Below are 55,914 nucleotides of genomic sequence, written 5' to 3' on the forward strand. Positions count from 1 at the left end.
GGGCCGGGGGGGGGGCCGCCCGGGGCCGGGTCTCTTTCCCCCGGGGCCCCCGGCGCCCCCCCCCCCCCCCCCGCGCGCCCCCCCCGCCGGCCCCCGGGGGGGGGGGGGGCCCCCCGCCGCGATGGCCGCGAACGCGGGCGTCAGCGCCTTGGCCGACCAGCGCAGCGTCAGCAGATCCGCGCCGGTCGTCCGGGCCCGCAGATCGCGGGCGTCGGCGAGGCCGGGCTTGGGGGTGAGCTCCGCCTGCGCGATCAGGGCGCGCACCGCCGCCTGCGCCAGGGCGTCGTCCATGGCATCCACGGACCGGGACGCTAGCCGGTGAACCTGTCGGGAAGGTGAGTCCTACCTGTGTGCGGGCTGTGCCGGGGCGGCCCCGGCCGGATGGGTGCTGTCGGTGGGAGCGTTGAGATCGCGGTCGACCGTCTCCGGCGCCATCCGGGTGGCGATCAGGCTGACCGCGGCGACCAGCGACATATAGGCGGCCACCGGTATCCAGGACCCCGAGAAGGCGCTGACCAGCGCGGTGCAGATCAGGGGCGCGACCCCGCCGCCGATCACGGAGGAGAACTCCCGGCCGAGGGTGACCCCGGCGTAGCGGTAGCGGTTTCCGAACAGTTCGGGGAAGTAGCTCATCTGCACCCCGACGGCCCCCTGACAGGCCAGGATGAAGCCGATGACGACGGCCACGGTGATCGCGACCTTGGAGCCGGAGTTCAGCGCGACGAAGGTGGGGGTCGGCAGCAGCACCAGGGCGCCGACGATCAGGGAGTACACCGGGCGCCGCCCGAAGCGGTCCGAGAGCGTGCCGAAGCACACCGCCGCGACGCCGCCGCACAGGGCGCCCAGCAGCAGCACCTCAGGGACGAAGTCCTTGTCGACGCCCACCGAGGACACCAGGTACGAGGCCATGAACACCTGGTAGGTGTACGACTGGGTGCTGATGCCGAAGTTCATGAAGAGCACCAGGAGCGTCGGCTTCCTGCCGTGCTTGAAGACCTCCTTCACCGGGGACGCGGGGCGCTCATGCTGCTGCTTCAGCTCCGTGAAGACGGGGCTCTCGGTGAGCTTGCGCCGGAAGACCATGGCGACCACGGTGACCACGAGGCTGCTGCCGAAGACGAGCCGCCAGCCCCAGCTCATCAGGGCGTCGTCGGACAGCCGCTGGGCGAGGATCCAGGCCACGGCCCCGAGGGCGGTGCCCAGCGCGGCGCCGGTCATCACGAGGGAGGCCAGTCTTCCGCGTCGCCCGGTGGCCGCCGTCTCGGTGAGCAGGGTGGCGCCTCCGGACTGTTCGGCGCCCGCGCCGAAGCCCTGGGCCATCCGGCAGAGCAGCAGCAGGATCGGGGCGAGCAGGCCCACTTGGCCGTACGTCGGCAGCAGACCGATGGCCAGCGTGGATCCGCCCATCAGCAGCAGCGTCGCGACCAGCACCCACTTGCGGCCGAGCCGGTCCCCGTAGCGGGAGAAGAAGAGCCCGCCCAGCGGCCGGGCGGCGAAGCCGACGGCGTAGGTGCTGAAGCTGGCGAGGATGCCGACGGAGGCCGAGACATTGGGGAAGAAGAGATCGCTGAAGATCAGGGCCGAGGCCGTGCCGTAGATGACGAAGTCGTACTGTTCCAGCGCGGTGCCGATCAGACCGGCCCACGCGGCACGCCGGACCGCGCCCGGGTCGGCGGGCGGCTCCCCGGGCGGGGCGGTTGTGGCTGGGGTGGGCGGGGGCGCGGTGGTGCGCGCGGTGTTGTCCATGATCCATGCCTCCTTGAACGGATCGATTTCCGGAGCGGTTTCAGGGCAGGGCAAGGCAAGGTGAGGGGGGTGGGGACAGGGCGGGGCCGGGCGGGGACCCGGCTACCCGAGAAGGTGAGAGAGGACGGCCCTAGGCGCCGGGGCGGGCGGCCGTTTCGACAGGGGAGGTGGCCCTCAGGGCGTCTGCTGCCGCGGCGGCCGGACCGAATCGCACGATGACGTCGATGAGTTCGGCGACCCGGGCCGCGAACGCGGGGTACTCGGGCAGGCCGTCGCCGAGCAGCCCGCTGTCCAGAACGGCCTCGACGAAGGGCGCCCCGGATGAGGTACGGGGTCGGCCGGCGATCGCGGCGAGCGTGTCCCGGGCCGGATCCACCATGGCGGTGGCGTGCGGGCCCGGCGAGAAACCGTGCCGGGGCGCCACACAGCACAGATACGCGGCCACGGTCAGCGCCAGATGGTGTGGCATCCGCCCGCCGTGCAACTGGAGCAGGGCGGGTTCTGGCACCCGCTGCCGCAGCTTGACCGAACCGTCCGAGCCGACCTGCCGGGTGCGGTGGCCCAGCGCCGAGTTGGCCCAGCGGTCGAACAGCCGGCGGACGTAGTCGTCGAGATCGATATCGGCGGGCACGGTGAGGCTCGGCAGATACTCGTTGTGCAGCACGCTCCGTGCCGCCTCGGCGATGAACGGCCGGGCGATCGCGTCCGGAATGGTGTCCCGCCCGTCCAGAGCGCCCAGATAGGCGATGAGCGAGTGGGTGCCGTTGAGCAGCCGGAGCTTGAGCAGTTCGTACGGCTCGACGTCGTCCGTGAACAGCGCCCCCGCCAGCTCCCAACTCGGGCGTCCGGCGGCGAAGCGGTCCTCCATCACCCACATGGAGAACGGTTCGGCCGGCACCGGTACGGCATCCCGCACCCCGAGGTGGGCCGCCACCGCCTCGCGGTAGGCGTCCGTGGTGGCGGGGACGATCCGGTCCACCATGGAGCCCGGAAACGCCACCGAGCTCTCCAACCACGGCACCATGCCGTCGCGTTCGGCCGCCGGAAGCGCCTCAATGAACTCGCGCACCAGCCGCCTCGTCAGCTCACCGTTTCCGACCAGGTTGTCGCAGCTCAGGACGGTCACCGGCCGGGCGTGGGCCCGGCTGCGACGCTGCAGCCCGCGCACGATCCGCCCGATGGTGGTGCGCGGCGGCGCGTCGCCGCGCAGATCGGCCCGTACCGCGGGTGCGTCCAGGTCCAGGCCGTGGGTGCGCGGGGAGAAGGTGTACCCGTGCTCGGTGACCGTCAGGGTGATGACGGCCGTACCGGGCGCGGCCAGCGCGTCGAGCACGGCGTCCGGCTGCTCCGCGGCCACCAGCGCCCCGGTGTGCACGGCGGGGACGGTGACCCGGGTGCGGCCTGGGGAGATCTCCACGACCGCGTAGCGCAGATCCTGTTCGCGCATCGCCCGGACCACGCCGGTGGAGCGGCCGGCGACCCCGAGGATGCCCCAGGGGCCGTCGGCGCGGGCCAGCGCCGCCGCGGTGTGCACGGCCTGGTGGGCGCGGTGGAAGTTACCGAGGCCGAGGTGCACGATGCCGGTCTCGGCGGGTGGCCGCGCGAGGGTCAGTGCGGCCGGGGGAACGGTCGCGCGGCCGAGGCGGGGCACGGTGGTCGTCGGCATCGTCACCAGTCCGTCATCGAGCCGTCGCGGCGCCGCGCGATAGGCAGATAGGCAGGCTCGTACGGGAACCGGGCGGCCAGCGCCTCGTCGACCTCGACCCCGAGCCCGGGCTGGTCGCCGGGGTACAGATGTCCGTCGGCGTAGCTCCACGCATGCCGGAACACCTCGTGCACGAGCGGCTCATAGCCCATGTACTCCTGGATGGCGAAGTTCGGCGTCGCCAGGCCCATATGCAGCGATGCCGCGAGGGCCACCGGCGAGACATCCGAGGGACCGTGCGGGCCGAGCCGCACCTGCCAGATCTCGGCGAGCGCCGCGATCCGCCGCAGATGGCTGATCCCGCCCGCGTGGGTCACACAGGTCCGTACGAAGTCGATCAGCTGCTCGGTGATCAGCGTCTGGCACTCCCAGACGGTGTTGAACACCTCGCCGATCGCCAGCGGAACGGTGGTGTGGTGCCGGACGTGCCGCAGCACCTCCTGGTTCTCCGCGGGGGTGACATCCTCCAGCCAGTAGAGGTCCACCTCCTCCAGCGCGCGGCCGAGCCGGGCCGCTTGGCCTGGAGTGAGCCGGTGGTGGGCGTCGTGCAGCAACTTCAGCTCGGGGCCCACGTGTTCGCGTACCGTCGTGAGAACACGCGGGGCATGCCGCAGATAGGAGTCGGTGTCCCAGACCTCCACCGCAGGGGCCGCGCCACGGTCGGCCGGCTCGTACCCCGCTTCGCCGCTGCTCACCCCGTACACCGTGGCAAGACCGGGGATGCCGCTCTGCGCGCGCACCGCGAGAAAGCCCTGTTCGCGCCGCTCGTCGACCGCGTCGAGCAGCTGGGGGATCTCCCAGCCGGAGGCATGGGTATACGTCAGGATCCCGTCGCGCACCGCGCCGCCCAGCAGCTGGTACACCGGCTGGCCGGTGGCCTTCCCCTTGATGTCCCACAGCGCGAGGTCCACCGCGCCGATGGACGTCATGGTCACCGGACCGCGCCGCCAGTACGCCCCGCGGTAGAGGAACTGCCAGGTGTCCTCGATCCGCGCCGGGTCCCGGCCGATCAGCAGCGGCGCCACATGGTCGCGCAGATACGACGCGACGGCGAGCTCGCGGCCGTTGAGCGTGGCGTCGCCCCAGCCGACCAGGCCCTGTGCGGTGGTGACCTTGAGCGCGACGAAGTTGCGGCCCGGGCTGGTCACGAGCACATCGACCGCGACGATGGTGTCGGTCGTGGGTGCCGGCCGGCTCATGGGGCCACCGCCACGACGTTGTGCAGCGGCTCGCCCGCGGCCAGCCGGCCGATGTTGGCGGCGATGTCATCGGCCCGGCGCGCGAAGGTCTCGCGGGTCAGGCCGGAGGAGTGGGGTGTCATCAGTACGTTGTCCAGCGTCTCGAAGGGATGGTTGCCGGGGGCCGCGGAGTGTCCGCCGGCCGGGTAGCGGTACCAGACGTCGAGCGCGGCCCCGCCGATCGCGCGCTCGCTCAAGGTCCGGTAGAGCGCGTCCTCGTCCACGACCGGGCCACGGCCGACGTTGACCAGCACCGCCGATGGGCGCATCCGGGACAGCTCGGCCGCGCCGATCAGCCCCGTGGTCTCGGGGGCCAGCGGGGCCGACACCACCACCACATCGGAGCTCTCCAGCAGCGAGCCGAGGTCGGCGATGGTCCCGGACCAGGCCAGCCCCTCGGCCGCCGCGTCCACCTCACCGCGCCTGGTGACCGCCACGCCCCGCGCGCCGAACGCCCGGAACCGCTGCCAGCAGCGGGCGCCGATATGCCCGAAGCCGACGAACCCGACCGTCGCCGCGCCCAGTGTGTCCACCCACGGGGAGCCCGGGTCGTACGCGGGGGAGTGCCACTGCCCACGGCGCAGCGCGTCGTGCTGCCGCAGAAAGCCGCGCCGCAGCAAAATGGCCGCTGACACGGCGTACTCGGCGATCGAGTCCTCGTGGTGGAAGGTGTTGGCCACCTGGGTTCCGGGGGCCAGCGAGGCGATGTCGATCCCGTCCGTGCCGGCGCCGGCCGCGTGGACCAGCCGGAGCCGGGTGGCGATCGCGGCCATCCGGCCATCGCACTTCCCCGACACCAGCACATCCGCCCCCTTCACGGCGGCCTCGACGGCCGCGGTGTCCCGGGCGTCCGGCCAGCTGACGGACACCCCGTCCGGCAGCGCGGCCTCGAACTCGGCACGCAGCGGGTCGAGATTGGCGTCGATCACCACCACGGTCAATGTGTCGGCCCTCATGTCCCGCCCTTTCCGGCCATGGGGCCGTCAGTCGTGGCGCCGTGCTCGGCGGGGCGGGTACGGGCCGCGCCGGTCGAGCCGCGCACGATGAGCTGGGTCGGCAGGCGGAGCGTCCGCGGGGTCTGCCGCTCACCCCCGATGGCCTTCCCCAGCAGCTCCAGGCTGAGCGCACCGGCCCGCACCATCGGCACCGAGATGCTCGTCAAGGACGGCTGTGAGACCTCCGCGAACGGGATGTCGTCGACCCCCACCACGCTCAGATCCTCGGGGACACTCACCCCCAGCGCCCGCGCGCCGGAAATCACCCCGAGCGCCACCAGGTCGTTGTGCGCGATGACGGCGGATGCGCCCGAGGCCAGCACACCGGCCGCCGCCGCGGTCCCGCCCGCCACCGTCTCGGACTGCCAGCCCAGCAGCGTCAGCTCGAGACCGGCCCGCCCGGCCTCGGCGCGGATCAACTCCACGCGTTGGGCGTTGGACCAGGAGCGCTGCATGCCCTGGACATAGGCGATCCGCCGATGGCCGAGCGCGGCCAGATACTCGACGGCCTGGCGCATGCCCTCGGCGGTGTCGGCGAGCACACAGTCGGCGCCGGTCGTCTCGCGGTTGACCAGCACGGCGGGCGTACGGCCGCAGATGTCCAGGACCTCGTCCGCGTCGAGCCGGGGCGAGCACACGATCAACCCGTCGGCCTGCTCGCGCAGATGGGCGAGGACTTCGCGCTCGTGGTCGGGGTCGAAGTCGGTGTCGGCGAGCACGACGGTCTGCCCGCGGCGCCAGCCCTCGCCCTGCGCGGCCTTGACGAAGGCGCCGAATACGGGGTTGGCGATATCGGGCACGACGACGGCGACCGTGGCGGTCCCCGCGCCGTCGGCCGGCTCGGCGGTGCGGACAACGGACGATTCGTAGCCGAGCTCTTGCGCAACGGTCAGTACCTTGCGCAAGGTCTGCGGTCCGAGCCGGTTGGGGTCGCTGAATGCGCGAGAGGCGGTGGACAGCGCGACATTGGCGCGCTTGGCCACATCAGTGAGGGTGGGGGCCATGGGGGCTCCGCTCCTGGTGCGACGGAGTGGTGCAGATGAACGACATGTTTCATGGTCGTCACCATTGCGCAACCTTGTCAACGCTTGCCGAAGCATTGGCAAGACCTTGGCCGGACGTTGTCCTCGACCTCTTTGTCGGCGGTCTGTGCACACGACCGGCCGGGAGCCGATCTTGGGACTGACATGATGGCGCGCATGACCACGCCACCCCTTACCGGCCCGCCGTCCGTCCCTCCGGGTGGGGGTGTGCCGCCCGCGCCCCAGGCCGTCGCCCGACCCAGAAACCGCCGGACCATGGTGGCCGTTGTGGTGTCGGTCCTGGTGCTCGTCGGCGGGGCCGTCACCGCCTGGTGGCTGACGCGGGACGAGGACGGCTCCTCGCTGGCCGACCGGCCGCGGGTGACGGACGACGCGGCAGGAATCTCGTACGCGATACCCGAGGGCTGGCAGCGCAACAAGAAGGGCGACCTGGTGGACGCCTTCACCTCGTCGATCACCATGAAGTCCACCGGCGGCGAAGAGGGCGGCAGTGTCGTGCTGGCCGGGCGGGCTGGGAGCGTGCCCAAGTCCCAGCTGAAGGAGCAGACGGAGGACGCGGCCCGGTCGAACGCCGAGTACTTCTACCCGGACGGGCGATCGAGCATCGAGGAGTCGCGGGCCACCACGGTGAGCGACCGCCCCGCGTACACGGTGGCGTTGAAGGTGAGCGACGGCGAAGGCGGCACGGGCCATCTGCGCCTGACCCTCATGACCGCGCGGGACGGCGGCTCGTCCTACCTCCTCGGGATCGCCCAGCCCACCGGGCCACAGGAGCAGCAGGAGGTCGACGCGGTGCTGGAGAGCGCGTCGCTCAGCTGACCCCGGTATCGAGGCGGGGCCGGTTTCACATCCGGCACTCGACGGTGCAGCCGCGGAGCTCGTAGCCGCCGATCTCGTCCTTGAAACCGACCCCGGGCGGGGCCGCCATCCGGATGCCGGGCAGCGCGAACAGCCTGCTGAGGAAGATATCGGTCTCCAGGATCGCGATATGGGCACCGGGGCACTTGTGCGGGCCGTCGCCGAAGGCCAGACCGGCCGCCCCGGCGCCCTCGGCCAGGGGGCGGCCGGGGCGGATCAGCTCCGGCCGCTCGCCCACCGTACGGGCGTCGACATTGGCGCTCTCCAGGTCCACATCGACCAGCGCCCCGGACGGCACCGTCACCACACCGTCGTCGCCGGGCAGTTCCAGCGCGGCGGTGGTACGGCGGCGCAGCCGGCCGATGACCGGCTCCAGCCGCAGGATCTCGTGCAGGATCGCGATCCGGCCGGGCTCGTCCGCGGCCCGGTACCGCCCGAGCAGCGCGTCGTCGGTGAACAGATGCCAGGCCGCGACATTGACGAACTCCCGGGTGGTGACCATGCCCGCCGCGGCGAAGGTCAGACACTCGCCCAGGATCTCCCCGGCCGAACACCCTTCGTCGAGCAGATGGGAGATCAGATCGTCCCGGCGCTGTCTGCGGCGAGCCCGCACGGCCGGGCGTACGTCGGCCAGATAGACCCGCAACCAGTTCACGTTCTGCCGCAGCAGCCAGTGGATACCGTGCAGGCTGGTCAGCCCCGGCGTCCCGAACTTCTCGGGGAAGAAGCGCTCCAGCCGGCGCCGGATGCCGGGCCGGCTCTCCGTCAGACCGATGACGGACGCGGCCACCTCGATCGCCAGATGGAAACTCAGATCGGCCAGATGTGCCCGCCCCGCGGCGCGGACCTTGTCGAGCTGCGCCTCCGCGACCCGGACCATGACCTCGCGGTACCGCTCGTCGACGCGGCGAGGCGTGAAGAACCGAGCAGTCTGCCGCCGGTGTTCCCGGTGTTCGGGGCCGTCCCGGTACAGCACCGGCCGCCGGAGCCCCGACGGCAGCTTCTCCACGGTCTCGATGCCCAGACCGGCCTGTACGGTGCCGGTGCTGCGCAACACGGCGCGGGCCTCCGCGTATCCGCGCACCTGCCAGACCCCGTCGGGCCCCCGCCGTACCGGGCAGCCGTCCGGGGCCGCCGCTCGCTCGATCTTGCGTGCCCCGTATCCCATGCGTATCCCGTCCTGGCGCCGCATCGCGCGGTCTGGGCCCGTCCGTCAAGGACACACGTCCCCCGCTCCGAACCGGACTAACCGGCCCTGTCTCCCGGCTCGCTGAGACGGGGGCACACGGGGCCTGCCCCGTGTGGCGTCAGAAGCGGGCGCCGAGGGCCGAGCCGTCGCGGGGGACGAGGAAGGTCGAGGACGGGATCGAGCCGTCCGCCGCGCGGGAACCGGTGATCTTCGCCTGGTCGGTGCTCAGCACCGAGCCCTCGTTCCACACCCCGCCCAGGTCCCAGGAGTTGCCCTTCGAGGTGGAGCTGCCGAGCTGGACCGGATCGGTGTCCAGCAGCGAGAGGTTCGCGGTGAGCGTGGCGCGCGACCGGTCCGTCCGGAAGCCGCTGCCGCCGTTGCGGTAGGTGGTGGTGCGGGAGATGGCGAGGGCGCCCGGGTTGCCGTTGTCCGTGACGCCGTGCGCCGCGTTGCCGAAGGCGATGGCGTTGCGCAGCGAATGGTCGGCGGGCGGGTCCACATCGCCACCGCCGCCCATCTTGAAGCCGTTGCCGTCACCGGTGAAGTCGGGGAAGTTCCACCGGTTGAACCCGTTGCCGTACGCGATCGTGTTCTCGATGGCGATGGGGGAGGTGAACTCCCAGGCGTCGAAGCCGTCGTCCGCGTTGTTCCACAGCCTGGCCCCGCGGACCCGATTGCCCTCGCCCTGACCCTCCTTGACGGCCAGGCCGTCGGCGCTCTCGCCGTTCTTGCGCGGGTCGCGGTTGCCGTACGAGTCGAGGTTCGCGATCAGGTTGCGGCTGGAGGCGCCCTGGAGCTGGAAACCGGACTCGTAGTTGTCGCGCGTGGTCAGCCCGGTGAACTCGTTGTCGTTGCAGCCGGCGCAGTAGATCCCGTACGGCCCGTGGACGATCTCCAGACCCCGGATCCGCCAGTACGAGGCCTCCTGGTGGATGGCCCCGCGCTCGGCCCGGGGGATGGAGCCGCCGACCGGGGTGTGGCTGGCGGGCAGCCGCTCGCCGTCGATGACGACGTGCTCACCGGAGTAGTTGGTCAGCGTGATGGGGCTGCCCGCCGTACCGGAGGTGGCGATCGTGATGTTGTCGGTCAGCTCGTAGACGCCGCCGCGGACCGCGATGGTATCTCCGGGCCCGCTTCGGTCCACCGCCGCCTGGATGGTGGCCAGCGGGTCCTCCAGGCTGCCCGCGCCGGTGTCGTGCCCGCCCGGGGCCACGACGATCTGCCGTGCCGCGGCGGCGGCGGGCGCCGCGGGTAATGCCCGCGGCGCGCCCACCGCCGCCAGGGACACCGCGCCGAGCAGCACCGTCACGGCTTTGTTGACCTTCACTGGGCCCATCCCTTCACCGGTCCGTCCTGGCCTCCGGCTCTACGTCGCCGCCCCGGCCCGATAGGTTGCCGCCTTCCGGAACGACGGGCGCGCCGGCGCCGCCCGGTGCTTACAGGCCCTGCGAGAGCAGCAGCTCATGGGCCAGCCGGGCGCCGCGCGCCGCCGCCTCCGCCGCCAGGGCGTCGTCCTGCGTCGGAATGTTCTCCAGGCCCTGCGCGAGCGCCCGGACCGCGTCCGCCAGGGTCTGCACATGCGTCTCCAGCAGCCGCAGCCGCTCCTCCTCGCTCTGCGTGTCCAGGGTGCTCGGGCGGGTTCCGGCGCCCTGCTCGGGGGTGTGGTTCGTCATCTCGGGGCCCTCCTCCCGGGTGCGTGGTCGCCAAGGAGTGGCGTCTCCTCTCAGCGTCGCACCTGGGGCGGCGCCGCGGTATGCCGGGCCGGACCCGCTCCGCCGTCTCACGATCGCGAAGCGATCGGACCCCACTCCGTGGCGTAGTCGAACCACGCCGAGATCACCCGCCGGCCGCCTCCATGTCCCGCAGGGCCGCCAGGAGATGCGGTGTCACACGCTGCTGGGTACGGGCCGACTCCTCGGGTGAATAGCCGCGGGGCACCGCCTCGACCAGCATGATCAGATAGAGATAGGCGCGGTAGAGCGCCAGGCGCAGCCGTACGGAGTCGTCGAAGCGCGGCGGACCGGCGACCGCGGCGTACCCGGACAGGAAGTCCGCGTCGTCCTCCACGTTTCCCAGCAGCGCCAGCGAGACGAAATCGGCCACCGGATCGCCCCAGAACATCCGCTCGCCGTCGATGACGCCGCTGAGCGTTCGGGCCCCCGCCTCGCCGTCGAGCAGCAGGTTTCCCTCCCATAGGTCGAAATGCACCAGGGCGGGCGTGACCACGTCGTCGAGTACGCCCGCCACCGCGGCGAACAGCCTCCTGACGCGGGCCACTGGCACGGGCAGCGCGGCACGGTAGCGCTCGGCGTCGTCGAGTATCGCGTCCGTCATCCCCGTGAAGGCCTGCCGCCAGCTCGCCGCCGGCGGGCCGAAGGGCTCGGCGGGGTAGCCGAAGCCGGTTCCGGCCACGGTGTGGAGGCGGGCCACCAGCCGCCCGAGCTCTTCCCTGAGCCGACGGCGCTCGCCGTCCGGGATCGTCCCGGAGATCTCATGCCATGGTGTGCCGGGGCGCAGGGTGCTGATCAGATAGGGCCCGCCGGCCGCGTGCGGATCGAGTTCGCTGTGTACGACCTCGGGGACCGGGATGTCCACCGCCGTGGCCGCCGAAGTGTAGAAGAGCACTTCGCCCCGCAGGAGTTCGTGCTCGTAGCCGAGTCGGGGGGTCTCCGGGGGCGGAGGGACCTTCACCACCCACTGCCGGTGGTTGTCGAGGTCGACGCGTACCACGGTGTTGTAGGTGCCGCCGGACAGGGGCGTGTGGCGCGCGGCGTCGGTGTCGGCGATGCCCGCGGCCTTGAGCGCCGCGGCGGCCGCCGCGACCTGGTCGTCCTGCGGCTGTCGGCTCACGCGCGTTCCTCCTCGTCTCGGCCACGGGCCGCTCGCCCGGCGTGTGTGCTGCCCGGTGCGGGCCCACCGGGCGAGCGGGCGGCGCGTCGGGTGCGGGACGCCGTGGGACGGCTTCCCGCGCCCGACGCCGGGCCGGACGGGTCAGACCGCCAAATTCGTTGACGATCTTACGCAGTTGATGCCGGGCCATCGCCCCCGGTTCGCGGCAACCGTCAGACAGAGGAAGCGCCCAGGGTTCGCGGCCCGGCCGGGTCAGTGTGCGGCGGACCGCTCGGCGAGCCGGGCCATCTGGTGGCGCGCCAGTTCGGTGGTTCTGCGCATATGGCGCAGCAGCACGGCGAGATCGGCCTCGCTGTCCTCGTGGAACAGTTCCTCCCAGCCCGCGCCCAGCTCCCGCCACACGGCGCCGAACCGTTCCATCGCTCCGGGCACCACCTCCACCAGGACCCGCCGCCGGTCCTGCTCGTCCCGGCGGCGGGTGACCTGGCCCGCCTTCTCCAGCCGGTCGACCAGCCGGGTGGCCGAACCGCTGGTCAGCCCGGTCAGTTCGGCGATCCGCCCGGTGGTGACGGGACGGTCCTCGAGCGTGAGGAGGTTGAGACACTGCAGATCGGTGGGGTGCATCCCCAGGTGGTCCGCCACCGCCTGGTTGAACAGGATGTACGAGGCCATATAGCGCCGGGACGCCGACCCCAGCTCTGTCATCAGGTCTTCGCGTGCCATCGGCAGGGCCTCCCGCGCCTCTGTGTCGTTGTGCCGCGTCTCCGTGCGGCGCGTCTCCGTGCGGGGCGCGGCCGAAGTGCCCCGTGTCCGCTGCGTCACGCAGACATCCTAGTCGCCGCCCCTCACTCGACGGTTCGCCGGGTAAATATTTGCGTCACGCAGTCATTGTGTCGTACGTTCTCTGCATGACGCAGATGAATACCTCTCTCCCGGTGGCCGTGTCCGGCGCCACCGGTGCCCAAGGCGGCGCCGCGGCCCGCGCACTGCTCCAGCTCGGCCGTCCGGTCCGCGCGCTCACCCGCGACCCCGCCACACCCGCCGCCGCCGAACTGCGCGCTCTCGGTGCGGAGGTGGTCCGGGCCGACTTCGACGACGAGGCATCCCTGGCCACCGCGCTCGCCGACACCGGAGCGCTCTTCGCGATGTCCACACCGTTCGGCAGCGACCTCTCCGCCGAGGTTCGCCAGGGGACCGCCCTGCTGGACGCGGCGGTCGCCGTCGGGGTGCGGCACATCGTGTTCACCTCCGCCGCCAACGCCGACCGTTCCACGGGCATCCCGCACTTCGAGAGCAAGTGGCGGATCGAGCGACACCTGGCCACCCTCGATGTGACATGGACCGTGATCGGCCCCGGTGTCTTCATGGAGAACTATGCGAACGGCTGGACCATGGAATCGCTCCGCGAGGGTGTCTTCGCGCTGCCCATGCCACCCGGGCGCCCGCTGCCGCTGATCGCCGCGAGGGACATCGGCGCCTTCGCGGCCCTGGCGCTGAACCGCCCCGCGGAGTTCGGCGGGCGCCGGATCGACATCGCCGCGCAGTGGCGGACACCCGAGCAGATCGCCGCCGCGATCGGCGCCGCGAGCGGTCGCGAGATCCGCCACCGAGAGGTGCCGCTGACGGTCGCCGAGAGCTACTCCGGCGACCTGGCCGCCATGTTCCGCTACTTCCAGGAGACCGGGCTGGACGTGGACATCGACGGACTGCGCCGGGACTACCCCGAGGTCGGCTGGCGCACCCTCGAGAAATGGGCCACCGACCGCGAGTGGAACCTCTGACACCTGCTCAGCCGCCCCGCGGCGGCGAAAAGGGCGAGCCTCGACCACGGCCCCGCGTGGCATGATTCGCGAGCATGGACACGACGAGCCAGGCCGAGGTCGTCGAGCGCCGCCGCTTCGGGGTGCTCAGGCAACGGGACTTCCGGCTGCTGTGGACGGGCGAGACCGCCAGTGGCCTCGGCAACAGCATCACCATGGTGGCACTGCCCCTGATAGCGGTGGTGGTGCTACGGGCCGACACCTTCGCCATCGGCCTGCTCACCGCGGCCGTCTGGCTGCCGTGGCTGGTGATCGGGCTACCGGCCGGCGCGTGGGTGGACCGGCTCCGCAAGCGGCCCGTCATGATCGCCTGCAATCTCGTCTCGGCCGTCATGTACGCGAGCGTCCCCCTCGCCGCCTGGCTGGACGCGCTCACCTATCCCCATCTGCTGGTGGTGGCCTTGATGTGCGGAGTGGCTTCGGTGTTCTTCAGCACCGCGTACCACGCGTACATACCCGTCGTGCTCCACGGCCGCGACCTGCTCGAGGGAAACGCGAAACTCCAGGGCAGCGAGTCCGGCACCCAGGTGGTCGGCCGCGGAGCCGCCGGCCTGGTCGCGCAGGCATTCGGTGCCGTCCTCGGGCTGCTGATCGACGCGATGACCTTCGTCGTCTCCAGCGTGTGCCTGGCCCTGCTGCGGGTCCGTGAACCGGACCCGGAGGCCCCCGCCCCCGAAGTCACGCTGCGTCGGCAGATACGCGAGGGTTTCGGCTTCGTCGCCCGCGACCGCTATCTGCGGCCGATGGTGACGTTCGGGGCCGTGGCCAACCTGGCGCTGATGGGATATCAGGCGGTCCAGGTCGCGTTCCTGGTGCGCACGGTCCACGCGACCCCCGCCACCGTCGGTGTCCTGATCATGGTCGGCAGCCTCGGCGGGATCCTGGGCGCCGCGCTGGCCGGCCCCATCGGCCGACGCTTCGGGACGGCCCGAGGGACGCTGCTCCTGCTGGCGCTCACCAGCCCTTTCGTACTGCTCCTGCCACTGACCGCACCGGGGGCCGGTCTGCCGTTCTTCGCGATCGGTGCGTTCATGGTGGGGCTGGGAATCGTCGCGTGCAACGTGGTGGTGGGCAGCTTCCGGCAGAGCTACTGCCCGCCCCATCTGCTGGGGCGGGTCGTCGCGACGGCCATGGTCCTCAACCACTGCACCATTCCGCTCGGCTCCCTGCTCGGCGGACTCCTCGGCGATGTCGTCGGGCTCCGCCCCGCCATGTGGATCATGACGGCCCTGTTCGCGCCCAGCTGGCTGCTCCTCATGCTGGGCCCCATGCGCACCGACCGCGACCTGCCCCGGACGGTGGCGGTCAGCTGATGGGCCGCTGCGCCGCCCAGGAGTCGAGCACCGTCAACACGTCCTTGAGGGTGTGCGCGGTGGCATCCGGCTCCGCCGAGTCCGATCCGCGCTCTTCCTCGGGGATTGTGCTGTGGGGCACCCAGATGGTGCGCATACGGGCCTGCCGCGCACCGTAGATGTCCTCGAAGAGCCGGTCGCCGACGAACGCGCACGCGCCGGGGTCCTCGGCGCCCAGCCGCTCGGCGATCAGCTCGAAGATGAGTGGATTGGGCTTCGTCCAGGGCACTTCGCTGGAGTAGACCGCGGCGTCGATCAGGTCGTGGACGCCGTCCCGCTCGAAGATCTCATGGTGCCAGTCGGCCGACCACAGCGTGTTGGAGAGCACCCCGACCCCCAGATCCCGCTCGCGCAGGGTGCGCAGCAGCTCCGCGCCCTCCGAGTCGAGGTAGGTGTGCTCCTCCCAGGCCCGTCGGTAGGTCGCGATCGCCTTGCCGTCCGGGACTACGTCCACCGCGCGGAACACCTCGTCGAGGGTGGCCGAGCCCTGCGTGTCCCGGCAGCGGGCCATCAGCTCCCGCTCGGCCTGGAACAGCCGCTCGGCGAGGTCCGGCGCGCCGTCCGGGTCGATCTCGCGCGCGGTCTCCAGCCAGATGCCCGCCACGTCCACCGTATGCCAGGGAGTGAGTGTCCCCGCCCAGTCGAAGACGACGTACTTGATGGTCATGCTGCTCCTCGCCCTTCCCGCCCGAACCGGTCACGCCTGCTGTCCCCTGCCCACTGCGGCGCGCAGCAGCACGACGCCGACCGCGCACCCCACCAGCAGCGTCGGGCCCACCGCCCACCATCCGTCCGCCGCCGTGACGACCAGACCCACCAGTGGTGGTCCCGCGAGCGATCCGACGCTGCCGAGCTGGGCCACCAGGCCGTTGGCCATGCCGACGTCGGCGCTGGTCCTCACCACGAGGGGGAGGGCCGCGAAGACGGTGGCGACGACCAACTCGTTGGTGACCGCGATCAGCACCGCGCTGGTCATCGAGATGCCCAGCCCGCCCGTCGAACCGAACGCCGCGAAGGCGCCGACCGGCATCAACAGGGCAGCCGTGAAAAGGTACTTCATGCGCGCCCCGCGGCGCAGCAGCACACTCGCCGCGAAGCCCCCCGCCACCCCGGCGAAGGACACGCTTCCGGTGAGCGTTCCGGCCGCCGCGGTGGGCACGTCGAACTCGTCGTGCAGATACGTGGGGTACAGCGCGACGAAGGTGACGATCGTGGCGCTGATGGTGGCGAAGCCGGCGCCGAGCGCGACCGGGCGGGCCAGCCTGCGGGCGCGCGCCCAGCGATCACCGGAGCCGTCCCCATCCCCAACACGGGATTCCGTTGCCACCGCCCCGTCGGCCGGCCCTTCCGGCTCCGGTCCTGCCTGCCCGGCGCCGGTCCCGGGGAGGTACAGCGCCGCACCGGCCACCGCGAGGGTGGCCGCCGCGGCGACCACCAGCGAGGTCCGCCAGCCGAACCCCGCGGACAGCAGCCCGCCGCCGAACGCGCCCAGCGCGAGCCCCACCGGCATGAAGGTGCCCCAGACCGCCAGCGCCACCGTGCGGCGCTCGTCGTCGCCGAGCCCCAGGATCAGCACCGGGGCCGCGATCACGACGACCACATAGCCCATGCTCTCCACCAGCCGTCCGCCGAGCAGCAGCGGAAACCCATCGGCCCGGGAGACCAGCAGCCCCGCGAGTCCCATCACCACCAGGCCGCCGATCAGCGTCCGTCTCGGGTCCAGGGGGCGCAGCGCGACACTCACCGCCAGCCCCAGCACGGCGGCCACCGCGGTGACCGAGGAGGCGACCAGGCCGACTTGTCCCAGAGAGAGCCCCAAGTCGTTCTCGAGGTCAATGGATACGGGCGTGATTCTGCCGATGCTGGTGGCAGCCATGACGCCCGACAGGTAAATTAAAGCGAAATGCCACCAATATGCGTGGCTCATTTGCTCATCGGATTCCGGAATCCCTGCTTCTGCGGTATCAGTGGTGTCGCTCTTCCTGCCCATGGGTCAAAAACCTTTCCTTACGGGTCAACCGGTCAACGGGTGACCAACGACGTACATCGTGCGGAAACTCAGGGGGGTATCGCTCGACATGGTGGCAGCAGAAGACGGGTCCGTGCCGTGCTCCGGCATTCTTGTGCTCGGTTCCCTGGTGATGGACCGTAAGTTTTTCGCCGCGGGGCTGCTCGAACGCGGAGCGGGCCGCGGCGAAACGGTGTGGTCCATGGAGCGGCACCACGGCGGCGTCGGCCGCAATGTCGCCACGAACGCGGCCCGGCTCGGCCACCCGGTCACCTTCACCGGCCTGTCCGGTTTCGGCGCGGACGCGGCCGAGCTGGAGGGCGCCCTGACCCGGCTGGGCGTCGCCCTCCACGTACGGCGCGTCGCCGACGGCGTCGGACGGTTCGACGTCACGCTGGACGCCCACGGATCGCAGATCTCCTCGCGTATCGCCCTCCCCGACCCGGCCCTGGGAAAGGCGCTGTGCGGTCCGGAGCTGGCCGCGCGCATCGCCACGGCGGGGGCGGTGGTGATGGAGGGCGGGCTCGACGAGGAGCTGCTGGTGTGGGTGTCGCAGCAGGCCAGGCGGCACGCGGTCCCAGTGTGCTGCCTGCCCACCCGGCAGGCCGACTTCGGGCCGCGCGCCCATCTGCTGCCCCGTTACGACGTACTGGTCCTCAACACCGGGGAGGCGGGCGCGCTGCTGGGACAGGACCCCGGCGCGCCGACCGGGCCCGCCGGGCAGGCCGAGCTGCTGATGCGCCGGGGCCCCGGGGCGGTCGTGGTCACCGACGCCGCCCGCGGGGCGGCCCTGGCGGCCGCGACCGCCCCCGGGCCGGTACACCTCCCGGCCGAGCCGGGCGTATGCACCGATGACACGGGCGCAGGCGACGCGCTGGCCTCGGCCTTCGTCGCCGCCCTGGTGGCCGGCCGGACGCCGCGGGATGCCCTGGCCCATGGGCTGCGCGCGGCCCGGGTGACCATCGCATGCCCGCAGAGCACCTGTCACGCCCTGTCGTCGGCTCTCGTCCGCGCGGCGCCAAAGGGGCGCGACCCTGTCGAAAGGGAGAGCGCGCGGAGGCCCCGAGGTACGAGGGGCTGAGGCTGCGATCGATATGCGGCTACCGCCGCGTGGTCGACCGTCGACAGGGGCTGAGGCGCCCCGGAGGCGAACCGGTGTCGCAGCGTCACCCGCACCTGACGGTGGAATCCACCCGGTGCGCACGCATGGTGATGCCGTCCTCGGCGAGGGCGCGCGCGATGACCTCGTGGTCGTACGACGCGAGCCCGGCGTCGGTGAGGATCTTCAGATCCGTGGAGTGCATCGGGAAGTCGTCGACGCTGCCCTGCCGGACCTCGCCCACGTTGTGCCCAGAGAAGCCCTCGGGCAGCTCGTACGCGCGGTCGGCGAGGCAGGCGAACATCAGCAAGTGGTAGTTGCCCTGATCCCACTTGCCGGTGAACTCATAGACGGCGAAGAGCGAGCAGGAGTCCACGAGGATGCCGGTCTCCTCGTGGGCCTCCCGCCGCGCCGCTTCCTCCGCCGCCTCACCCGGCTCGATGCCCCCGCCCGGCAGCAGCCAGCTCCCGGCGTACGGCCCCTTGAGCTGGTGGACGAAGGTCACGGTACGGCCGGGCCCCGGCACCACCAACAGGGCGGCGGGCAGCACACGGTCGAAACGGCTCATGCTCATGTCCTCATTCAGTACTCGGTGGGCCGCCCTTCGGGCGGAATGACCAAGGCCAGGCCCACCCGCTCCCCCTCCACCTTCCCCTTGCGGCGGTACGGCTCCGTCCGCGTGGTGAATCCGTAGGTGGCCAGCGCCTGCCCGGGGTTCGACAGGTCCGGGCCACAGATGATCACCTTTGAGCGCACATCGAACGCCATCGCCTCCGTGACGAGCTCCTGGCTGGGCTCGTCGGACTCGATGTACGCCACGAACTCCCCCCTGGCCTTGAGCGAGTAGCGTACCGACCGCACATGGTGACCTTGACCACGCAGGTGCGCGTACATCAGATACTCGTTCTGGAAGCTCATCAGGGTCAGACCCGAGGTGGCCCCCGCCACGATGGTGGGAAACGGCGCCCCGGGCATGGCGGTGACCTTGCTGACGGTCATCACATTGCTGCGCCGGGCCTCCGCGTAATAGCCCTTGAACTCGCCGAACGGCCCCTCGACTTCGTCCCTGGCCAGGACGTGTCCCTCGATGACGTGGGTGGCGTCGTCCGGCACCGGAGGGCTGCCGCCGAGCCCGAGCGGGCGCCCCAGCAGACGGGAGGCGATCTCGTAGTCGTCGCCCTCGGCGGGCAGCCGTGAGGCCGCCACCACACAGATGGCCGGATCCGCACCCAGGAACACGGAGATGGGCATCGGCTGCCCGGTCTCCAGCCAGGCCAGCAGATTGCGGTGGCCGTCGGTGCGCGGGTCCAGGAAGATCCGGACCTCGTCGGGCGCCACCACCTGGATGCGGTAGAAGCCGAGGTTGACGCCGCTGCCGTCGGGCCGGGTGGTCACCCCCACGCCCGCGGTGATGTACGGGCCGGCGTCGCCGGGGCGGTGCTGGAGGATCGGCAGGGCGTACAGCAGATCGCCCAACTCCTCGCGCAGAACGCCTCCTTGGGCCTCACGCAGGGGGTGTGCGGGGCCCGCCAGCCGGTCGGACATCTCCGCCAGGCGCTTCTCCTCGGTGGTGTTGAGCGCGGCGAGCAGCACCGCCCGCGGATACGGGTGGCCGAGCACCCGGCCGCCCGGGCGCTCCACGACGCCTGTGAACACCGTCGTCGGACGTGTCCCCAGCGCCTGCTCGAACTCGGCGAGGGTGCGCGCCACCTCCACCCGGCTGCTGAGCGGGGCGTCACAGGTGTACAGGTCCACCGCGTCGTAACAGGCGGGGAGGGACAGCTCGGCCGCGCTGTCCACCGGGACGAGACCGCGGCCGGGCAGTCCCCGCGGCCCGCCGGCCGTCATAGGCGCGCCTCCCGTGCGGTGGCGGGGAACGGCCGGCAGTCCGCGGTGGACTCCCGGTCGGTCTCCCACGGGAAGACGATCCAGTCGTCGATCACCGCGGGACAGTAGTCGGGCACATAGCCCGACTGGTGGTTGCGGACCACCGAGACGAAGCGCACATTGGTCCGGGCCACCCCGGCGTCCGCCAGATAGGCCAGCACCACTTCGGCCGTGGAGCCGGTGCCGACGATGTCGTCCACCACCAGCACCCGGTCTCCCGGGCCCAGCGTGGGCGGTGTGCCCATGTCGATGACCGGCGTCTGTTTCGCGGCGTAACGGGTGTCGTCCGCGGTCCTGCGCACGCGGATGGTGTGCTGGACGGGCACATCGAGGGCGCAGGTGAGAAAGCCGGCCGGGGTGAGCCCGCCACGGGCCACCGCCAGCACCGCGTCCGGCCGGAAGTCCTCGTCCCGGAGCTGCGCGGCGATGTCACCGACCAGCTCCCCGAAGGAGGCCCAGTCCAGGAGGTAGGGCCCCTGGCGGGACCACATACCGGGCTGCTCACCGGCCACCGTGGGGCGCGCCGTGGCGCCGGAGTCAGTCATTGCCCACCGCCCGGGTGACATGGTCGATGTCGATCTGTTCCGAGCGCTCGCGTGCGTGCGGACGGTTCTCCGCCCGGCCCGCGGAGGTGACCCGGATGAACTCGGCGCGCTCCCGGAAACCGGTGACGTCCCGCGCCCCCGAATAGCTCATCGCCGACTGCACCCCGCCCATGAGCTGGCGCAGCGTTCTGGCCAGCGGGCCGGTGGCCGGGAAGGTCGCCTCGGTGCCCTCGGGCACATAGTCGTCGACCTCCTCCCGGGTGATCTTCTCGCCGGCCGCGTGGCGCAGCGTCAGCTTCATGCCCAGGGAGACGAACCCGTTGCTGACCTTGTACGAGCGTCCGTCCCGGGTCACCGGGCTGGCCGCGCTCTCATCGGCCCCCGCCAGCGCGGAGCCCAGCATGACCGCGTGTGCCCCGGCCGCCAGCGACTTGGCGATATCGCCCGACTGCCGGATGCCGCCGTCCGCGATCACCCGCACCCCGCGCTCGGCCGCCGCGGCGGCGCAGTCCATGACCGCGGTGAACTGGGGGACCCCGGTCCCGGCCACCAGCCGCGTCGTACACACCCCGCCGGGGCCGATGCCCACCTTCACCACATCGGCGCCGGCCTCCGCGAGGTCTGTGACCCCCGCGGCCGTCGCCACGTTTCCCGCGGCCAGCGGCAGCCGTGGGTAGGCGGCCCGCAGCTTTGCCACCGCGTCGATCACCTGGTCGCTGTGGCCGTGGGCGACGTCCACGAAGAGGATGTCCACCGCGTGTTCGACCAGGCGCTCGGCGCGTTCCCGCCAGTCGCCCGAGACGCCCACCGCGGCGCCGACCAGCAGTCGGCCGTCGGCGGCGAGGGTCGCCCGGTCAGCCGAACCCTCCTCCGGCCGGTGGGCCTTGACCGTGTTCAGGTGCTCCAGCTGCTGCTCCACCGTCTGCATGCGGTGGAGCACGCCCAGGCCACCGTTCAACGCCATGGCCACGGCCATCCGGTCGCCCGTGCACCACTGGGTGTTCGCCGAGATGACGGGCGTGCGCAGGACGACGCCCGGCAGCAGCTCCGAGGTGGTGTCGGCCTGGCGACGGCTGGTCAGCGGGGTGCGCTGGGGCACCAGCAGCACATCGTCGAAGCTCAGCCCGGTCCGCGGAGGTTCACTTACACGCATCGAGATATCTGCTCCTCTCAAAGGGTGGCGAGGCTCAGAAGCCGGCGCCGCGGAACGATTCGCTGGTGAGGGTGAGCAACTCGGTGCGCAGGGCGCTGTCCTGGAGCGCGCCGCGCCACACCGCCGTGGTCATGGTGGCGGGGGTGCGGATGCCGCGCATGGCCATGCACAGATGCTCGCCCTTGCCGATCACGGCGACGTCAGGCGATCCGGTGAGCTTCTCGATGTCGTCCGCGACGTCCTGCGAGAACTGCTCCTGCGACTGGAGCCGATGGGCGTGCTGATGGGCGATCCGGGCGAACTTGCTGAGGCCGAGCACCTGCCCGCGCGGGAGGTAGCCGATGGTCACCCGGCATGAGAACGGTAAGAGGTGGTGTTCGCACAGCGACCACACATGGATGCCCGAGACGGCCACCAGATCACCGCTGCAGCTGGACTCGAAGACGGTGTCGGTCGATCCGGGAGCGTACTGGGTGAACTCGCGCCACCAACGCGCGTAGCGTGCCGGAGTGTCGCGCAGCCCTTCCCGTTCGGGATCCTCACCGATCTCCACAAGGAGCTGCCGGGCGAGTATTTCCAGGGGATCCTGTGGCGCCACGCCCGGTGCGATCTGCTCGTCCCCCGGCAATTCGTCAATTCCACTGCTCATCAAACACCTCGTTTGCTGCCCCATATGGTCACGTGCAGTCGCCCGGACAGATTCCACCTCCGGCCGACGACCTCGTCCGCGAGTGTGCGGATGCCCTCGTCGATCTCCTCGGGGGACTGTCCGCGCGGCATGATCCAAATGTTCTTCAGCGAGTGTCGCGCCACCAGCGCGTCCACCTCTTCCAGGTCGGACGCGGTCGCACAGACGAACTTGAAGGCCGTGCCGGGAAGCCGGGTGAACTCGCCGAGCACCGCCGGGACGATTCGGCGCTTCTCGGCGATCCCCGAGTGAGCGAGCTTCGGCGACACATTGAACCGGATTCCCGCCGCGGCCAGCGCGGCCTGCGGGGCCACCGTCCCATTGGTCTCGATCTCCACCGCGATCTCCGCCTCGCGCAGCGCGCGGATCACGGGTTCCAGCCTGGACTGCTGGTTGAGCGGTTCCCCGCCGGATATGACGATCAGCCCGACGCCGAAGGCCAGCAGTCGCCGGGCCACATCGGCCGGGTCCATCGCGTGCAGTTCCTCGGCCGGACGGTAGGCGATCCCGGTGTCCGAGACGCCCTTCCAGTCCCAGGTGTACGGAGTGTCGCACCAGCGGCAGTCCAGATTGCAGCCGCCCAGCCGCAGAAAGGCGCAGGACGTGCCCGTTGAGGGTCCTTCTCCCTGTACGGCCCTAGGTGGGCCCGAAGATCTCGTTGACCACGAGCTTCGGTGCCGTCATGTTCACCACCCCCTCTCGTGTCCTCCATCAAGGACCGGACCCCGGTCCGCGGTCACCCGGGCGTGTTCTCTCCGCCCGGGGAAGGGCGGTATGTCGCCCAGGTCTTGGGGGTCTCCGACACGCGTACGGCGGTGAGTTCGGGGAACTCCTTGACCCACCTCTCGTGGAGCCACATGGCGATGTTCTCGGCCGAGGGATTCACCCCGTCCAGCACATCGTTGAGATGCCGGTGGTCCAGTGTCTCGTCCACCCACTTCCCGAAGGCGGAGAGGTCGCCGTAGTCCCGTACGAAACCCGGAAGTGTCAGATCCTCCGGTGCCGCGGACAGTTCCAGGACGACCACATAGTTATGGCCGTGCAGTCGGCCACATGGATGGCCGGACCGTAAATGATCCAGCTGATGGCTCGCAGAGAAGCGAAACTCTTTGGTGATGGTGAGCATGATGAACCCTTCACCTCGCCCAAGTGAACAGGGAGCAGAAAAACCCTCTACTCCGCTTTCCTGCTTAACACCCTGACGAGCATTCCTGAGCGCACGCAGGATCACAAGGGGGCATCCGGACCTTCACGCTTGACTCGTCGTTGACCGACTGTCGTGAACATGAGAATGTGGGGCCGGCTGCCACCGACCCCACATTCACTGGTTTCACACTGCTGCCGGAGACTCAGGCACCCTTCGACGCCTTGAAGTTACGGAAGAGCAAGTAGGTGTCGAGGATGTCCGACGACGCGCTTTCGACCGACCGATAGATGCCCCACTTGGGTCGGACATAGTCGTCCTGATCCGGGATCTTCACATTGGACATACTGCCCTGTACCGCCACCGGAGCGCTGGAGCCGGTGCCATTGCGGGCCACGAATCCCGCCTTGCCACTCGATCCGATGGTGAAGGTCCATTCGATGGTGATCCACTTGTTGCGCAGCGGCGACAGATTGGTCGAGGCGATATCCGGCGACCCGGAGTTGGCGTAGGCACGGGCCCGCAGGGTTTCCGTGCTGCCGCTGCGGCCCAGATCCAGGACGACGTACGGGCCCCCGTTGTCCACCGGCGTCTTGGTCTGGAAGATATGCGTGAACTTGCTGGTGCCGTGCAGCGAGGTCGGCATGAACATCTCGTAGCTGATGCTCCAGGTCTCGCCGTCACGCATCTTCAGCTTGGTGCCGCCCTGCACCATGCCCTTGGACTCGGTGCGCTGACGGTCCCCGTCGCCGGTGGTGTCCCGGTCGTCCTTCCAGATGTTGAAGCGGTAGTGGTCACCGCCCTCGACGACGACATAGTCCCGGTCGGGGTGGGCGTTCCCGCGGTCGGCCTCGATGCCTTCGAATGCCTTGAGTCCATCGCCGGCCGGGTCCGGGTGCCAGAGCAACTGCGGCGCGCGGGGCGTCGCCAGCGCTCTGGACGCCGCCGAGGCCGTCTGGCCGATGGCGAGCGAAGAGCCGACGGCGGCCGCGGTCATGGAGCCGAGTACCGCCCGACGGCTGAAATGGCGTGGAGCGTGTTCGGTCATGTTCGTTGGTTTCCTTCTGAGGATGTCAACCGATGACACACGCGGTGCGGACGGACCGCGATGAAGGGGCCAGGGCGGTCCTACGTGAAGGTGCGTGGCATGCGGCGGGGTGCGGCTCGCTCCCGCCCCCGGGGCACGCCGGAACGCCTCCCACCATGGACTGGACCAATAGGCCCGTCAAGGCTCCGAACGCTCTTTCATCCGACCTTTATTGAGGACCGCTTGTGCTCTTTGGTCGAGTAAAAGCTCTGAGCTGGGGTCCGGTCCTCAACTTGCTCTGTTATTACGGAATACCGTAATCTCTGTCCTATGGCTGATGGGTCTCTGGAGCGGCGGCTCGCCGCGCTCGAAGAGCGGGTGTCGCGGCTGGAGGCCGAGCCGCAGACGCAGCGGGACGAAATGTTCTGGGCTCTCGAAGGGCTGCGCCGCCGCCTCACCGGGCCCGGCCAGGTGCTGTTCACCGGCGCGCTGAACCTGCCGACGGGCGAGCGATACGAATGGCAGCAAGGCGCGGAGACGGACCGGCTGTTGGAGGCGGACTGGCCGGAGGGGGCCGCGCCGCTGGCCGCGCTGGGCCACCCCGTCCGGCTGACCCTGCTGCGCGCCGTGCTGTGCGGCACCCGGTCCGCGGCGGAGCTCCAGGAGGCCGCGGGCCTGCACACCACCGGCCAGCTGTACCACCACCTCAAACAACTCACCGCCACCGGCTGGCTTCAGGCCGAGGGGCGCGGCCACTACCAGGTCCCAGCGGGCAAGGTGGTGCCGCTGCTCGTCGTGCTGTCCGCGGTGGTACCGACAAGCAACCGAACGACAGGGGAGTAACCCGTGCAGCGGAGGAAGTTCCTCACCGTGGCGACGACGGCGGCGGGGGCGTCATTACTGCCCGGCAACGCCGCGGCGGCCGACGACCTGCCCGCCCTGGTGCGCCGGTATGTGAGCCGTGCGCTGGACGCCGGCAGCCCGAGCGTGGTCTGCGGGGTCATCCACGGCACCCGCACCCATGTCGCGGGCGGGGGAGAGGGCCCCGGCGCCTCGGCGCCGGACGGCAGGACCGTCTTCCAACTCGGCTCGATCACCAAGACGCTCACCGCCACGGCCCTGGCCCGCGCCGTATGCGCGGGCACCACCCGCCTGGACGCGCCGCTGGCCCTGCCCGCCGGGTTCCCCGTACCGCACCGGGGGCCGCGGCGGATCACCCTGGCCGATCTGGCCACCCACAGCTCCGGCCTGCCCTCGCTGCCACCGAATCTGCTCGCCGGCGCCGATCCTGACGACCCGTACGCCCACTACACGCTGGACGACCTGGCGAGCGGCCTCGGCGAGACCACGCTCGCCACCGAGCCGGGGAGCACCTACGCGTACTCGAACCTCGGATTCGGCCTCCTCGGCCAGGCGCTGGCCTTCGACGCCGTGGATTCGATGCTGCGACGCCGGGTGACCGACCCGCTGCGGCTGACGGACACCACCACGACGCTGCGGCCGGACATGGCATCCCGCAAGGTCGTCGGACATATGGCCGGACAGCCCGTCCCCGACTGGCACGACCATGTCCTCAGCGCGGCCGGCACCTCGATGTACAGCACCGCCGACGACATGGTGCGCTTCCTCGGCGCCCAACTGCGCCCGGAGCGCTCCCCGCTGCGAGCCGCCATCGAGCTGACCCAGCGGCCTCACTTCACGGCCGATGACAATCTGCGGCTGGGCCTCGGCTGGCACCTCAGCCGGCTGTCCAGCGGCCGGACCCTGACCTGGCACAACGGCGGCACCGGCGGATTCAGCACCTGTGCGGCGTTCAGCCGGGAGAGCGCCTGCGCGGCCGTGATGATGGTGAACACCTACAGCGAGCAGACCGCGACCGACCCCCGGCCGGTCGACGCCCTGACCTTCGCCCTGCTCGGCGAGCTCGACGCGGTGTGACGCTCCTCGTCTGTCAGTGGTCGTCCGGGTCGATGCGCTCGGTCCAGACCATGGTTTCCCCGATCCCCGCACCGGGCCCGGTGCCATGGTTGGCCTTGTCCTGCCAGCTCTGGTAGCCGGGCAGGGCCGACTCCATGTCGGTGTCGTTGTTCAGCGTGTACTGCACGATGAGTTTGCCGTCGGGATCGGTGCCCTTGACGACGTAGTTGACGGCGTAGGAACCCAGCAGGGACTGAGCCTCGTTGGTGTCGCCGCCCCACAGATTGTCGAGACCGGACAGGCCGGCCATGTCCTTCGCGTACGTGCCCACCTGCTCGGGGAGCGACATGCCCGAGATCTGGTACCTGGCCGTGCCCTCCCCTTGGCCGGCCTTCCACCCGTCCAGGGTCTGCTTGCGGATCCCGTCCATGCTCTCGCTCTTGCGGAGCTGTTCGACGAACGGGTCGTGCTGGGAGAACGAGTAGTGGTCGTCGCCCGTCCCGGCCGCCCAGTTGGTCAGCAGAGTGCGCGGCGTCAGATGGTTGGTCGACGGGAAGGGATCGAGGCCGCCCATGTCCCGGCCGAGCGCGTCGTAGCGGTCCGTACTGATGCCGCTGGTGTGGTTGACGTCCGTGCGGACCTGCCCGGTGTTGAACCACAGCTCCAGGCCGACGTTCTCCATCAGCGTGATCGACAGGTTCTGGTCGGCCTCGAACGCCACCCGCAGGATCTCGTTGAGCCTGGTCTGGGCGGCGTTCACCTTCTTCACGTCGTCCGCGTCGTAGTTCTCCGGGGTGCAGTCCGCGGTCAGGACCACCTGGGCCTTCTCGGGGTTGATGTACATCCCCTGCTCGCCGAACTCCCGCACCGCCTCGTTCAGCCGCTTCTGGGCGGCCCTCAGCTCCCCGGCCCCGTCCTCGACGGCCCTGCGCACCCCGTCGGCCACCTTGGCCGCGGCGGTCACCTGGCGCTGGATGTCGTCGATCTGTGTCCAGGCGTACGGGGCGGCCATGCCCTCCCAGTACCCCTTGTCCTTGAGGGGCCTCAGCACCTCGTCACGGATCTTGTCGTCCAGGTCCTTGATCTTGTCGTGGACGCCCTTCCACTTCGTGGCCAGCGTGTCGAGACCACCGAAGTCGGCCGACCGGAACTCCTGGTAGAAGGTGGCCATCAGTACCTCGAGATCGACGAGAACGACGGGTCGCCGGCCGGATACGAGAGACCTGGTCGACTGCCGTCGTACAGCGGGGGTTGGTTCTTCTGGCCGAACGAGTACCCCGTGTCCAGGTCCTGCTTCACATGGATAGCGGCCGCCGCCCGCAGGCTCTCGGAGATATGGGCGAGCCAGGCGGTGACCGTGCCCGCCTGCTCCTCCCAGTGTTTGTGCGACCGTCTCAGCGCGCTCTCGACCTGGAGGCCGTGCACACCCTTGACCGCCGTGGAGGTCGGCTCCTCCAGCGACGCCGCCTGCTTGTGGAGGGTGTCGTACACCTCGTCCGCCTTGCCCGCCGCTCCGCGCAGCACACCGGGGGCGATGGCGAGGTTCTGCGGCACCGGGCCCTGGACGCCGGGGGCGAGGGGTCGCCTGGGCGCGGGCGCGTTGGGGTCGTAGATGTTGGGCTTCCCCGGCTGGGCCGACAGAGGCGGCGGGGCGATGAGCCCGCCCTCCGAGCCCGGCGGCAGCGGGAGTTGGTCGTCCTTGGGCTCCGGCAGATCGTTGTCGCTCATGACACCCCCGTTGTGTGCACGACAGCGTACGTAGATTAGCGCCGTGAGCGCTCGGTCACCGGTAAACATGCATTCGAATGCCACTCCTTGGCAGAGCACATTAACTAATATTTAATATCTGCCTCTGGACTCTCCTCGAACCGGGAGCGCTTCCTTGATCATCACCCGTGTGGAGACCTTCGCCATCCCCCCGCGCTGGCTGCTGTGCCGCGTGGAGACGGACGAAGGGATCGTCGGCTGGGGCGAGCCGGTCGTCGAGGGGCGCGCCGCCACGGTGCGCACCGCGGTCCATGAGCTGTCCGAACTCCTCATCGGCAAGGAAGCCCTGCGCATCGAGGACCACTGGCAGATCATGACCAAGGGGTCGTTCTACCGGGGCGGTCCGGTGCTCTCCAGCGCGGTGGCCGGGCTCGACCAGGCCCTGTGGGACATCGCCGGCAAGGCCCTGGGCGTACCCGTGCACGTCCTGCTCGGCGGCCCCGTACGGGATCGGGTCCGCGCCTACAGCTGGGTCGGCGGCGATGAGCCCGACCGGCTCGGGGAGGCGGTGGCCGCCCAGGTCGAGGCGGGCTTCACGGCGGTGAAGATGAACGCCTCGGGGCGGATGAGCCGGCTGGCCACCGTCCGTGACATCGACGCCGTCGTGGGCCGGGCCGCCGCCGCGCGGGAGGCGCTGGGCCCCGACCGCGACTTCGCCGTCGACTTCCACGGCCGCTTCACCGCCGCCAACGCCCGCAAGGTGCTGCCTCATCTGGCGCCTTTCAACCCGCTGTTCGCCGAGGAACCCGTCCTCCCCGAGTACACGCATCTGCTCGGCGACCTGGTCGCGTGCTCGCCCGTGCCCATCGCCACCGGCGAGCGGCTGTACTCGCGCACCGATGTGCTGCCCGCGCTCCGGGCCGGTGTCGCCGTCATTCAGCCCGATCTGTCCCACGCCGGAGGGATCTCCGAGGTCCGGCGCATCGCCTCGCTCGCCGAGACCTTCGACATCCCGATCGCGCCACACTGCCCGCTCGGCCCGGTCTCGCTCGCGGCCGGCCTCCAGATCGCCTTCGCCACGCCGAACTTCCTGATCCAGGAGCAGAGCATCGGCATTCACTACAACGACGGCGCGGAACTGCTGGACTACGTCGTCGATCGCGAGGTGTTCCGCTTCCACGACGGACACCTGGCCCGCCCCACCGCCCCGGGCCTCGGTATCGAGGTCGACGAACGGGCCGTACGCGCCGCCGACGGACGCGCCCCCGACTGGCGCGGCCCGATCTGGAGGCACCAGGACGGCTCGTTCGCCGAGTGGTGAGCCTGTGGCGGACCGGGCCGGTCGCGGCGCGGTTCAGCCGAGGAGCAGGGCGTTGCACTCCCGCTGCAGGGTGACGTCCTGCCACATCGGGTGGTGCGGCGCGGCGTTGGAGCATACGACCGTGCCCCAGGCGCCGACCCGCGCGGACTCGGCCACCGCGCGGCGGCAGAACGCGGCCCCGACCGGGCCCTCCTCGAAGGTGCCGTGCAGCGGGGTGTAGCCGATCCAGCCCTCGCCGAAGACCAGGGGGACCCCTGCCCCGGCCGCCCAGTCGGCGGCGGCCTCGATCCAGGTGACCAGCCGCTGCTCCATCGCGAGCCGGTGCATCGCGTAGCGCTCGTACAGCCAGGCGTCCCACTTGGCAGGATCGCACCAGTCGTGCGCGTAGATCTCGCGGCCGACGAGGGTGGCCTCGAGACGCCACCGCTCGTCGGCCGGCGGCGCCCAGTCGGCGAAGTCCGGGGCGTCGGGGCGGAGCAGGTGCTGCCGGGCGAAGTCCTGCGGGAAGGGGCGGGAGCGGTCGCGCAGGGCGAATGCGTCGATGAGGTCGTCGAGCACGCCGTACACATACGGATGGAAGACGGCCACGTCGATGTCGCGCGGGACGCCGCGCAGCGAACCGACCGGGACCTTGGCGTAGTTGACGGTGACCGGCCGGCCGGGGTGGCGCTCGCGGAACCGGGCGAGGCCGCGCTCCAGGCGCGGCCGCAGGGCGACCACGGTGTCCGGGCCGGTCAGCCCCTGGGTGAGCCGTCCACCCTGGACCTCGTTGTGCAGTTCGGTGAAGGCGATCCGGTCGTCAAGGCCGTCCGCGGCGAGAAAGTCGATCAGGTCGGCCAGCGCGTCGGCGAGGGCTTCGGCGCGCCGCTCGGGATCGACGGCCATCAGGGCGTCGTACCAGGAGCGGTCGCCGCCGAACGACGGGCTCTGCTGGTACTCCCAACTGGAGAGGATGATGAAGCAGTCGTGCCGGCGGGCCGCCTCGAACAGTGCGCGCAAGTGGGCGCGGCCGTCGATCTCGGTGCTGCCGCCCACGTCGTACCAGCGGGTGCGCTGCCCGTATCCACCGCCCAGGGGCCCCAGCCGGAGTTTGCCGGTGTCGAGTCCGGAGCCGAAGAGCAGATAGGGCATGGCACAGATGCGCACGGTGTTGTATCCGCGCGCCACGGCCTCCGCGAAGGCCCGGTCGAGGTCGGCGAAGGGCTCCCCGGGGCCGGTCCGGGTGTACCAGCTGAAGTCCCACAGGGAGATGGTCAGTTTCTCCGGCAGGTGGTCGGGCGGCGCGACGGGCACGGGGAACCGGCCTTTCGGTAGGAGTCTGGCCCATCGTCGGCGGGCACCGGAGGGGTGTCAAGATGTATTCATAATTAATGCTCACGGTACGGTGAGGGCTTCGTCCGCCGTCGCCCCGACCGTCCTGGAATCACCGTCCTGGAATCACCGTCCTGGAATCACAAGGAGGAAACCCATGTCGTCCTATGCCGGCCGAGGCGTGCACGGTCAGGTGGTGCGGCAGCTGGGTGCCCGTATCGTCGGCGGCGACTTCGCCGAGGGCGAGATCCTGGACGTACGGGCCCTCGGCGCCGAACTCGACGTCAGCCTCACCGTGATGCGCGAATCCCTGAAGGTCCTCGCCGGCAAGGGGCTGATCGACGCCCGCCAGAAGCGCGGCACCTTTGTGCGCCCCCGCGCCGCCTGGAACCTCCTGGACTCCGATGTCATCCGCTGGCGCGTGGAGACGGGGGACGGTGAGCGGCTGATGCGCGACCTCGCCGACGTCCGCTCCCTCGTGGAGCCCGCCGCCGCCCACCGCGCGGCGCAGCGCCGCACCGAGGCCGACCTCGTCGCGCTGGGCGCCGCGCTCGCCGCCATGGCGGACGCCCGTGGGGACACCGCGGCCGAGGCGGAGGCCGACGCCTCGTTCCACCGCGCGCTGCTTGCCGCCACCGGCAATGAACTCCTCGCCCGCCTCGACCTGTTGCTTGAGCCCGGGCTGCGCGAGCGGGACCGGCTGGTGCACGCGCGCGGCGGCGCCGACGACCCCGTGCCCAGCCATCGCGCGGTGCTGGACGCGATACGGGACCAGGACGCCCCGCGCGCCGAACTGGCCATGCTGGACCTGCTCGCCAAGGCGGCCGAAGACCTGGACCACGTGTCGGCCACGCGGGCCGACACGGGCTGACGCGGGCCGGATCGGGACGGCCGGGCGGTCGGGTGGCCGGGCGGTCAGCTCACCGTGTTCGGTCCGGGTGGCTGATCGCCTCCCAGGGGGCCAGGTGCCACGGGCTCTCGGTGTTCGCGGGGTCCAGCAGCCGCCGGAGGTGTTCGTCGGAGACGCTTTGCGGCGCCGGGAAGCTCTCGCTCTCGGTGCCGCGCAGCATGTCCATCCAGACCAGACGGCCCGTCAGATAGCCCTGGGCGTACTGCGCCCAGGAGCCGTACGCCCCCCTGGCCTGCGGAACGATCTGGTGCAGCAGCCGCCAGGCGTCCGCCTCCTCCAGATGGCCGGCCGCGAAGCCGTTGCGGACCACGTCCACGTACAGCGCGATGTCCCATGCCAGCGGGGAGACGTCGAAGCGCTGCTCGGCCTGGGCCCGGTAGCCGACCCGGGCAAGGTCGTCGAGCCGGTCGAGCAGCGCGGGCCGCGTGGAGATTTCCCACTCCTCGGTCAGCCACTTACGGGCGCGCCCGTCGTTGACGCGCTTGTACGGGTAGAGCGTGAGCCGGGAGGCCCTGGCCTCCCGGCTCACGGGTGCGCACAGCGACACCATCCACAGCTGATGCATTGTCAGTGGGACGGGGTACTTTCGCTCGACGGAGACTCCTCGCAGCATGGTTCGGAACACTACGCCGCCCGCCGGACCGCCGACCCAGGGGGTGTCGCCCGGCGGGCTCAGCCCCTCGCCGCCACCGGTGCGGGTCTGGGCCCGCCGGCCCGCAGTTCGGCCAGGTCGACGGCGTCGGCCATCGCCTGGAGCCCCGCGTCGTTGAAGTGCAGATGGTCGCCCGTGTCATAGGCGGGGAGGATGCGGTGCGGGTCCGCGGGGTCGCGGACCGCGGCGTCGAAGTCCACCACCGCGTCGAAGGTGCCGCTGTTCCTGATGAAGTCGTTCACGGCCTGCCGTACGCTCTCGCGGGCCTCGGTGTAGCCGCCGTTGCCGCCGTACGGGGTGATCGTGCCGCCGATGACGCGGATGCCGCGCGCGTGGGCCTGCTCGGCGATGCGGCGGTAGGCGTCCGCGAAGGCCGCGGGGTCGGTCTGGTTGGGGTTGCCCTTGATGTCGTTGATGCCCTCCATCGCGATCAGGGCGCGCACGTTGCCGCGGGAGAACACGTCCGCGGCGAGTCGGGACAGGGCGCTGGGCCCGGTGCCGTCCAGTAGCACGCGGTTGCCCGAGATGCCGGCGTTGAGCACGCCCAGCTGCCGGCCCGGGGGCAGTTCGCGCAGCCGCGCGGCCAGCCTGTTGGGCCAGCGGCGATTGGCGCTCGCCGTCGACCCCGACCCGTCGGTGATGGAGTCGCCGAGCGTGACCACGCTGCCAGGGGTGCGCGGGCTGAACACGTCCACACCGGTCACGTAGTACCAGGAGCTCGTGGTGGCGGTGAACGCGGCGCCGTCCTCGTCGGCAGTGTGGTCGCCGTCGGGGGCGAGGAACGAGGTCTGCAGGGCGGAGCGGTGATACGTCGCGGGCCCGGAGTCGTTCGGGGTGAACAGGGTGATCAGCAGGTTGGTGTCCGCGGGGACGCGCAGCGGCACCGGGTCGCTGACCACGTCCTCGCCGACGGGCACGGTGACCGAGGTCCGGCCGTGGAAGGTGGCCGGGCGGGCTGTCCCGGCGATGGCGTTCGGGCTCTTCGGCGCCCCGGCCTCCTGGAGCGCCACGGTGGCCGCGCCGAGTTCGAGCGGGGCCGTGCCGAGCCGGTTGGACACCCGGATCCGGGCCGCGTGGCCCCCGACGCTGGTGTGCACCACATTGCGGATCGAGTTGCCGGGCAGACCGGGCACGGTGCCCGACGCGGCGGCCTCCCAGGTGCCGACCCAGCCTCGGTCGGAGTGTCCGGAGGCCGGTCCGGCGTCCGGTCCGGCGTCCGCCCACGCGGGCGTCACCGCGGTCAGCGGCACCAAGGCGAGGGTCAGTGCGACGGCGAGAGTCGAGAGAACGTGCCGGATCGAGACCATATGGTGCTGCCCTTCCAGGCGAGAGCCAGCCGGATGAGGTCACATGCGGAACACGACGTAGGCAATCATCACCGAAACATCGGATGCGTCAAGGCGACCGGCAGAATATCCGGGGGCAGCAGGAGAGTTCTGGGCTTATACACCCGATGTATCGCTGGTTCGCTGGAGACCGCCACAGCGGCGCGACAAGGACTGACACCTGCACGGACATACGGGTGCCGCGCCCGCACGGCGCGGCACCCGTTTGGCGATGGCGGCTGGGCCCACCGTCAGAAGTAGGTGGGCTGACGAGGGGTGTAGTGCTTTTCGAGCGCCGTGACCTCGTCGTCAGTGAGCTGGACGTCGAGTGCCGCCACGGCGTCGGCCAGGTGGTGCGGTTTCGTGGCGCCGACGATCGGGGCGCTGACGACGGGGTTGTTCAGCACCCAGGCCATGGCCACCGTGGCCATCGACACGCCGCGCTCCTCGGCGATCCGCTGGACCTCGTCCACGATCGCCTTGTCGCTGTCGAGGAAGAGCGGCCGCCCCTGCTGGTCGGTGGTCGGGTTGCTGTGGGCGCGGCTCGTGCTCTTCTCTCCCCACGGGCGGGCCACCAGCCCCGCGGCCAGCGGGCTCCACGGCAGGCTGCCGACGCCCTGGTCGGCGAGCAGGCCGAACATCTCGCGCTCCTCCTCGCGCTGCACCAGGTTGTACTGGTCCTGCATGGACACGAACCGGGTCCACCCGTTGGTCTCCGCCACGTGCTGCATCGTGGCGAACTGCCACGCCCACATCGATGAGGCGCCGATATAGCGGACCTTGCCCGCCTTCACCACGTCGTGCAGCGCCTCCATCGTCTCCGCCACCGGCGTCTCGGGGTCGAAGCGGTGGATCTGGTAGAGGTCGATGTAGTCGGTGCCCAGACGGCTCAGGGAGGCGTCGACCTGCTCCATGATCGCCTTGCGGGAGAGCCCCGAACCGCCGGGGCCCTGGTGCAGCGGGAAGAACACCTTGGTGGCCAGGACGATGTCGTCGCGGCGCGTGTACTTCTTCAGGGCGCGCCCGACGATGTCCTCCGAACTGCCCATCCCGTAGATGTTGGCCGTGTCCCAGAAGGTGATGCCGAGGTCGAGCGCCTGCCGGAAGACCGGCTCGGCTCCCTCGTCGTCGAGTGTCCACGCCCGCTGCTGCTCGGAGGGCGTGCCGAAGCTCATACAGCCCAGTGCGATGCGGCTGACCTTCAGGCCCGATGTTCCCAGGCGGGTGTACTGCATTTCGCTGTCTCCTTGCTCGCCGCTGTCACCTCCAGCCTGCGGGCCGGAGGCGCCGAGTGGCAGGCCGCGCCGTTCGGGGGTGTGATACGGCCCCCCACGCCCCCGGGGACGCCCGACCGGCCCGGCCCACCGCGTTTCGAGGACGAGGGTCACGAGGACGAGAGCCAGGAGGATGAGAGCCACCGGTACCGCGGTACCGGTCGCGGGCCGGATTGGGTCCCGCGGTGCCGGGGGTGAGCGGAAAACCGCTCCTAGGTTGAGGCCGGGGTCGATCAGGCCTTCGCTCTCGTACTGCCTCTTCTCCTGGTGGGAGTAATCCGTGGCCACCTTCCTCTACCGGCTGGGCCGGCTCGCCTTCAGGCGACGGCGGCTCTTCCTGATGCTGTGGATCGCCGTTCTGGCCACCGTCGGCATCGGCGCCGCCTCGGTGTCCGGCACCACGACGGACGACTTCACGCTGCCCGGCACCCAGTCCCAGAAGGCGATCGACCTGCTGGAGAAGGAGTTTCCGAAAGGCTCCGCCGACGGCGCCGCGGCCCGGGTCGTCTTCGAGGCGCCCGACGGGCGGAAGATGACCTCCGGCGCGCACAAGACCGAGATCGAGTCCCTGGTCGCCGACCTTCGCGTACGACGTGGGGTTGGTACGGCCCGCCTGAACTCCTCACGGCTGGGGTCGCGTTCTTGTCGGTGGCCTGCCTCGCTGACACACTCTTCGCAGCAAGCGCTTACTCCAGTGGACGACACAGACAACGGCGAGTTCGAGGTGCGGAGAAACGGTGAGCGAACACAGCCGCAGGCAAGTGTTGCGGGCCGGCCTTGGCGCGGCGGCCGGATCTACGGTGCTCGGCGGGATCGGCGGTGCTGCCCAGGCCACGGCGGCGGCACGGGGCGGCGGGCCGGTCGGGGCGGGCGCGGAAGCCACCGGCAGTGAGGCAGCGCGGGGGCGGTTGCCGTGGGTGGCGGACCTGGGGGACGGGCGCTATCAGAACCCGGTGCTCAACGCCGACTGGTCCGATCCCGACGCGATCCGCGTGGGCGCGTACTTCTATCTGGTCGCCTCCACCTTCAACCGCGCCCCCGGGCTGCCGATCCTGCGCTCGGCCGACCTGGTCAACTGGAGCATCATCGGACACGCCCTGACCGAACTGGAGCCCAAGGACCACTTCAGTCGGCCGAGGCACGGCGAAGGGGTGTGGGCCCCGGCTCTGCGGCACCACGACGGCAAGTTCTGGATCTTCTATCCGGACCCGGACTTCGGGATCTTCATGGTGACCGCCACCGATCCGCGGGGGCCGTGGAGCAAACCGCATCCGGTCAAGCCGGGCAAAGGGTTCATCGATCCATGTCCGCTCTGGGACGACGACGGGCAGGCCTATCTCATCCACGCGTGGGCGAAGAGCCGCAGCGGCATCAACAACCGGCTGACGCTGCACCGTATGAGCCCGGACGGGAGGGACCTGCTCGACGAGGGCCGGATCGTCATCAACGGCGACGATCTGCCCGGCTACACCACGCTGGAGGGGCCGAAGCTCCACAAGCGGGACGGCTGGTACTGGATCTTCGCCCCGGCCGGCGGGGTCACCAACGGCTGGCAGTCGGCGTTCCGCTCCCGCACCATTGACGGCCCCTACGAGGACCGCATCGTGCTGGCCCAGGGCGACACCCCCGTCAACGGGCCGCACCAGGGGGCCTGGGTGAGCACCGCGGGCGGCGAGGACTGGTTTCTGCACTTCCAGGACCGTGGGCCCTACGGCCGGGTGGTGCATCTGCAGCCGATGCGGTGGCGCGCTGACGGATGGCCGGTGATGGGCGCCGACGACGGCAGCGGCCGGGGCACCCCGGTGGCCGTGCACACCAAGCCGCGGGCCTGTGCCCGGGCCAGGGTCACCGCACCGGCCACCGGCGACGAGTTCACCTCGGCGGAGCTGGGGAAACAGTGGAGCTGGCAGGCCAACGCCGATCCGGCCTGGTGGTCGCTGCGCCGGTTCCCCAGCCGGCTCGCCCTGGTCTGCCGGCCGAGTCCGGTCACCCATGATCTGCGGCTGCTGCCCAATGTGTTGGGCCAGCGGTTGCCCGCCGAGTCTTTCGTCGCGACGACCTCGGTGACGCTGTCCGCCAGGCACGCCGAGGCCCGGGCCGGACTTGTCATGCTGGGCGAGAGCTACGCCTGGGCGGGGCTGCGCCACGACGGCGACCGGATCGTGCTGGCGTATCGCACCGCGGCCAAGGACGCCGCCGAGGTGGACGCCGCCAGGCCGGTGCCGCTGGGCAGAGGGCGCGCCGCGGTGCGGCTCCGGGTGAGCGTGAGCCCCGGGGCGGTGTGCCAGTTCGCGGCCGACGTGGACGGTCACGGGTTCACTCCGCTCGGCGCGCCGTTCCAGGCGACGGCGGGCAAATGGATCGGGGCGACGGTGGGGCTCTTCGCCACACGGCCGGAGACCTCCGCCACGGGCGGCCCGACGGAAGCGGCGGAATTCGACTGGTTCCGGGTCGGCCCGGGCTCATGAGCCGGGCGACCGCGCCCGGCCCCGCTCCGGGCCGGGCGCGGAAGCCTCCCTCACACCGGGGCGTCCTGTCTGCGCAGTTGGGCCGTGGCCAGGCGGCACACCGCGTAGGCGGTCCTGGTGAGATCGTCGGCGGCGTGGCGCAGAGCGGTGTCGAGATCGCGGGGACCGGCGCCGATGGGCAGCACCGCGGTGGCGCCACGCCCATAGAGGCGGTCGGCCTCCGGGGTGATCGTCCCGCCGAGTACGACACACGGAACGGCGGCGTCCGTGCAGGCGCTCACCACCGCTGCGACGGTCTTGCCCGCGTCCGTCCCGGCGTCCACCTTCCCCTCCGCCGTGAGGCAGAGGTCCGCCGTGGCCAGCCGCTCGTCGAAGCGGGTCAGCCGTCTGACCAGCTCCGCGCCCGGCTCCAGTTCGGCCCCCAGCGCGAGCAGCGCGGCCCCGAGGCCGCCGGCGGCGCCACCGCCCATGGCCGACCCGGCTCCGAGCAGAGGGGCCAGCCGGCGTAGTCCGTCGTCGAGGAGTTCGACCGCGGCCGGGGTGGCACCCTTCTGGGGGCCGAAGACATGGGCGGCGCCATCGGGCCCGAAGAGAGGGCTGAGGACATCGGCCGCGGCGACCAGTTCGACACCGGCGAGTGCCCGGCGCGCCGGGGCGAGGTCCACCGAGTGGATACGGCCCAGGTCGGCACCGCTGCCCGCAAGCGGTTTCCCGTCGGCGTCGAGGATCCGGGCTCCCAGGGAGGCGAGCATTCCCGTGCCGCCGTCCATGGTGACGGTTCCGCCCAGGAAGACGACGATGCGCCGCGCTCCCTGCCGTACCGCCGAGAGGATCGGGGCGGCCAGGCCGGCGCTGGAGGCGTGCATCACATCGTGCTCCGCGGCGTCCGGCGCATCCCACCCGATCGCCTCGGCCGCCTCGACGACAGCGGTTCCGTCGTCCAGGCGGCCGAAGCGCGTCGTCGCGGGGCGGCCGAGCGCGTCGACGGAGTCGACGTCGACGACCGCGCCGCCGCACGCGGTCTGCACGGTGTGCCGTGAGCCCTCGCCGCCGTCGGCGAGCGGGTGCTCGACGGGGGTACCGCCGGCCGCTCGTACGCCGGCGGCGAGGGCGGCGGCCGCTTGCGCGGCGTCCAGTGAGCCGCGCAGCTTGTCCGGGGCGCAGACAACGCGCATGGTGGTTCCCTTCGTCGCGATGTTCTTGTTGCGGTGTTCTCGTTGTGGTTTCGCGGTCAGACGGTCATCCAGCCCAGGACCGGAGTCGACTGCAGATAGATGAGGAGCGCGAACCCGGCGAGGAGCCCGAGGCTCCAGCCGATCACCTTGCGGAAGATCGTGCCCTCACTGCCGGTGATGCCGATCGCCGCGGCGGCGACGGCCAGGTTCTGCGGCGACAGCATCTTTCCGAGCACCCCGCCGGTGGAGTTGGCGGCCGCGAGGAGCACGGGGTCAAGACCGGTCTTCTGCGCCGCGGTCACCTGGAGCACTCCGAACAGCGAGTTGGCCGAGGTGTCGGACCCGGTCACCGCGACGCCCAGCCACCCCACGATGGGGGAGAACAGGGCGAAGGCGGCGCCGGTCTGGGCCAGCGCGGTGCCCAGGGTCGCGGTCTGGCCGGAGAGGTTCATGACCCAGGCCAGCGCGAGCACCGATGTCACCGTGACGACGGTCCAGCGGAGTTGGCGCAGTGTGGCTCCGTACGCCCGTACCGCACGGCCGGGCCCGACCCGGTAGAGGGCCATGGTGAGCAGACCGGCGGCCAGCAGGATGGTGCCCGCCGCCTTGAGGTGTTCCAGTTTGAAGGTCATGGCCGCGGCGGGTTCGCCACCGGGGGACTCGACATCCAGACCGGGCCAGGTGAACTGGGCGACGCCGTGCTCGGCCAGCCACTCCTTGACGGGCCCGACCTGGGTGAGCGCGAAGAGCGCACAGATGATGAGGTACGGGGCGAAAGACATCACGGCACTGCCACTGCCTTCGCGGTCCTCCGAATCGTCCTCGGCGGGCGCCTGTGAGTCCCGCTGCACCGTACGTGGCTGCCAGACCCGCATGAACCCGAGCACCGTCGCCAGGGTGACCACGCCCGCGATGATGTCGGTGGTCTCGACGCTGATGTAGTTGGCGGCGACGAACTGGGCGCAGCCGAAGGCCAGGCCCGCGACCACCGCCACCGGCCAGGTCTCCCGTACGCCGCGTCGGCCGTCGAGCAGAAACACCAGCAGCAGCGGGATGAACGCGGCGATCAGCGGGGTCTGCCGTCCCGCCATCGCGCCGAGGTCGTCGAGCGGCAGCCCGGTCACCCCGGCGAGCGTGGTCAGCGGCACCGCCATGCTGCCGAACGCGACCGGTGCCGTATTGGCCACCAGCGCCACGGTCGCCGCCTTGATGGGGGCGATGCCGACGGCGATCAGCATGACCGCGGTGATCGCCACGGGGGTGCCGAAGCCGGCCAGGGCCTCGATCAGCGCTCCGAAGCAGAAGGCGATCAGGATGCCCTGGATGCGCTGATCGGAGGAGATGGTGCGGAAGGACCGCCGCAGCACGGCGAACCATCCGGTGACCTCGGTCATGCGATAGATCCACAGCGCGTTCACCAGGATCCACATGATGGGAAAGAGACCGTAGAAGCCGCCTTCGACGGCCCCGGACAAGGCCTGGGGTAACGGCATGTCCCACACCGCCACGGCGAGGGCGAGCGAGAGGACCAGCGAGGTCAGCGCCGCTATCTGGGCTCTGACCTGGAAGACGCCGAGCAGTACGAACAGGGCGAGCAGGGGCACCGCCGCACAGAGCGCGGACCAGGACAAAGAGCCGGCCAGCGGGTCAAGGACTTGTCGGTACATCGAACCTCCCGGTGCGGCGAGCGGCGCCGCCTGGAGCATCAAGGCCATGGCGAGCCCCTAACTTGTAAGACAAGTACTCCAAACAGTCAAGAATTCGCGTGTGGTAATTTGAAGGTGGTCCGGCTGGGGCCACTCATCCCACAGGAGGCGTGATGGCGAGTCGCCTGAAGGCGACATCCCTGATCGACGCGCTCGTCGTCGAGTTGCGCGAGCAGATCCTCGACGGGCGGATCGCCGGCGGCACGGCGCTCACCGAGACCGAGGTCGCCAAGCAGTACGAGGTGGCACGCCCCACCGCCAAAGCGGCCATCGAGCGGCTGACCGCCGAGGGCCTGCTGCGTCGAGACGCCCATAAGAGCGCCCGGGTGCCGGTCTTCGACGCCGACGACATCGCCGACCTGTACTTCACCCGCGCCTGTGTGGAACGCCAGGTCATGCGCGAGCTGGCGCGGCGGCGTTCGGTGCCCTCCGCCGCCACCTCCGCCCAGGTGGAGATCCGTAAACTGGCGGAGGCGGACGACTCCACGATCGCCGCGGTCGAGCCCGACGTACGCTTCCACCGCTCGCTCGTCGATGAGCTCGGCAGCCCGCGCCTCAGCCGTCTCCACGCCTCCGTCATGGCCGAGATGCGCCTGTGTATGGCCCAGGTCCAGACGTACAAGCTGCTGCGCATCGCCGAGATCGCCGATGAGCACCAGGACATCCTGGACGCCATCGCCGACGGCGACGCCGAGCGTGCGGACCAGGCTCTCGCCGTCCACCTCAACCGGGCCTGCGAACAACTTCGCGCGCGAATCGGCTGATCCGGGCGGCGGAGGGCCGACCCGCGACATTCGGCCGGACACCGCCGGGCGTCATTGCCGGGTGCCCCGTCGCCGGTGCACCCTGAAAGTCCTATGAAGACAGAGGCGTTGACCGTGCCCGGTGCCGAGCTCTACTACGAGGTAAGCGGCGTGGGTTTTCTGACACATCCGGCCGATTTCACCCAGGCGCTGCGCGCCGCTTTCGAGGGCTGGGTCGGCGTCCCCGGCGGCCCATATAGCGTTATGGGGCGATCCCCCAGGTCAGCGCACTCGCCAGGCAGGGAGAATGGATGAACAGTTACGACTACGTCGTCGTCGGCGCCGGATCCGCGGGCTGTGTGCTGGCGGCGCGGCTGACGGAAGACCCCGATGTCCGGGTGGTGGTGATCGAGGCCGGCGGCCCCGACACCGCGCAGGAGATCCATATCCCGGCCGCCTTCCCTCAGCTCTTCAAGACCGAGTTCGACTGGGATCTCGACTCCGGCCCGGAGCCGGGGATCGGGGACCGGCGGACCTATCTGCCCCGGGGCAAGGTGCTCGGGGGCTCCAGCTCGATCAACGCGATGATCTATATGCGCGGCAACCGCGCCGACTACGACGGCTGGGCCGCCGCCGGTGCCACCGGATGGTCGTACGACGAGGTGCTGCCGTACTTCCGGCGCTCGGAGGACAACCAGCGCGGCGAGGACGCGTTCCACTCGGTGGGAGGTCCGCTGACGGTCAGCGACAGCAGGTCCCAGCATCCGCTCGCCACGGCGTTCGTCCAGGCAGCCGAGCAAGCGGGATACAAGCGCAACGAGGACTTCAACGGCGAGTCGCAGTTCGGCGTCGGGCGGTTTCAGCTGACCCAGCGCCGCGGTATGCGCTGCAGCACGGCCGTCGCCTATCTGCGCCCGGTCCTGGAGCGGCCGAACCTCACCGTGCTCAGCGCGGCCCGCGCCCACCGCGTGGTGATCGAGGACGGCCGGGCGACGGGGGTGGAGGTGAACCGGGGCGGCACGGTCGAGGTGGTCCGCGCCAACCGTGAGGTCATCCTGTCCGCGGGCACCTACGAGTCCCCGAAGCTGCTGATGCTCTCCGGGGTCGGGCCCGCCGCCACGCTGTCGGCCTTCGGTATCGATGTGGTGCGCGACCTCCCGGTGGGCCACGGACTACAGGACCACTACATGGCGCTGCTGAACTTCCGCACCGGCGTCGAATCCCTGATGAGCGCGGCGAGCCCGGAGAACGCCCAGCTACTCGAGAGCGACGGGCGTGGCCCGCTGACCTGCAACATAGGAGAGGCCGGCGGCTTCTTCGGCAGCCGCGACGGACTGGACGCGCCGGATGTTCAGTTCCACATGGCTCCGGTGCTGTTCCACGAGGAAGGGCTCGGCCCCGTCACCGAACACGGCTTCGCGTTCGGCCCGTGTGTCCTCGCCCCGACCAGCCGCGGCCAGGTCACGCTGCGCTCCCCGCGCCCGGACGCCGCACCCCGGATCGTGCACAACTACCTGACCACGGCCGAGGACCGCGACTGCATCGTGGGCGGCATGCGCATCGCCCTGCGCATCGCGGCCCAGGACGCCCTGACCGAGGTGATCACCGCCCCCTTCGACGTACCGGACAGACACTCCGACGCGGAACTCCTCACCTTCGCCCAGCGGGTCGGGCAGACGCTCTACCATCCGACGTCGACCTGCGCCATCGGCGCGGTGGTCGACCCCGAGCTGCGCGTACTGGACGTGGCGGGTCTGCGGGTCGTCGACGCGTCGGTGTTCCCGACGGTGCCGAGGGGGAACACCAACGCGCCCGTCATCATGGCGGCGGAGAAGGCGGCGGATCTCATCAGGGGAGCCGCGTAGCACCAGGAGATCCGCCCCCACGACCTCACTTTCGGGGCCCGGTCAGCAGTACGGAGGCTGATCGGTCAGCGAAGCCGCCACCCGCATCCAGATGCCGAAGAGCCGGTACAGGCCGGGCAGCGCGCCCTGCGCCTGGACGGTGCGCGTGTCCGTCGAGGTGACCCCGGGAATGCCCAGCAGGGTGGCGGCCACCGAGGCCGACTGCCACCGGACGGCAAGCGCGGACGGCTCCGCCGGTTCGGCCGACTCCGTTGCCACCGACCGAACCGTCCGCGGCGCGGCGAGGGCGGCGGCGACCGCTTCCTCGATCGCCGTACGCGCTTCCCCGGCCGGACGCAGATCCGCCGCGAAGCGGCCGCGCGCGTACTTCACGGCAACGGTGGCGACGGATCCGTCCCACTCCGCCATCTCCGCGCACGCGCTGTCGTCCCCGGTGAGCACCGCCACCGGGACGCCGATGGCCGCCGCGGTGGCATGGGCCAGGCCGATCTCGCCCACGGGCCGGCCGTCCAGCCATATGTCTTCGATCTCGTGGCCCATAAAGCTGTGGCTCAGCACACCGGGTGCGCCGGCCCGCGAGTGGTAGCCGACGCAGACGACGGCGTCGTGCTCGGGGGTGAGGCCTTCGAGCATGCCCATCTGTTTGGTCCTGCCCCGGATGAGCCGGGCCGCCGGGTGCACGGATTCGGGCAGCAGATTGCGCATGCGGCCGTGGGCGTCATTGACGGTGAGGTCGGTGGCGCCGGCGGCGATGGCGCCCCGGATGGCCGCGTTGACGTCCTCCGCCATCATCAGCCGTCCACGCTCGTAGTCCCGTCCGCCGGGCTGGACATCGTCAGCGTCGACGAGCCCCGTGACACCCTCCATGTCCACGCTGAAGTAGATCCGCACGTTCGCACTCCTCACGCTTGATCACGGGGGAGACGCCTGGCGCTCCTCCTCCGGTTCCCGGCCCGCCGGCGGTCGGATTTCTTCAAGACCTCCGGCGGGGCCGGTGCCAGCATGGCCAACGCATCGGGATCGGTCGGCACCACGTCGGAAGAGGGAGTGCAGACATGTCACGATCGAGCGTCGAAGGATTACGGGACTCGCTCAGCGATCAGGGATACGCGCTGGTCGAGCACGTGGGAGGCCAGCGGCAGGCCGTCGAACTGCTCCAGGACCTCGGCCGGTTCGTGCCCCAGTACGGGGGCACCGTCGAGCACGAGGTCGTCTACCGGCCAGGCAACGACGGCCGGGCCTACTCGCAGAGCCGCAACGCCATCCGGCCGCATACCGAGGCACCCGGCTGGCACCCCAGTCCACGCCATCTCGCCCTCTACTGCCACCGGCAGGCCCGCTGCGGTGGCGGCCATACCGATCTGCTGGACTGGAAGCTGCTGGAGAAGCTGCTCGGCCCGGACGATCTCGCTCTGGTGACCGGGCCCCGGGTCAGGTTCCCCGGTCCGGACGGTGGCGAGGGCGTCGTGGCGACCATGGTCGAGGAGGACGGCGACCGTGCCGTGCTGCGCTTCAGCCACAATCTGCTGACGGCGGCCGACTACGACCCGGCCCTGGACGCGGCCACTCCGGCGGAGGAACTTCCCCTGGGACGGGCCGGGGCCGAACTGGCCCTCCGGGTGGCCGAGTTGTTCGACCACTACCGGACGCAGGTGCTCATCCCCGACGACGCGCTGCTGGTGTGGGACAACCAGCGGATGATGCACGCCCGTTCACAGTACGAAGACACCGGCCGCCACCTGACCCGGTACTGGGTGGCCGTCTGACCGCAAGCCACCAGAAGGGCACTTTTGATGACCACGGTCGAAGAGCTCGGCTCCGCGACGCGTACGGTCTCGGGCCGCCGCCTGGCCGCCCTCGTCCGCGAACGATGCCAAGACGCGAATCTGGCGCACGAGGTGGAAGTGGTCAGCCGGGTACTGCCGTTCAAGGTGAGCCACCACGTCATCGATCATCTCGTCGACTGGCAGAGCGCGCCCGACGATCCGCTGTACCGGCTGGTCTTCCCGCACCGCGACATGCTCGACCCCGGACACTTCGGCGCGGTCGAGCGGGCGCTGGGCGATCCGCCCGCGCTGCGCGCGGTCGTGGCCGGGATCCGCGGGGAGCTCAATCCGCACCCGGGGGATCAGCTCACCCGGAACATCCCGCACCACGAGGGCGCCGAGCTGTCGGGCGTCCAGCACAAGTACACGCAGACCGCGCTGGTCTTCCCACGGCACGGCCAGACCTGCCACGCCTACTGTTCCTACTGCTTCCGCTGGGCCCAGTTCGTCGGCGACCCCCAGCTGCGCATGGCCGACGACGGGCCACAGCATGTCATCCGGTATCTGCGCGCCCACCCCGAGGTGACGGATGTGCTGTTCACCGGGGGCGATCCGCTGGTCATGCACTCGGCGCGGCTCAAGCCGTACCTGGACGCACTGCTCGAGCCCGGCCTGGAGCATGTCACCACCGTGCGCATCGGGACCAAGGCGCTCTCCTTCCACCCGGCCCGCCTGGTCGCGGACCCGGACGCGGCGGGGATGCTGCGGCTGCTGGAGGGCGTCGTACGGGCCGGGCGCTCCCTGGCCGTGATGGTCCATGTCTCACACCCGAGGGAACTGCGGCCGGACGTCACCCGGCGCGCCGTGGCCGCGCTGCACGGCATCGGCGCCCAGCTGTGGTCGCAGGCCCCGGTGGTCCGGCATATCAACGACGATCCGCAGGTGTGGGCGGACGCGTGGCGGGCCCAGCTCGCGCTCGGCATCCACCCGTACTACGTCTTCGTCGAGCGGGACACCGGCGCCAGGCGCTATTTCGGACTGCCGCTGCGCCGTGTCCATGAGATCTACCGCGATGCCGTGGCCACCGTGTCCGGGCTCGGGCGCACCGCCCGGGGACCGGTGATGTCCACGGCCGAGGGCAAGGTGGTCGTGGACGGGGTGGCCGAGCTGCCCGGTGGGCCGGCCTTCGTACTGCGCTTCCTCCAGGCCCGCGTCCCGGACCTGGTGGGCAGGCCCTTCCACGCCCGTTTCGACCCGACCGCACAGTGGTGGTCGGACCTGGTGCCGTTCAGCCCGTACGACCGGGCCTTCTTCCCGGTCCGGGACGAGGCGGGGGACGCGGGCGCGCGCCCCGCGGCCCAGGCGGGCCCGCGGTGACCGCGCTCCGGCCGACGGCCGGACCGGCCGCGGGCACCGCCCTGGCCGTGCTGTCCGCCTGTGCCTTCGGCACCGTGGGCACGGCCACCAAGGTCCTGTCCGCGGCTGGGCTGTCGGCGATGGAGATCGCCCAGGCCCGGCTGACCATCGCGGCGCTGCTGCTGCTCGGGTACACGGCCGTCACCCGGCCCAGCCAGCTGCGGGCCACGCGACGCCAGTGGTCGGTGATCGCCGCGCTGGGGCTGTTCTCCTTCGCGGCGCTGCAGACGCTGTGCGGAGTGGCGGTGGCACGGATCCCGGTCGGGGTGTTCGTGGTGCTGCAGTTTCTGTCGCCCGTGGTGGTGCTGGTGTGGCTGCGCTGGGTCCGGCGGGTCCAGCAGCAGCGGCTGGCGTGGGCCGCCGTCGCCGTGGTGGTGGCCGGTCTGCTGCTGGTCGGCGAGGTGTGGTCACGGCTGCGGCTCGACGCCGTCGGCGTACTGGCGGGACTGGGCACGGCGGCCGCGTTGTCCGTCCGGTTCCTGCTGGCGGGCCGCGCCCTGGAACACCGTGATCCGGTCGCGGTGACCGCGCTGGGCATCGCCCTGGGCGCCCTCGCGCTCGACGTCCTGGCTCCGCCCACCGGCTTCCCGTACGCGGCGCTCGCCCGCTCGGTGCACTACGGGCAGGTGAGCGCGCCGGTGTGGGCGGTGGTCCTGTGGGCGGGCATCGTGGCCACCCTTCTCGCCTACCTCAGCGGAATCGCCGCCCAGCGACTGCTCGCCCCGTCCACGGCCAGCCTCCTCGCCACGCTGGAGGTGGTGACCGGGGCGGGTGTCGCCTTCGTGTTCCTCGGCGAGCGGCTGACCGCGGTGCAGTGCACGGGCGTGGTCACCGTGCTGGCGGGAGTCCTGATCGCCCGCCGCGCCATGCGTATGCAGACGGCCCCGGCCCGCACCCTCGCGGGGCGCGACGGTGCGACACCTGTGCGGGGAGAGCCGGTCCCCCAGAATCCGGGAGGAAACTGAACGATGGACGAGCGGTTCACCAGCAACGCCGAGGAAGACGCGCTGGGCAGTGAGCTGTTCAGCGCCGTGGACAGTCCCGTGATCCAGCGGCTGGCGGTCAACTGGGCGCGCCGGGCCACGGTCAAACGCGACGACCCCGGTCTGATCGACATGTTCGACCCAGCCGCGCCCGACTACCCCGAGAGCATCGTCCCGTTCGCCGACCACCCGACCTATCGCGAGCTTGCGCCGGAGCGGCGGCAGGCGGTGCTGACCTGGGCCATGATCGCCCTCAACCGGAACACCGAGTACTCCGAGACCCATGTGGTGAACCCGGCGTTCGACCTCATCCTGCGCGGTGAGTTCCCCGGACTGTGGGGTGAGGCGCTGGAGGTCTCCCTGATGCAGGCCCTGGTCGACGAGCGGTACCACATCCTGATGCACCGCATGGCCAGCGATGTCACCCGAGCCAGGCGCGGGGCGCACTACCGCGAGAAGGAGCTGCCGCTGCCGTACGTCTCCGAGGCGCATCGCGAGCTGACCGAGGGCGCCGAGGAGCGCTGGCAGCGCTCCCTGCTGACGCTGGCGTTCGCCATCACGACGGAGCTGTCCATCGGCGCGTACCTCGAACTCGTCGCCACGGCGTCGGAGATCCAGCCGATGAACATGGCGCTCGCGCGGCTGCACCGGCACGACGAGGTCTGCCACGGCTCCATCAGCGGCGAATTGCTCAAGACGCTGTATCCCCAACTGACCGGGGAGCAACAGCGCTTCCTGCTGGAGTCGTTGGGCGTCGCCCTCAGGGCGTACTCCGCCAACGACTACCGGGCCTGGGAGGCCATCATGCGGCTGGCCGGGGTGCGGGGCGGTGCGGAGATGCTGCGGGACTGCCAGGCCGCCGGCCGTACGGCCCTGCTGCGCGACTACAGCGGTCTGCACCAGGTGCTGAGCGACCTCGATGTGCTGGACGAGATGGACTTCGACTGGTCCGGTCTCAAGATGAGCGGTGAGCTGCCCTATGTCCTCTGAGAACGGAGGCGAGCAGGCCGACCGCGGCGAGTGGGCGGGCATCGCCCCGGAGGCGGCGCGGACCGTCGCGGTGCGCGCGCTCACCGCGCACGGCGTCGACGACGACTCCGCGACGGTGGTCGCCGATGCCCTGGTGGAGACCTCGATGCGCGGCGTCGCCACCCATGGGCTGCGGCTGCTGCCGCGCTACCTCGACGATCTCGCCCGGGGAATCGCCAACGCCGCCCCGCGCATCCGCGTGGTACGGCAGACCGGAGCCACGGCACTGGTCGACGCGGACGCCGCCCTCGGCGTCGTCGCCGGGATCGCGGGTGTCCGGGAGGCGGTGCGGCGGGCGGCCGAACACGGCGTGGCCACCGTGGTCGTGCGCAACTCCAACCACTTCGGGGCCGCCTCGGTCTACAGCCGCGCCATGGCCGCGGCCGGGATGGTCGGCTGGGCGATGACCTCGGCGGCATCCAGGGTCGCCCCGTGCCACGGGCGGACACCGCTGTTCGGGACCAATCCGATCAGCGTCGCCGCGGGCACCGACGGCGAGGAGTTCGCGCTCGACATCGCGACCAGCCAGGTGTGCCAGGGGGAGATCCAGGAGCGCGGGCGGCTGGGCCTTCCCCTGGAGCCGGGCTGGGCCACCGACGCCCGCGGGCACGGCACCCACGACGCGTCCGCCGCGGTGGCACTCTCCCCGCTCGGCGCGTCCGGCGTGGGCCACAAGGGACAGGGCCACGAGGGACAGGGCCACGAGGGACAGGGCCACAAGGGCCAGAGCCACAAGGGCCAGGGGCACAAAGGGCAGGGTCTGGCCATGGCCGTGACCCTGATGACGGCGGTGCTGGCCGATGCCCCCCTGGACTGGGAGCTCGACCACATCGGGCAGTCCCCCGATGGCCGGGGGCGCCGGGTCGCCCACTTCCTGCTGTGCCTGGATCCCGCCGCCTTCGCGGGGCCCGACCCGTTCCGGCGGCGCCTGGCCGACCTGGTCGCCACCACCCGCCGGGCGCCCGCCGCGGGCGCGGATCCGGTCCTCAGCCCCGGGGACCCGGAGCGGCTGCGGGCCGGCGAGGCCGCCCGGTACGGCATTCCGCTGGACCCCGACACGGCGCGGGCCCTGCGCGCGCTCGCCCTGCAGCACGGCGTCGACGCGCCCGTGTCCGCCGCCGACCACAGGAGGGTTCCGTGACGGCCCTGACCGCGGGCGGCTCCATCTGGATGGACGGCCGCCTCGTCCCCTGGGATGCGGCCCAGGTCCATGTCCTCACCCAGTCCCTGCACTACGGCTGGGCCGTCTACGAGGGGATCCGGGTCCACGAGACCGCGGACGGCCCGGCGGTCTTCCGGCTCCGCGACCATCTGGCCCGGCTGACCTGCTCGGCCCGGGTCTGTCTGATGGACATCCCCTATGCCGAGGAGGAGCTGGCGGCCGCCACGGTCGAGCTGGTCAGGGCCGGCGGCGCGGGCCCACGCTATGTGCGGCCGCTGGTCTATCTCGGGTACGGCAGCATGGGCGTCGCCCTGGACCTGTCCGAGGTCCGGGTGGCCATCGCCGCCTGGAGCTGGGAGGAACCGCCCGAGCGCGTCTGGCGCCTGGTCACGAGCGGCTGGCGGCGTAACCACCAGGACGCGATTCCGCCGGTGGCCAAAACCACGGGCGCCTATCTCAACTCCTGCCTCGCCAAGCTCGCCGCGATCCGCGGGGGGTACGACGACGCGGTGCTGCTGACCGCCTCCGGCCATGTCTCCGAATGCTCCGCGGCCAATATCTTCCTCGTGAAGTCCGGTGTGCTCCACACGCCCTCGGTCGAGCAGGGCATCCTGCCGGGGATCACTCGTGCGACCGTCCTCGACCTGGCGCGCGGCGCGGGGATCACGGTGGCGGAGCGGCCGGTGGCCCATGCCGAGCTGTACACCGCGGACGAACTGTTCGTGACCGGCACCGCCACGGGCGTCGTCCCGGTCGAGTCGCTGGACGACCGTCCCACCACCGCGCGGGGTGCCGGCCCGGTCACCACCGTCCTGCGCGACGCCTACCGGCAAGCGGCCGCCGGTCGCCATCCTGCGGCGGCCGACTGGCTCACCCCCGTGGGCGGCTGACGAACACCGCGGGAAACGGCCTTCGGGCCCGGGCGGATGATCCGCCCGGGCCCGAAGGCCGGTGCTCGGGCCGGGCGCATCGTCGCCGGCCCATGTGTTCGTCGGCTCATGCGTCCGTCGGTCGGAAGCCGCGCAGCCGGAGGCTGTTGCCGACCACGAAGACGGAGGAGAAGGCCATGGCGGCTCCGGCGATCATCGGGTTGAGGAGTCCGGAGGCCGCGAGTGGGAGAGCGGCGACGTTGTAGGCGAAGGCCCAGAAGAGGTTGGACCTGATGGTGCCCAGGGTCTTGCGGGAGAGGCGTATCGCGTCCGCCGCGGCCCTGAGGTCGCCGCGTACCAGCGTCAGATCGCCCGCCTCGATGGCGGCGTCGGTGCCGGTGCCCATCGCCAGCCCGAGGTCGGCCTGGGCGAGCGCGGCGGCGTCGTTGACGCCGTCGCCGACCATGGCGACCGAACGGCCCTCGCCCTGCAAACGCTTCACCACGTCCACCTTGTCCTGCGGCATGACCTCGGCGATCACCTGCTCGGGCGCGATACCCACCTCCGCGGCGACCGCCTCGGCGACGGTCGCGTTGTCGCCGGTCAGCAGGAAGGGGGTGAGGCCGAGGGCGCGCAGCCGCCTGATCGCTTCCGGGCTGGTGTCCTTGACGGCGTCCGCCACCTCCAGGACCGCGCGGGCCTCGCCGTCCCAGGCGACCGCGATGGCCGTACGCCCGGTCGCCTCGGCCGCGGCCTTGGCGCGCTCCAGCTCGGCGGGCAGGGAGATGGCCCATTCGGCCAGCAGCTTCTCGCGGCCGACCAGGACCGCGTGCCCCTCGACGATGCCCTGGACGCCGAGGCCGGGGACATTGGCGAAGTCCTCGGGGGAGGGCAGGGCGCCCACCCGGGCGCTGGCGCCGGCGGCGACGGCCTGGGCGATGGGGTGCTCCGAGGAATGTTCCAGGGCGCCCGCGAGCCGCAGGGCGTCGGTGTCGCTCGTGCCCGTCGCGGTGTGCACGGCGAGCAGGGTCATCCGGCCGGTGGTGACGGTGCCGGTCTTGTCCAGGACGATGGTGTCGACCTTGCGCGTGGTCTCCAGGACCTCGGGACCCTTGATCAGGATGCCCAGCTGGGCGCCGCGGCCGGTGCCGACCATGAGCGCGGTCGGGGTGGCCAGGCCCAGGGCGCAGGGGCAGGCGATGATGAGGACGGCGACGGCAGCGGTGAAGGCGGCGGTCAGGCCCGCGCCGTTGCCGAGCCAGAAGCCCAGAGTGCCGAGCGCGAGCGCGATGACGACCGGCACGAAGACCGCGGAGATCTTGTCGGCGAGCCGCTGGGCGGCGGCCTTGCCGTTCTGCGCGTCCTCCACCAGCTTGGCCATACGGGCGAGCTGGGTGTCGGCGCCGACCCGGGTGGCCTCGACGACCAGGCGGCCTCCGGCGTTGAGCGTGGCGCCGGTGACGCTGTCGCCCTCGCCGACCTCGACGGGGACCGACTCCCCGGTGAGCATGGAGGCGTCGACCGCGGACGAGCCCTCGACGACCGTGCCGTCGGTGGCGATCTTCTCCCCGGGACGGACCAGGAACCGGTCGCCGGTCCTGAGCTCGCCGACCGGGATCAGCTCCTCGCGGCCGCCGCGCAGAACGGTGACCTCCTTGGCCCCGAGCTCCATGAGCGCCTTGAGCGCCGCGCCCGCCTTACGCTTCGACCGCGCCTCGAAGTAGCGTCCGGCCAGGATGAAGGCGGTGACCCCGGCCGCGGCCTCCAGGTAGATGTTCCCGGCCCCGTCGGAGCGGGCGATGGTGAGCTCGAAGGGGTGGGTCATACCGGGCGTACCGGCCGTGCCGAAGAACAGGGCCCACACCGACCACAGGAACGCCGCGGCCGTGCCGACGGAGATCAGGGTGTCCATGGTGGCGGCGCCGTGCCGGGCGTTGGTCCAGGCCGCCTTGTGGAAGGGCCAGGCGGCGTAGGTCACCACGGGGGCCGCCAGCGTCAGGGACAGCCACTGCCAGTAGTCGAACTGGAGGGCCGGGACCATCGCCATCGCGATCACGGGGACGGCGAGCACGACCGCGGTGGTCAACCGCTCGCGCAGCGGCCGCAGTTCGTCGAGCGAAGCCTCATCCGTGTCCTCGCCGGGCGCCGAACCGGTGCGCACGGGGTCGCGCTCGGGTTCCCGCGCGGTGTAGCCGGTGGCCTCGACGGTGGCGATCAGATCCTCGACAGCGATGTCGTCCCGGAAGGAGACCTTCGCCTTCTCGGTGGCGTAGTTGACGGTGGCCTCGACCCCGTCCATGCGGTTGAGCTTCTTCTCGATCCGGGCGGCGCACGAGGCGCAGGTCATGCCGCCGATGGCGAGTTCGACCTCGGCGGCACCGGACGTGGTGGTGGTCATGTCTGCTCCTGGCAGCAGGGGACGGGGGCGGGGCCGCGGCTGGGGCGGCCCCGCCCGGGGTGGGACAGATCAGGCGTTCGCGGCGGCCACGCGGCCGGCGAAGCCGTAGCCCGCCTCGTCGACGGTCTTGGCGAGCAGCTGGTCGAACGCCGCATCGGGCTTGGTGGCGGTCGTCACGGTCACCAGTCCGGTGCCGATCTCGACCTCGACGTCCTTGACGTCCTCCAGGGCACCGACGGCCTTGGCGACGACGCCCTGGCAGTGGGCGCTGCCGACGCCCTCGACCCGGTAGCTGGTCGTGGATGTGGTGTGGCAGCTTCCGCCGGGGGTGCAGCAGTCCGACATGGGTGGTCCTCCGTCATCGATCGGTGGATACCCCATCAGGGTATCGGTGACGCCTTTATGTATACCCCCCACCGGTATTGACCACAAGGGCGACCCGGGGTTGACTTGATACCCCCAGGGGGTAACTTGAAGTGTCGATATGCGGCTCCGCCGCGTGGTCGATATGCGGCTCCGCCGCGTGACGTGAAGGCCGCAGGACCGGCGGCCAGGAGACAAGGGATGTGTCATGAAGACCGGACTGCGGATCGCCGCATTCGCCGCCGCGCTCGCCGCCACCTTCGGCACCGCGTACGGCGTGGGCAGCGGAGTCGGCGAGATCTCGCCCGAGCCGGCGAGCGCGGCTCACCAGGGGCATACGGACAGCGCGCGGGGTGCGGGGAGCGAGCACGGCGGAGGAGATGAGCACGGCGGAGAAGATGAGGCCGGAGGCCAGAAGCTCTCCCCGCCCGGGGGCCTGCAGATATCCGAAGGGGGCTACACCCTCGATCTGAAGACCCCGCGGCTCCAGCCGGGCAAGCGCGTCGATCTGCGCTTCACCATCGTGCGGGAGGCGACCGGACGCCCGCTCACCGCCTACGACCGCGAGAACGACAAGGAACTGCACCTGATCGTCGCCTCACGCGCCCTGGCGACATTCCGCCATCTGCACCCGACCCGGGCGGCCGACGGCACCTGGTCCACATCCGTGGCTCTGCCAGAGGCCGGCCCGTACCGGGTCTTCGCCGACTTCACGCCCAAGGGCGGGGAAGGGCTCACGCTCGGCACCGACCTGGCCGTGCCCGGAGCGTACGAGCCGGCGAAGCTGCCCGCGAGCGACACCACGGCCCGCGTCGACGGGTACCAGGTCAAGCTGGCCGGCGGCATGACCCCGGGCAAGAGCAGCGAGCTGACGCTGACCGTCAGCAAGGACGGCAAGCCGGTGCGGGACCTCCAGCCCTACCTCGGCGCCTACGGCCACCTGGTCGCCCTGCGCTCCGGCGACCTCGCCTATCTGCACGTCCACCCCGGTGGCGAGCCCGGAGACGGCAGGACGGAGCCCGGCCCTGAGATCTCCTTCATGGCGACGGCACCGAGCCCGGGCGCGTACCGCCTGTTCCTGGACTTCAAGCACCAGGGCCAGGTCCACACCGCGGCCTTTACCGTCCAAGCCGGCCGGAATACCTCAATTGGATGAGGAGGAATTCGGCCGACTGATGTACCCGGATTTCGGCTAAGCGTACGAAGCTGCAGGCCAGGGCGGCTTCCTAGGCTCTGAGGCATGGAAATTCGCGGCCGCGACCCCAAATCGCGCCGCCGTGTTGCCCCTGTCCCCTCCGGAAGAGCTGAAGCCTTGATGCCTGCTGCCCCCCGAGTACGTCCCGCCACCGACCGGACCGGCCGCCGCCGCCAGCGCATGCTGGGCGCGGCGGTCGCCGCGGCCATTGCCGCGGGTGCCCTGGCGGCACCCGCGGCAATGGCCGCGGACCGCGGCGCCCCGCGCGGCGCCGAGGCGGCCGGTGCGGAGAAGCCCGGCCCCAAGCTCAACACCGGCTCCCCGGTGCGAGTGAACCAGGTCGGCTATCTGACCCACGGCCCCAAGAAGGGCACCGTCGTCACCGACGCCACCAAGCCCCTGACGTGGACCCTGCGGGCCGCCGACGGCACCAAGCGGGCCAGCGGCACCACCACGCCCGCGGGCGTGGACCCGAGCTCCGGGCAGAACGTCCAGACCTTCGACTTCAGCAAGGTCACGGACCAGGGCAAGGGGTACACCGTCAACGTCGACGGGAAGCAGAGCGAGCCGTTCTCCATCAGCGACGACCTCTACAGTTCGCTGCGCCGCGACTCGCTGGAGTACTTCTACCAGAACCGCAGTGGCATCAAGATCGACGCTGATCTCGTCGGCGGCAAGTACGCCCGACCCGCGGGTCATGACAAGGCCGCTCCGCACCGGGGCGACACCGACGTCCCGTGCCAGCAGGGTGTGTGCGACTACCGCCGCAATGTCTCCGGTGGCTGGTACGACGCCGGCGACCAGGGCAAGTACGTCGTCAACGGCGGTATCTCCGTGGCCCAGCTGATGTCGGAGTTCGAACGCACCAAGACCACCAAGGGCGCCGACGCCAAGCCGCTGGGCGACGGCAAGCTCCGGGTGCCCGAGCACGGCAACGGCATCCCTGACATCCTCGACGAGGCCCGCTGGGAGATGGACTTCCTGATGCGTATGCAGGTGCCTCAGGGCAAGCCGCTCGCCGGTATGGCCTTCCATAAGGTGCACGACAAGGAGTGGACCGGCTTCCCGACGCGGCCGGACCAGGACAAGCAGCAGCGCGAGCTGCACACGCCGTCCACCGCCGCCACGCTCAACCTGGCGGCCACCGCCGCTCAGAGCGCCCGCCTCTTCAAGCCCTACGACCCACAGTTCGCCGCCCGGAGCCTGCACGTGGCCAAGACCGCCTGGGCCGCGGCCAAGGCACATCCGAATTTGCTCGCCAGCGACCAGGACTCCACGGGCGGTGGCGCGTACGGCGACAGCGACGTCAGCGACGAGTTCTACTGGGCCGCGTCCGAGCTGTTCATCACCACCGGTGACAACACCTACCGCAAGGCCGTCCTCGACTCTCCGCTGTACGGCGACGTCGACGCGATCTTCCCGCGCACCAGCGCCCTGTCCTGGGCACAGGCCGCGGGCCTCGGACAGCTCGACCTGGCCACCGTGGACAACAAGCTCACCGCCAAGCAGCGCGCCGAGGTGCGCAAGACGGTGATCCGGGCCGCCGACCGCTACGCCGCGTTCTCCGCGAAGTCGGCGTACGGCGTGCCGTACGCGCCGAAGAGCGGCAAGTACGAGTGGGGTTCCAACAGCCAGGTGCTGAACAACATGGTCGTGCTCGCCACGGCACACGATCTGACCGGTAAGACCCGCTACCGTGACGCGGTGCTGCGCGGCATGGACTATCTGCTGGGCGGGAACCCGCTCAACCAGTCCTATGTCACGGGCTACGGCGAACGGGACTCGCACCGCCAGCACCACCGCTTCTGGGCGCACCAGCTCGACGCCAAGCTGCCGAGCCCGTCGCCCGGCACGCTGGCCGGTGGCCCGAACTCCGGTCTTGAGGACCCGGTCGCCCAGAAGAAGCTCAAGGGCTGCGCCCCGGCGATGTGCTACACCGACGACATCATGGCGTTCTCCACCAACGAGGTGACCATCAACTGGAACGCCCCGCTGGCCTGGATCTCGTCGTA

The 55,914-nt window shown here is 71.0% G+C and carries 52 protein-coding genes (1 of these 52 only partly in view); 20 read left to right on the forward strand and 32 right to left on the reverse strand.

Going from position 1 to position 55,914, the window contains the following annotated elements; translation table 11 throughout:
• The 6 genes from ACH4U7_RS02575 to ACH4U7_RS02600 all read right to left on the reverse strand — a co-directional run.
• Positions 1–291 (reverse strand): triphosphoribosyl-dephospho-CoA synthase (locus ACH4U7_RS02575; protein WP_398526445.1); only part of this gene is annotated, 291 nt, incomplete at its 3' end.
• A 51-nt stretch (positions 292–342) separates the two neighbouring features.
• On the reverse strand, positions 343–1,746 hold the full coding sequence (locus tag ACH4U7_RS02580) for an MFS transporter (protein WP_398526180.1): 1,404 nt from the start codon (positions 1,744–1,746) through the stop codon (positions 343–345).
• 130 nt (positions 1,747–1,876) lie between these two features.
• A complete protein-coding gene (locus ACH4U7_RS02585) occupies positions 1,877–3,412 on the reverse strand; it encodes a mannitol dehydrogenase family protein (protein ID WP_398526181.1) in 1,536 nt (511 codons plus the stop codon).
• Between the two features lie 2 nt (positions 3,413–3,414).
• Positions 3,415–4,650, reverse strand: coding sequence for a D-mannonate dehydratase ManD (gene manD / locus ACH4U7_RS02590; protein WP_398526182.1), 1,236 nt, complete (start codon positions 4,648–4,650; stop codon positions 3,415–3,417).
• Positions 4,647–5,645, reverse strand: a complete 999-nt coding sequence (locus ACH4U7_RS02595; RefSeq protein WP_398526183.1) for a 2-hydroxyacid dehydrogenase — start codon at positions 5,643–5,645, stop codon at positions 4,647–4,649. Before ACH4U7_RS02595 ends, manD begins: the two co-directional genes overlap by 4 nt.
• Positions 5,642–6,688 carry a LacI family DNA-binding transcriptional regulator gene (locus ACH4U7_RS02600; protein ID WP_398526184.1) on the reverse strand — a complete coding sequence of 349 codons (1,047 nt, stop codon included), beginning with the start codon at positions 6,686–6,688 and terminating at the stop codon, positions 5,642–5,644. Before ACH4U7_RS02600 ends, ACH4U7_RS02595 begins: the two co-directional genes overlap by 4 nt.
• Positions 6,689–6,883: 195 nt before the next feature.
• On the opposite strand from ACH4U7_RS02600, the gene ACH4U7_RS02605 reads away from it, so the two are divergent.
• Entirely contained in the window at positions 6,884–7,546 is a 663-nt protein-coding gene (locus ACH4U7_RS02605; protein WP_398526185.1) for a hypothetical protein, read from the forward strand.
• A 25-nt stretch (positions 7,547–7,571) separates the two neighbouring features.
• Here ACH4U7_RS02605 and ACH4U7_RS02610 read toward each other — a convergent pair whose 3' ends face one another.
• The 5 genes from ACH4U7_RS02610 to ACH4U7_RS02630 all read right to left on the reverse strand — a co-directional run bounded on the left by ACH4U7_RS02610 (position 7,572) and on the right by ACH4U7_RS02630 (position 12,347).
• Complete coding sequence (locus ACH4U7_RS02610; protein ID WP_398526186.1) at positions 7,572–8,753, reverse strand: cytochrome P450; 1,182 nt, start codon at positions 8,751–8,753, stop codon at positions 7,572–7,574.
• Positions 8,754–8,892: 139 nt separating this feature from the next.
• Positions 8,893–10,101: a right-handed parallel beta-helix repeat-containing protein gene (locus tag ACH4U7_RS02615; protein WP_398526187.1), complete on the reverse strand. Its 1,209-nt coding sequence runs from the start codon at positions 10,099–10,101 to the stop codon at positions 8,893–8,895.
• Between the two features lie 109 nt (positions 10,102–10,210).
• The gene (locus ACH4U7_RS02620) at positions 10,211–10,447 is read right to left on the reverse strand and encodes a hypothetical protein (protein ID WP_398526188.1); all 237 of its coding nucleotides are present in this window, start codon (positions 10,445–10,447) and stop codon (positions 10,211–10,213) included.
• 163 nt (positions 10,448–10,610) lie between these two features.
• Complete coding sequence (locus tag ACH4U7_RS02625) at positions 10,611–11,624, reverse strand: phosphotransferase family protein (RefSeq protein WP_398526189.1); 1,014 nt, start codon at positions 11,622–11,624, stop codon at positions 10,611–10,613.
• Between the two features lie 252 nt (positions 11,625–11,876).
• Positions 11,877–12,347, reverse strand: a complete 471-nt coding sequence (locus ACH4U7_RS02630; RefSeq protein WP_398526446.1) for a MarR family winged helix-turn-helix transcriptional regulator — start codon at positions 12,345–12,347, stop codon at positions 11,877–11,879.
• Between the two features lie 185 nt (positions 12,348–12,532).
• Here ACH4U7_RS02630 and ACH4U7_RS02635 point away from each other — a divergent pair, with 185 nt between their 5' ends.
• Together ACH4U7_RS02635 and ACH4U7_RS02640 are read left to right on the forward strand one after the other, a co-directional pair.
• Positions 12,533–13,405 (forward strand): NmrA/HSCARG family protein, encoded by an 873-nt coding sequence (locus ACH4U7_RS02635; RefSeq protein ID WP_398526190.1) that lies wholly within the window; start codon positions 12,533–12,535, stop codon positions 13,403–13,405.
• Positions 13,406–13,479: 74 nt separating this feature from the next.
• On the forward strand, positions 13,480–14,757 hold the full coding sequence (locus tag ACH4U7_RS02640) for an MFS transporter (protein WP_398526191.1): 1,278 nt from the start codon (positions 13,480–13,482) through the stop codon (positions 14,755–14,757).
• Here ACH4U7_RS02640 and ACH4U7_RS02645 read toward each other — a convergent pair.
• Together ACH4U7_RS02645 and ACH4U7_RS02650 are read right to left on the reverse strand one after the other, a co-directional pair.
• On the reverse strand, positions 14,750–15,463 hold the full coding sequence (locus tag ACH4U7_RS02645; protein WP_398526192.1) for an HAD family hydrolase: 714 nt from the start codon (positions 15,461–15,463) through the stop codon (positions 14,750–14,752). The genes ACH4U7_RS02640 and ACH4U7_RS02645 overlap by 8 nt on opposite strands.
• 30 nt (positions 15,464–15,493) lie before the next feature.
• The gene (locus ACH4U7_RS02650; RefSeq protein WP_398526193.1) at positions 15,494–16,786 is read right to left on the reverse strand and encodes a CynX/NimT family MFS transporter; all 1,293 of its coding nucleotides are present in this window, start codon (positions 16,784–16,786) and stop codon (positions 15,494–15,496) included.
• A gap of 88 nt (positions 16,787–16,874) precedes the next feature.
• Here ACH4U7_RS02650 and ACH4U7_RS02655 point away from each other — a divergent pair, with 88 nt between their 5' ends.
• Positions 16,875–17,885, forward strand: a complete 1,011-nt coding sequence (locus ACH4U7_RS02655; RefSeq protein WP_398526194.1) for a carbohydrate kinase family protein — start codon at positions 16,875–16,877, stop codon at positions 17,883–17,885.
• A gap of 85 nt (positions 17,886–17,970) precedes the next feature.
• Here ACH4U7_RS02655 and ACH4U7_RS02660 read toward each other — a convergent pair whose 3' ends face one another.
• From ACH4U7_RS02660 to ACH4U7_RS02695, 8 genes are all read right to left on the reverse strand, one after another.
• A complete protein-coding gene (locus ACH4U7_RS02660) occupies positions 17,971–18,471 on the reverse strand; it encodes an NUDIX hydrolase (RefSeq protein WP_398526195.1) in 501 nt (166 codons plus the stop codon).
• A 14-nt stretch (positions 18,472–18,485) separates the two neighbouring features.
• Positions 18,486–19,751 (reverse strand): UbiD family decarboxylase, encoded by a 1,266-nt coding sequence (locus ACH4U7_RS02665; RefSeq protein WP_398526196.1) that lies wholly within the window; start codon positions 19,749–19,751, stop codon positions 18,486–18,488.
• Positions 19,748–20,335: a phosphoribosyltransferase gene (locus ACH4U7_RS02670; protein ID WP_398526197.1), complete on the reverse strand. Its 588-nt coding sequence runs from the start codon at positions 20,333–20,335 to the stop codon at positions 19,748–19,750. Before ACH4U7_RS02670 ends, ACH4U7_RS02665 begins: the two co-directional genes overlap by 4 nt.
• The gene (locus ACH4U7_RS02675) at positions 20,328–21,488 is read right to left on the reverse strand and encodes an IMP dehydrogenase (protein ID WP_398526198.1); all 1,161 of its coding nucleotides are present in this window, start codon (positions 21,486–21,488) and stop codon (positions 20,328–20,330) included. The genes ACH4U7_RS02670 and ACH4U7_RS02675 overlap by 8 nt, the downstream gene beginning before the upstream one ends.
• A 34-nt stretch (positions 21,489–21,522) precedes the next feature.
• A complete protein-coding gene (folE, locus tag ACH4U7_RS02680) occupies positions 21,523–22,137 on the reverse strand; it encodes a GTP cyclohydrolase I (RefSeq protein ID WP_398526199.1) in 615 nt (204 codons plus the stop codon).
• Positions 22,137–22,766 (reverse strand): 7-carboxy-7-deazaguanine synthase QueE, encoded by a 630-nt coding sequence (locus tag ACH4U7_RS02685; RefSeq protein WP_398526447.1) that lies wholly within the window; start codon positions 22,764–22,766, stop codon positions 22,137–22,139. Before ACH4U7_RS02685 ends, folE begins: the two co-directional genes overlap by 1 nt.
• A gap of 146 nt (positions 22,767–22,912) precedes the next feature.
• A complete protein-coding gene (locus ACH4U7_RS02690; RefSeq protein ID WP_398526200.1) occupies positions 22,913–23,302 on the reverse strand; it encodes a 6-pyruvoyl trahydropterin synthase family protein in 390 nt (129 codons plus the stop codon).
• 223 nt (positions 23,303–23,525) lie between these two features.
• Positions 23,526–24,368: a hypothetical protein gene (locus ACH4U7_RS02695; RefSeq protein WP_398526201.1), complete on the reverse strand. Its 843-nt coding sequence runs from the start codon at positions 24,366–24,368 to the stop codon at positions 23,526–23,528.
• Between the two features lie 309 nt (positions 24,369–24,677).
• On the opposite strand from ACH4U7_RS02695, the gene ACH4U7_RS02700 reads away from it, so the two are divergent.
• A complete protein-coding gene (locus tag ACH4U7_RS02700) occupies positions 24,678–25,190 on the forward strand; it encodes an ArsR/SmtB family transcription factor (protein ID WP_398526202.1) in 513 nt (170 codons plus the stop codon).
• Between the two features lie 3 nt (positions 25,191–25,193).
• Positions 25,194–26,285, forward strand: a complete 1,092-nt coding sequence (locus ACH4U7_RS02705; RefSeq protein WP_398526203.1) for a serine hydrolase domain-containing protein — start codon at positions 25,194–25,196, stop codon at positions 26,283–26,285.
• Between the two features lie 13 nt (positions 26,286–26,298).
• On the opposite strand, the gene ACH4U7_RS02710 is transcribed toward ACH4U7_RS02705, so the two are convergent.
• Together ACH4U7_RS02710 and ACH4U7_RS02715 are read right to left on the reverse strand one after the other, a co-directional pair.
• On the reverse strand, positions 26,299–27,435 hold the full coding sequence (locus ACH4U7_RS02710) for a hypothetical protein (RefSeq protein ID WP_398526204.1): 1,137 nt from the start codon (positions 27,433–27,435) through the stop codon (positions 26,299–26,301).
• The gene (locus tag ACH4U7_RS02715; protein WP_398526205.1) at positions 27,435–27,992 is read right to left on the reverse strand and encodes a hypothetical protein; all 558 of its coding nucleotides are present in this window, start codon (positions 27,990–27,992) and stop codon (positions 27,435–27,437) included. The genes ACH4U7_RS02710 and ACH4U7_RS02715 overlap by 1 nt, the downstream gene beginning before the upstream one ends.
• 154 nt (positions 27,993–28,146) lie before the next feature.
• Here ACH4U7_RS02715 and dgoD point away from each other — a divergent pair, with 154 nt between their 5' ends.
• On the forward strand, positions 28,147–29,292 hold the full coding sequence (gene dgoD, locus ACH4U7_RS02720) for a galactonate dehydratase (RefSeq protein WP_398526206.1): 1,146 nt from the start codon (positions 28,147–28,149) through the stop codon (positions 29,290–29,292).
• 33 nt (positions 29,293–29,325) lie between these two features.
• Here dgoD and ACH4U7_RS02725 read toward each other — a convergent pair whose 3' ends face one another.
• Positions 29,326–30,585: a cellulase-like family protein gene (locus ACH4U7_RS02725; RefSeq protein WP_398526207.1), complete on the reverse strand. Its 1,260-nt coding sequence runs from the start codon at positions 30,583–30,585 to the stop codon at positions 29,326–29,328.
• A 175-nt stretch (positions 30,586–30,760) separates the two neighbouring features.
• On the opposite strand from ACH4U7_RS02725, the gene ACH4U7_RS02730 reads away from it, so the two are divergent.
• Entirely contained in the window at positions 30,761–31,474 is a 714-nt protein-coding gene (locus ACH4U7_RS02730) for a FadR/GntR family transcriptional regulator (RefSeq protein WP_398526208.1), read from the forward strand.
• Between the two features lie 49 nt (positions 31,475–31,523).
• Here the strand turns inward: ACH4U7_RS02730 and ACH4U7_RS02735 are convergent, their stop codons facing one another.
• The 3 genes from ACH4U7_RS02735 to ACH4U7_RS02745 form a co-directional block, all read right to left on the reverse strand.
• Positions 31,524–32,078, reverse strand: a complete 555-nt coding sequence (locus ACH4U7_RS02735; RefSeq protein ID WP_398526209.1) for a DUF1266 domain-containing protein — start codon at positions 32,076–32,078, stop codon at positions 31,524–31,526.
• Positions 32,079–32,185: 107 nt separating this feature from the next.
• On the reverse strand, positions 32,186–33,472 hold the full coding sequence (locus ACH4U7_RS02740; protein ID WP_398526210.1) for an SGNH/GDSL hydrolase family protein: 1,287 nt from the start codon (positions 33,470–33,472) through the stop codon (positions 32,186–32,188).
• Positions 33,473–33,741: 269 nt separating this feature from the next.
• The gene (locus tag ACH4U7_RS02745; RefSeq protein WP_398526211.1) at positions 33,742–34,725 is read right to left on the reverse strand and encodes an aldo/keto reductase; all 984 of its coding nucleotides are present in this window, start codon (positions 34,723–34,725) and stop codon (positions 33,742–33,744) included.
• Positions 34,726–35,044: 319 nt separating this feature from the next.
• Here ACH4U7_RS02745 and ACH4U7_RS02750 point away from each other — a divergent pair, with 319 nt between their 5' ends.
• Together ACH4U7_RS02750 and ACH4U7_RS02755 are read left to right on the forward strand one after the other, a co-directional pair.
• Positions 35,045–35,656, forward strand: a complete 612-nt coding sequence (locus ACH4U7_RS02750) for a hypothetical protein (RefSeq protein ID WP_398526212.1) — start codon at positions 35,045–35,047, stop codon at positions 35,654–35,656.
• A 34-nt stretch (positions 35,657–35,690) separates the two neighbouring features.
• Complete coding sequence (locus ACH4U7_RS02755) at positions 35,691–37,232, forward strand: glycoside hydrolase 43 family protein (protein WP_398526448.1); 1,542 nt, start codon at positions 35,691–35,693, stop codon at positions 37,230–37,232.
• A gap of 50 nt (positions 37,233–37,282) precedes the next feature.
• On the opposite strand, the gene ACH4U7_RS02760 is transcribed toward ACH4U7_RS02755, so the two are convergent.
• Together ACH4U7_RS02760 and ACH4U7_RS02765 are read right to left on the reverse strand one after the other, a co-directional pair.
• Positions 37,283–38,407, reverse strand: coding sequence for a glycerate kinase (locus ACH4U7_RS02760; RefSeq protein WP_398526213.1), 1,125 nt, complete (start codon positions 38,405–38,407; stop codon positions 37,283–37,285).
• Between the two features lie 56 nt (positions 38,408–38,463).
• Positions 38,464–40,074 (reverse strand): L-lactate permease, encoded by a 1,611-nt coding sequence (locus ACH4U7_RS02765; protein WP_398526214.1) that lies wholly within the window; start codon positions 40,072–40,074, stop codon positions 38,464–38,466.
• A 152-nt stretch (positions 40,075–40,226) separates the two neighbouring features.
• Between ACH4U7_RS02765 and ACH4U7_RS02770 the strand changes: the two genes are divergently transcribed.
• Together ACH4U7_RS02770 and ACH4U7_RS02775 are read left to right on the forward strand one after the other, a co-directional pair.
• Positions 40,227–40,877, forward strand: coding sequence for a GntR family transcriptional regulator (locus ACH4U7_RS02770; RefSeq protein WP_398526215.1), 651 nt, complete (start codon positions 40,227–40,229; stop codon positions 40,875–40,877).
• Positions 40,878–41,167: 290 nt separating this feature from the next.
• The gene (locus tag ACH4U7_RS02775) at positions 41,168–42,721 is read left to right on the forward strand and encodes a GMC family oxidoreductase (protein ID WP_398526216.1); all 1,554 of its coding nucleotides are present in this window, start codon (positions 41,168–41,170) and stop codon (positions 42,719–42,721) included.
• A gap of 42 nt (positions 42,722–42,763) precedes the next feature.
• Here ACH4U7_RS02775 and ACH4U7_RS02780 read toward each other — a convergent pair whose 3' ends face one another.
• A complete protein-coding gene (locus ACH4U7_RS02780) occupies positions 42,764–43,612 on the reverse strand; it encodes a M55 family metallopeptidase (protein WP_398526217.1) in 849 nt (282 codons plus the stop codon).
• Positions 43,613–43,776: 164 nt separating this feature from the next.
• On the opposite strand from ACH4U7_RS02780, the gene ACH4U7_RS02785 reads away from it, so the two are divergent.
• Genes ACH4U7_RS02785 through ACH4U7_RS02810 form a run of 6 tightly spaced genes read left to right on the forward strand, consistent with a single transcriptional unit; the run spans position 43,777 to position 49,967 of the window.
• A complete protein-coding gene (locus tag ACH4U7_RS02785; protein WP_398526218.1) occupies positions 43,777–44,487 on the forward strand; it encodes a TauD/TfdA family dioxygenase in 711 nt (236 codons plus the stop codon).
• 27 nt (positions 44,488–44,514) lie between these two features.
• Positions 44,515–45,864 carry a KamA family radical SAM protein gene (locus ACH4U7_RS02790; protein WP_398526219.1) on the forward strand — a complete coding sequence of 450 codons (1,350 nt, stop codon included), beginning with the start codon at positions 44,515–44,517 and terminating at the stop codon, positions 45,862–45,864.
• Complete coding sequence (locus ACH4U7_RS02795) at positions 45,861–46,868, forward strand: EamA family transporter (protein WP_398526220.1); 1,008 nt, start codon at positions 45,861–45,863, stop codon at positions 46,866–46,868. The genes ACH4U7_RS02790 and ACH4U7_RS02795 overlap by 4 nt, the downstream gene beginning before the upstream one ends.
• A gap of 3 nt (positions 46,869–46,871) precedes the next feature.
• Entirely contained in the window at positions 46,872–47,876 is a 1,005-nt protein-coding gene (locus tag ACH4U7_RS02800; RefSeq protein ID WP_398526221.1) for a diiron oxygenase, read from the forward strand.
• On the forward strand, positions 47,866–49,056 hold the full coding sequence (locus ACH4U7_RS02805; RefSeq protein WP_398526222.1) for an Ldh family oxidoreductase: 1,191 nt from the start codon (positions 47,866–47,868) through the stop codon (positions 49,054–49,056). The genes ACH4U7_RS02800 and ACH4U7_RS02805 overlap by 11 nt, the downstream gene beginning before the upstream one ends.
• Complete coding sequence (locus ACH4U7_RS02810; protein WP_398526223.1) at positions 49,053–49,967, forward strand: branched-chain amino acid transaminase; 915 nt, start codon at positions 49,053–49,055, stop codon at positions 49,965–49,967. The genes ACH4U7_RS02805 and ACH4U7_RS02810 overlap by 4 nt, the downstream gene beginning before the upstream one ends.
• 106 nt (positions 49,968–50,073) lie before the next feature.
• Here the strand turns inward: ACH4U7_RS02810 and ACH4U7_RS02815 are convergent, their stop codons facing one another.
• On the reverse strand, positions 50,074–52,344 hold the full coding sequence (locus ACH4U7_RS02815; RefSeq protein ID WP_398526224.1) for a heavy metal translocating P-type ATPase: 2,271 nt from the start codon (positions 52,342–52,344) through the stop codon (positions 50,074–50,076).
• 69 nt (positions 52,345–52,413) lie between these two features.
• Complete coding sequence (locus tag ACH4U7_RS02820) at positions 52,414–52,689, reverse strand: heavy-metal-associated domain-containing protein (protein ID WP_398526225.1); 276 nt, start codon at positions 52,687–52,689, stop codon at positions 52,414–52,416.
• Between the two features lie 226 nt (positions 52,690–52,915).
• Here ACH4U7_RS02820 and ACH4U7_RS02825 point away from each other — a divergent pair, with 226 nt between their 5' ends.
• Positions 52,916–53,863, forward strand: a complete 948-nt coding sequence (locus tag ACH4U7_RS02825) for a hypothetical protein (protein WP_398526226.1) — start codon at positions 52,916–52,918, stop codon at positions 53,861–53,863.
• A gap of 219 nt (positions 53,864–54,082) precedes the next feature.
• Positions 54,083–55,914 carry the 5' portion of a glycoside hydrolase family 9 protein gene (locus ACH4U7_RS02830; RefSeq protein ID WP_398526449.1) on the forward strand. Its footprint extends 40 nt past the window's final position, so 1,832 of the gene's 1,872 nt are visible here — the first part of the coding sequence; its start codon is at positions 54,083–54,085; its stop codon lies off the right edge, out of view.

The sequence above is a fragment of the Streptomyces sp. NPDC020845 genome (genome assembly GCF_044334165.1).
In the GTDB taxonomy this organism is placed as follows: Bacteria; Actinomycetota; Actinomycetes; order Streptomycetales; family Streptomycetaceae; genus Streptomyces.

Coding starts and splice junctions, on each gene's coding strand:
- ACH4U7_RS02580 (WP_398526180.1), bottom strand. CDS start 1,746: ATGGACAACACCGCGCGCACCACCGCGCCCCCGCCCACCCCAGCCACA.
- ACH4U7_RS02585 (WP_398526181.1), bottom strand. CDS start 3,412: ATGCCGACGACCACCGTGCCCCGCCTCGGCCGCGCGACCGTTCCCCCG.
- manD (WP_398526182.1), bottom strand. CDS start 4,650: ATGAGCCGGCCGGCACCCACGACCGACACCATCGTCGCGGTCGATGTG.
- ACH4U7_RS02595 (WP_398526183.1), bottom strand. CDS start 5,645: ATGAGGGCCGACACATTGACCGTGGTGGTGATCGACGCCAATCTCGAC.
- ACH4U7_RS02600 (WP_398526184.1), bottom strand. CDS start 6,688: ATGGCCCCCACCCTCACTGATGTGGCCAAGCGCGCCAATGTCGCGCTG.
- ACH4U7_RS02605 (WP_398526185.1), top strand. CDS start 6,884: ATGACCACGCCACCCCTTACCGGCCCGCCGTCCGTCCCTCCGGGTGGG.
- ACH4U7_RS02610 (WP_398526186.1), bottom strand. CDS start 8,753: ATGGGATACGGGGCACGCAAGATCGAGCGAGCGGCGGCCCCGGACGGC.
- ACH4U7_RS02620 (WP_398526188.1), bottom strand. CDS start 10,447: ATGACGAACCACACCCCCGAGCAGGGCGCCGGAACCCGCCCGAGCACC.
- ACH4U7_RS02630 (WP_398526446.1), bottom strand. CDS start 12,347: ATGGCACGCGAAGACCTGATGACAGAGCTGGGGTCGGCGTCCCGGCGC.
- ACH4U7_RS02635 (WP_398526190.1), top strand. CDS start 12,533: ATGACGCAGATGAATACCTCTCTCCCGGTGGCCGTGTCCGGCGCCACC.
- ACH4U7_RS02640 (WP_398526191.1), top strand. CDS start 13,480: ATGGACACGACGAGCCAGGCCGAGGTCGTCGAGCGCCGCCGCTTCGGG.
- ACH4U7_RS02645 (WP_398526192.1), bottom strand. CDS start 15,463: ATGACCATCAAGTACGTCGTCTTCGACTGGGCGGGGACACTCACTCCC.
- ACH4U7_RS02650 (WP_398526193.1), bottom strand. CDS start 16,786: ATGGGCAGGAAGAGCGACACCACTGATACCGCAGAAGCAGGGATTCCG.
- ACH4U7_RS02655 (WP_398526194.1), top strand. CDS start 16,875: ATGGTGGCAGCAGAAGACGGGTCCGTGCCGTGCTCCGGCATTCTTGTG.
- ACH4U7_RS02660 (WP_398526195.1), bottom strand. CDS start 18,471: ATGAGCCGTTTCGACCGTGTGCTGCCCGCCGCCCTGTTGGTGGTGCCG.
- ACH4U7_RS02665 (WP_398526196.1), bottom strand. CDS start 19,751: ATGACGGCCGGCGGGCCGCGGGGACTGCCCGGCCGCGGTCTCGTCCCG.
- ACH4U7_RS02670 (WP_398526197.1), bottom strand. CDS start 20,335: ATGACTGACTCCGGCGCCACGGCGCGCCCCACGGTGGCCGGTGAGCAG.
- ACH4U7_RS02675 (WP_398526198.1), bottom strand. CDS start 21,488: ATGCGTGTAAGTGAACCTCCGCGGACCGGGCTGAGCTTCGACGATGTG.
- folE (WP_398526199.1), bottom strand. CDS start 22,137: ATGAGCAGTGGAATTGACGAATTGCCGGGGGACGAGCAGATCGCACCG.
- ACH4U7_RS02690 (WP_398526200.1), bottom strand. CDS start 23,302: ATGCTCACCATCACCAAAGAGTTTCGCTTCTCTGCGAGCCATCAGCTG.
- ACH4U7_RS02695 (WP_398526201.1), bottom strand. CDS start 24,368: ATGACCGAACACGCTCCACGCCATTTCAGCCGTCGGGCGGTACTCGGC.
- ACH4U7_RS02700 (WP_398526202.1), top strand. CDS start 24,678: ATGGCTGATGGGTCTCTGGAGCGGCGGCTCGCCGCGCTCGAAGAGCGG.
- ACH4U7_RS02710 (WP_398526204.1), bottom strand. CDS start 27,435: ATGGCCACCTTCTACCAGGAGTTCCGGTCGGCCGACTTCGGTGGTCTC.
- ACH4U7_RS02715 (WP_398526205.1), bottom strand. CDS start 27,992: ATGAGCGACAACGATCTGCCGGAGCCCAAGGACGACCAACTCCCGCTG.
- ACH4U7_RS02730 (WP_398526208.1), top strand. CDS start 30,761: ATGTCGTCCTATGCCGGCCGAGGCGTGCACGGTCAGGTGGTGCGGCAG.
- ACH4U7_RS02735 (WP_398526209.1), bottom strand. CDS start 32,078: ATGCATCAGCTGTGGATGGTGTCGCTGTGCGCACCCGTGAGCCGGGAG.
- ACH4U7_RS02740 (WP_398526210.1), bottom strand. CDS start 33,472: ATGGTCTCGATCCGGCACGTTCTCTCGACTCTCGCCGTCGCACTGACC.
- ACH4U7_RS02745 (WP_398526211.1), bottom strand. CDS start 34,725: ATGCAGTACACCCGCCTGGGAACATCGGGCCTGAAGGTCAGCCGCATC.
- ACH4U7_RS02760 (WP_398526213.1), bottom strand. CDS start 38,407: ATGCGCGTTGTCTGCGCCCCGGACAAGCTGCGCGGCTCACTGGACGCC.
- ACH4U7_RS02765 (WP_398526214.1), bottom strand. CDS start 40,074: ATGTACCGACAAGTCCTTGACCCGCTGGCCGGCTCTTTGTCCTGGTCC.
- ACH4U7_RS02770 (WP_398526215.1), top strand. CDS start 40,227: ATGGCGAGTCGCCTGAAGGCGACATCCCTGATCGACGCGCTCGTCGTC.
- ACH4U7_RS02775 (WP_398526216.1), top strand. CDS start 41,168: ATGAACAGTTACGACTACGTCGTCGTCGGCGCCGGATCCGCGGGCTGT.
- ACH4U7_RS02785 (WP_398526218.1), top strand. CDS start 43,777: ATGTCACGATCGAGCGTCGAAGGATTACGGGACTCGCTCAGCGATCAG.
- ACH4U7_RS02790 (WP_398526219.1), top strand. CDS start 44,515: ATGACCACGGTCGAAGAGCTCGGCTCCGCGACGCGTACGGTCTCGGGC.
- ACH4U7_RS02800 (WP_398526221.1), top strand. CDS start 46,872: ATGGACGAGCGGTTCACCAGCAACGCCGAGGAAGACGCGCTGGGCAGT.
- ACH4U7_RS02805 (WP_398526222.1), top strand. CDS start 47,866: ATGTCCTCTGAGAACGGAGGCGAGCAGGCCGACCGCGGCGAGTGGGCG.
- ACH4U7_RS02815 (WP_398526224.1), bottom strand. CDS start 52,344: ATGACCACCACCACGTCCGGTGCCGCCGAGGTCGAACTCGCCATCGGC.
- ACH4U7_RS02820 (WP_398526225.1), bottom strand. CDS start 52,689: ATGTCGGACTGCTGCACCCCCGGCGGAAGCTGCCACACCACATCCACG.
- ACH4U7_RS02825 (WP_398526226.1), top strand. CDS start 52,916: ATGAAGACCGGACTGCGGATCGCCGCATTCGCCGCCGCGCTCGCCGCC.